The 57671-nt window shown below is 67.9% G+C and carries 47 protein-coding genes and 1 pseudogene (1 of these 48 running past the window's edge); 15 read left to right on the top strand and 33 right to left on the bottom strand.

Going from position 1 to position 57671, the window contains the following annotated elements; translation table 11 throughout:
• Positions 1–469 precede the first annotated feature (469 nt).
• Positions 470–1153, top strand: a complete 684-nt coding sequence (locus G6O54_RS12320) for an MOSC domain-containing protein (protein ID WP_165225477.1) — start codon at positions 470–472, stop codon at positions 1151–1153.
• Here the strand turns inward: G6O54_RS12320 and G6O54_RS12325 are convergent.
• Positions 1128–2870, bottom strand: a complete 1743-nt coding sequence (locus G6O54_RS12325; RefSeq protein WP_165225480.1) for an SMP-30/gluconolactonase/LRE family protein — start codon at positions 2868–2870, stop codon at positions 1128–1130. The genes G6O54_RS12320 and G6O54_RS12325 overlap by 26 nt on opposite strands.
• A gap of 183 nt (positions 2871–3053) precedes the next feature.
• On the opposite strand from G6O54_RS12325, the gene G6O54_RS12330 reads away from it, so the two are divergent.
• Complete coding sequence (locus G6O54_RS12330) at positions 3054–3500, top strand: EamA family transporter (RefSeq protein WP_165225483.1); 447 nt, start codon at positions 3054–3056, stop codon at positions 3498–3500.
• Positions 3501–3507: 7 nt separating this feature from the next.
• Here G6O54_RS12330 and G6O54_RS12335 read toward each other — a convergent pair whose 3' ends face one another.
• From G6O54_RS12335 to crcB, 10 genes are all read right to left on the bottom strand, one after another.
• Positions 3508–6111, bottom strand: coding sequence for a patatin-like phospholipase family protein (locus G6O54_RS12335; RefSeq protein WP_165225486.1), 2604 nt, complete (start codon positions 6109–6111; stop codon positions 3508–3510).
• Between the two features lie 115 nt (positions 6112–6226).
• Positions 6227–7564, bottom strand: a complete 1338-nt coding sequence (locus G6O54_RS12340; RefSeq protein WP_165225489.1) for a rhomboid family intramembrane serine protease — start codon at positions 7562–7564, stop codon at positions 6227–6229.
• Positions 7565–7650: 86 nt separating this feature from the next.
• Positions 7651–8151, bottom strand: coding sequence for a leucine-rich repeat domain-containing protein (locus G6O54_RS12345; RefSeq protein ID WP_165225709.1), 501 nt, complete (start codon positions 8149–8151; stop codon positions 7651–7653).
• A gap of 52 nt (positions 8152–8203) precedes the next feature.
• Positions 8204–9007 carry an NIPSNAP family protein gene (locus G6O54_RS12350; RefSeq protein ID WP_165225492.1) on the bottom strand — a complete coding sequence of 268 codons (804 nt, stop codon included), beginning with the start codon at positions 9005–9007 and terminating at the stop codon, positions 8204–8206.
• 64 nt (positions 9008–9071) lie between these two features.
• Positions 9072–9614: a hypothetical protein gene (locus tag G6O54_RS12355; RefSeq protein ID WP_250846854.1), complete on the bottom strand. Its 543-nt coding sequence runs from the start codon at positions 9612–9614 to the stop codon at positions 9072–9074.
• A gap of 2 nt (positions 9615–9616) precedes the next feature.
• Complete coding sequence (locus G6O54_RS12360) at positions 9617–10459, bottom strand: sugar phosphate isomerase/epimerase family protein (RefSeq protein ID WP_165225497.1); 843 nt, start codon at positions 10457–10459, stop codon at positions 9617–9619.
• Between the two features lie 28 nt (positions 10460–10487).
• On the bottom strand, positions 10488–12050 hold the full coding sequence (locus G6O54_RS12365; protein WP_250846855.1) for a glycine--tRNA ligase: 1563 nt from the start codon (positions 12048–12050) through the stop codon (positions 10488–10490).
• A 102-nt stretch (positions 12051–12152) separates the two neighbouring features.
• A complete protein-coding gene (locus tag G6O54_RS12370; RefSeq protein WP_165225499.1) occupies positions 12153–12944 on the bottom strand; it encodes a 2-phosphosulfolactate phosphatase in 792 nt (263 codons plus the stop codon).
• 93 nt (positions 12945–13037) lie between these two features.
• On the bottom strand, positions 13038–13772 hold the full coding sequence (locus G6O54_RS12375) for a DUF190 domain-containing protein (RefSeq protein ID WP_165225501.1): 735 nt from the start codon (positions 13770–13772) through the stop codon (positions 13038–13040).
• Positions 13773–13788: 16 nt separating this feature from the next.
• A complete protein-coding gene (gene crcB / locus G6O54_RS12380) occupies positions 13789–14325 on the bottom strand; it encodes a fluoride efflux transporter CrcB (RefSeq protein ID WP_250846856.1) in 537 nt (178 codons plus the stop codon).
• Between the two features lie 148 nt (positions 14326–14473).
• Here crcB and G6O54_RS12385 point away from each other — a divergent pair, with 148 nt between their 5' ends.
• Together G6O54_RS12385 and G6O54_RS12390 are read left to right on the top strand one after the other, a co-directional pair.
• The gene (locus G6O54_RS12385) at positions 14474–15556 is read left to right on the top strand and encodes a glycoside hydrolase family 18 protein (RefSeq protein WP_165225503.1); all 1083 of its coding nucleotides are present in this window, start codon (positions 14474–14476) and stop codon (positions 15554–15556) included.
• Between the two features lie 293 nt (positions 15557–15849).
• Positions 15850–17007: an acyltransferase family protein gene (locus G6O54_RS12390; protein WP_165225508.1), complete on the top strand. Its 1158-nt coding sequence runs from the start codon at positions 15850–15852 to the stop codon at positions 17005–17007.
• Here the strand turns inward: G6O54_RS12390 and G6O54_RS38800 are convergent.
• Positions 16899–17252, bottom strand: coding sequence for a transposase (locus tag G6O54_RS38800; RefSeq protein WP_205678755.1), 354 nt, complete (start codon positions 17250–17252; stop codon positions 16899–16901). The two genes, G6O54_RS12390 and G6O54_RS38800, sit on opposite strands and share 109 nt — an antisense overlap.
• Before the next feature lie 83 nt (positions 17253–17335).
• Positions 17336–17527, bottom strand: a pseudogene (locus G6O54_RS12400) (DUF433 domain-containing protein); the annotation flags it as partial.
• 62 nt (positions 17528–17589) lie between these two features.
• Here G6O54_RS12400 and G6O54_RS12405 point away from each other — a divergent pair.
• The 3 genes from G6O54_RS12405 to G6O54_RS12415 all read left to right on the top strand — a co-directional run bounded on the left by G6O54_RS12405 (position 17590) and on the right by G6O54_RS12415 (position 21498).
• Complete coding sequence (locus G6O54_RS12405; RefSeq protein WP_165225511.1) at positions 17590–19257, top strand: FAD-dependent monooxygenase; 1668 nt, start codon at positions 17590–17592, stop codon at positions 19255–19257.
• A 106-nt stretch (positions 19258–19363) separates the two neighbouring features.
• Positions 19364–20698: a hypothetical protein gene (locus G6O54_RS12410; protein ID WP_165225514.1), complete on the top strand. Its 1335-nt coding sequence runs from the start codon at positions 19364–19366 to the stop codon at positions 20696–20698.
• Between the two features lie 74 nt (positions 20699–20772).
• Complete coding sequence (locus G6O54_RS12415; protein WP_165225517.1) at positions 20773–21498, top strand: GDSL-type esterase/lipase family protein; 726 nt, start codon at positions 20773–20775, stop codon at positions 21496–21498.
• 584 nt (positions 21499–22082) lie between these two features.
• On the opposite strand, the gene G6O54_RS12420 is transcribed toward G6O54_RS12415, so the two are convergent.
• The 8 genes from G6O54_RS12420 to G6O54_RS12455 form a co-directional block, all read right to left on the bottom strand.
• A complete protein-coding gene (locus G6O54_RS12420) occupies positions 22083–23324 on the bottom strand; it encodes a sulfite oxidase (RefSeq protein ID WP_165225522.1) in 1242 nt (413 codons plus the stop codon).
• An 8-nt stretch (positions 23325–23332) separates the two neighbouring features.
• Entirely contained in the window at positions 23333–24184 is an 852-nt protein-coding gene (locus G6O54_RS12425; RefSeq protein ID WP_165225525.1) for a hypothetical protein, read from the bottom strand.
• 366 nt (positions 24185–24550) lie between these two features.
• Positions 24551–25843 (bottom strand): membrane dipeptidase, encoded by a 1293-nt coding sequence (locus G6O54_RS12430; protein ID WP_165225528.1) that lies wholly within the window; start codon positions 25841–25843, stop codon positions 24551–24553.
• 275 nt (positions 25844–26118) lie between these two features.
• Positions 26119–27195, bottom strand: coding sequence for a DUF1559 domain-containing protein (locus G6O54_RS12435; RefSeq protein ID WP_250846857.1), 1077 nt, complete (start codon positions 27193–27195; stop codon positions 26119–26121).
• Positions 27196–27301: 106 nt separating this feature from the next.
• On the bottom strand, positions 27302–27508 hold the full coding sequence (locus tag G6O54_RS12440; RefSeq protein WP_165225533.1) for a hypothetical protein: 207 nt from the start codon (positions 27506–27508) through the stop codon (positions 27302–27304).
• Between the two features lie 86 nt (positions 27509–27594).
• Positions 27595–28833 carry a TlpA family protein disulfide reductase gene (locus G6O54_RS12445; protein WP_165225537.1) on the bottom strand — a complete coding sequence of 413 codons (1239 nt, stop codon included), beginning with the start codon at positions 28831–28833 and terminating at the stop codon, positions 27595–27597.
• A 183-nt stretch (positions 28834–29016) separates the two neighbouring features.
• Entirely contained in the window at positions 29017–30474 is a 1458-nt protein-coding gene (locus G6O54_RS12450; protein ID WP_165225542.1) for a hypothetical protein, read from the bottom strand.
• A gap of 881 nt (positions 30475–31355) precedes the next feature.
• Positions 31356–31880 (bottom strand): hypothetical protein, encoded by a 525-nt coding sequence (locus G6O54_RS12455; RefSeq protein WP_165225545.1) that lies wholly within the window; start codon positions 31878–31880, stop codon positions 31356–31358.
• 489 nt (positions 31881–32369) lie between these two features.
• Here G6O54_RS12455 and G6O54_RS12460 point away from each other — a divergent pair, with 489 nt between their 5' ends.
• Entirely contained in the window at positions 32370–33260 is an 891-nt protein-coding gene (locus tag G6O54_RS12460; RefSeq protein ID WP_205678751.1) for a hypothetical protein, read from the top strand.
• A 26-nt stretch (positions 33261–33286) separates the two neighbouring features.
• Here the strand turns inward: G6O54_RS12460 and G6O54_RS12465 are convergent, their stop codons facing one another.
• A complete protein-coding gene (locus G6O54_RS12465; protein ID WP_250846858.1) occupies positions 33287–34135 on the bottom strand; it encodes a hypothetical protein in 849 nt (282 codons plus the stop codon).
• A 392-nt stretch (positions 34136–34527) separates the two neighbouring features.
• On the opposite strand from G6O54_RS12465, the gene G6O54_RS12470 reads away from it, so the two are divergent.
• Positions 34528–34992 carry a DNA topoisomerase IV subunit A family protein gene (locus G6O54_RS12470; protein ID WP_165225548.1) on the top strand — a complete coding sequence of 155 codons (465 nt, stop codon included), beginning with the start codon at positions 34528–34530 and terminating at the stop codon, positions 34990–34992.
• An 18-nt stretch (positions 34993–35010) separates the two neighbouring features.
• On the opposite strand, the gene G6O54_RS12475 is transcribed toward G6O54_RS12470, so the two are convergent.
• Complete coding sequence (locus tag G6O54_RS12475; RefSeq protein ID WP_205678752.1) at positions 35011–35445, bottom strand: acyl-CoA thioesterase; 435 nt, start codon at positions 35443–35445, stop codon at positions 35011–35013.
• A gap of 211 nt (positions 35446–35656) precedes the next feature.
• Here G6O54_RS12475 and G6O54_RS12480 point away from each other — a divergent pair, with 211 nt between their 5' ends.
• Together G6O54_RS12480 and G6O54_RS12485 are read left to right on the top strand one after the other, a co-directional pair.
• Positions 35657–37267: a hybrid sensor histidine kinase/response regulator gene (locus G6O54_RS12480; RefSeq protein ID WP_165225554.1), complete on the top strand. Its 1611-nt coding sequence runs from the start codon at positions 35657–35659 to the stop codon at positions 37265–37267.
• Positions 37268–37479: 212 nt separating this feature from the next.
• A complete protein-coding gene (locus G6O54_RS12485) occupies positions 37480–38295 on the top strand; it encodes a hypothetical protein (protein ID WP_165225557.1) in 816 nt (271 codons plus the stop codon).
• Between the two features lie 124 nt (positions 38296–38419).
• On the opposite strand, the gene G6O54_RS12490 is transcribed toward G6O54_RS12485, so the two are convergent.
• The 6 genes from G6O54_RS12490 to G6O54_RS12515 form a co-directional block, all read right to left on the bottom strand.
• Positions 38420–39457, bottom strand: coding sequence for a hypothetical protein (locus G6O54_RS12490; RefSeq protein ID WP_165225560.1), 1038 nt, complete (start codon positions 39455–39457; stop codon positions 38420–38422).
• A 45-nt stretch (positions 39458–39502) separates the two neighbouring features.
• The gene (locus G6O54_RS12495) at positions 39503–40075 is read right to left on the bottom strand and encodes a DUF4276 family protein (RefSeq protein ID WP_369432138.1); all 573 of its coding nucleotides are present in this window, start codon (positions 40073–40075) and stop codon (positions 39503–39505) included.
• Positions 40076–40205: 130 nt separating this feature from the next.
• Entirely contained in the window at positions 40206–41396 is a 1191-nt protein-coding gene (locus G6O54_RS12500; RefSeq protein ID WP_165225566.1) for an AAA family ATPase, read from the bottom strand.
• A 65-nt stretch (positions 41397–41461) separates the two neighbouring features.
• Complete coding sequence (locus G6O54_RS12505; protein ID WP_165225716.1) at positions 41462–42235, bottom strand: nucleotidyltransferase domain-containing protein; 774 nt, start codon at positions 42233–42235, stop codon at positions 41462–41464.
• 23 nt (positions 42236–42258) lie between these two features.
• Positions 42259–43161 carry a nucleotidyltransferase domain-containing protein gene (locus G6O54_RS12510; RefSeq protein ID WP_165225569.1) on the bottom strand — a complete coding sequence of 301 codons (903 nt, stop codon included), beginning with the start codon at positions 43159–43161 and terminating at the stop codon, positions 42259–42261.
• A 99-nt stretch (positions 43162–43260) separates the two neighbouring features.
• Complete coding sequence (locus G6O54_RS12515; RefSeq protein ID WP_165225572.1) at positions 43261–45126, bottom strand: sulfatase; 1866 nt, start codon at positions 45124–45126, stop codon at positions 43261–43263.
• A gap of 318 nt (positions 45127–45444) precedes the next feature.
• On the opposite strand from G6O54_RS12515, the gene G6O54_RS12520 reads away from it, so the two are divergent.
• From G6O54_RS12520 to G6O54_RS12530, 3 genes are all read left to right on the top strand, one after another.
• A complete protein-coding gene (locus G6O54_RS12520) occupies positions 45445–46278 on the top strand; it encodes a hypothetical protein (protein WP_165225575.1) in 834 nt (277 codons plus the stop codon).
• A gap of 311 nt (positions 46279–46589) precedes the next feature.
• Positions 46590–46784 carry a hypothetical protein gene (locus G6O54_RS12525; protein WP_165225578.1) on the top strand — a complete coding sequence of 65 codons (195 nt, stop codon included), beginning with the start codon at positions 46590–46592 and terminating at the stop codon, positions 46782–46784.
• 204 nt (positions 46785–46988) lie between these two features.
• Complete coding sequence (locus tag G6O54_RS12530; RefSeq protein ID WP_165225718.1) at positions 46989–48056, top strand: DUF1559 domain-containing protein; 1068 nt, start codon at positions 46989–46991, stop codon at positions 48054–48056.
• 198 nt (positions 48057–48254) lie between these two features.
• On the opposite strand, the gene G6O54_RS12535 is transcribed toward G6O54_RS12530, so the two are convergent.
• A complete protein-coding gene (locus G6O54_RS12535; protein WP_165225581.1) occupies positions 48255–51179 on the bottom strand; it encodes a CRTAC1 family protein in 2925 nt (974 codons plus the stop codon).
• A gap of 222 nt (positions 51180–51401) precedes the next feature.
• Between G6O54_RS12535 and G6O54_RS12540 the strand changes: the two genes are divergently transcribed.
• A complete protein-coding gene (locus tag G6O54_RS12540) occupies positions 51402–54332 on the top strand; it encodes a CRTAC1 family protein (protein WP_165225584.1) in 2931 nt (976 codons plus the stop codon).
• Positions 54333–54335: 3 nt separating this feature from the next.
• On the opposite strand, the gene G6O54_RS12545 is transcribed toward G6O54_RS12540, so the two are convergent.
• From G6O54_RS12545 to G6O54_RS12555, 3 genes are all read right to left on the bottom strand, one after another.
• Positions 54336–56912 (bottom strand): polynucleotide kinase-phosphatase, encoded by a 2577-nt coding sequence (locus tag G6O54_RS12545; protein ID WP_165225587.1) that lies wholly within the window; start codon positions 56910–56912, stop codon positions 54336–54338.
• Positions 56913–56926: 14 nt separating this feature from the next.
• A complete protein-coding gene (locus G6O54_RS12550) occupies positions 56927–57328 on the bottom strand; it encodes a hypothetical protein (protein ID WP_165225590.1) in 402 nt (133 codons plus the stop codon).
• Positions 57329–57588: 260 nt separating this feature from the next.
• Positions 57589–57671: the 3' end of a HEAT repeat domain-containing protein gene (locus tag G6O54_RS12555; protein ID WP_250846861.1), read on the bottom strand. The gene runs 811 nt beyond the window's last position; the window shows 83 of its 894 coding nt (coding positions 812–894); its start codon lies off the right edge, out of view; its stop codon occupies positions 57589–57591.

Raw genomic sequence — 57671 nt, forward strand, 5'->3', positions numbered from 1 at the left:
TATGGGGAATCACTCGGGAGGACGAGGCTCCTGCCGAGTTGGCTGAGGCCATGCGCCGCCGCACGGCCTGCGATCTCGCGCGACAATTCCGGGACAAGGTGTCCAGGTCGTCCAGGCCAACGTTTCACCGCGCCAGGGCGAGGCTCCTGCCGAGCCAGGAGCAAGCCGAGGCATGCCGACAGGCCTCGTTCCCGCGCAACAAATCCCGGACAAGACGCCCGGGTCGTCCAGGCCAACTCTTCATCGCGCCAGGGCGGCCCTCCCGGTGGCCGACGAGGATTGTTTGAGCGACATCCCGCGGAGATAATGGATAGGCTCTCGAGGTCGTATCGCCCTCTTGCTCCGAGGCAGAAGGGCCAAACCCTCGGAGTTCGCCGCGCGGCATCCCCATCTCCTCGCCGATCCGCCACGGCCAGGGCGACCTGCATCGGGCGGCGGGCTCTTCCTCATCCTCGAACTGAAGGCGTCGATGGCTCTGCCGACTCTCGTCTCCATCCAGGTTGGCCGGCCTCGACTCCTCGACGCCGATGTTCCGGAAGGGCCGATGCAGGGGCCGTGGACCTCCGGGTTCTCCAAGGAGCCGGTCGCCGGACCGGTGCGCGTGACGGCCGCGAACCTCGACGGCGACGGCCAGGCGGACCTCGAAAACCACGGCGGGCCCGACAAGGCCGTCTGCGTCTATTCGGCCGACCACCTGCCGTACTGGGCTGAACATCTCGGGCTGACGGAGATGACCTTCGGCGCCTTCGGCGAGAATTTCACGCTCGGCAACCTGGTCGAGCCGGGCGTCTGCATCGGCGACGTCTGGGAGATCGGCTCGGCGGTCTTCCAGGTCTCGCAGCCGCGTCAGCCGTGCTGGAAGCTGGCGCGGCGATGGCGGGTCAAGACCCTCGCGGCCCAGGTCCAGCAGACCGGGTTCACGGGCTGGTACTTTCGGGTGCTGGCCGAGGGGATCGTGGAGGCCGGCCAGACGCTGCGACTCGCGGATCGCCCCTGCCCGGAGTGGACCGTGGCGCGGGCCAACCGGGTCATGCACATCGACAAGGACGACCACCGCCAGGCCGCCGAGCTCGCCACATTGCCCTGGCTGGCGGCGAGCTGGCGGCATCAGCTCGACAAGCGGGTGGCTACAGCCGCGGCGGGGCCGGCTTGAAGGGGGCCTCGTAGGAATTGGTTGCCTTCGCCTTGACCTTGCGGCGATAGACCTTATCGCCGCAGGCGGCGTAGAGGACGTCGAATCCGGGGCCGCCGAAGGTGAGGTTGGAGACCTTGCCGTTGGGCGTCGGGATGATCGCATTCACGCGGCCGGCCTGGTCGCAGACCTGGATGCCCAGCCGCGTGGCCACGTAGAGGAGGCCGTTGCGATCGGTCCGCAGGCCGTCCGCGCCGGCGTCGTCGGCATTGTCCGGCGCGTGCAGGTGGAAATACTTCTGCTTGTGGGCGAGGCCGCCGTCGGGCTGAACCCGGTAGCTGTAGACCCAGTGGGACCTCGTGTCCGCGACGTAGAGGAGCGACTGGTCGGGGGAGAGCGTCACGCCGTTGGGGAACTTCAGCCCGGTGTCCACCGCCCGCTTCTCGCCGGTTGGGCTGACGTACCAGACCTTGCCCGGCTCGCGGGAATCGGCGGCGGGGCTGGTGACGTAGACGCCGCCGTCGTGGCGGACCACCAGGTCATTGGGCGGGAAGCCCTCGGCGAGGACGCGGAGCGGCTGCGAGCCGGTCACGTCGCGGGCGGCGACCTGCCCCGTCCGCGCCAGCGCGGAGATGAGCCGGCCGTCGGGCCCGAATGCCTGGCCGTCGGCGCCGTCGGACGAATCCAGGAAGAGGACGGGCTTGCCGTCGGGCCCGATCCGGTAGGACTTGCCCGCCCCGGAGTCGTTGAAGTAGACCTCCCCGGCGGCGTTCACGGCGGGGCCTTCGGTGAATTTGTACCCCTCGCCGACGAGCTCCCAGCCCTCGCCCGGGAGGAGGATGGCCTGGAGCTGCGTCGAGCCGGCGCCGGGCTTGATTGGCGCGGGCCAGCCTTTCCAGAGCCAACGCATGGCGTCCGGGAAGACGACGTCCGCGTGCTTGTGGTCGTGGCCCCCGGTCCCCCAGTCGTGGTTGACCTCGTAGCCGGCGAAGGTGAGCGCTCGCTCCAGCTCCTGGTTGGCCATCCACCAGTCGCCCCCGTAGATGTTCAGGTCGTTCGAGCCGTCCTGGAGGAAGATCCGGAGGGGCTTCGGCTCGTACTTCCGGACGAGCGTCGGGTAGTCGTTGGCCCCGCGGAGCCCGACGTAGGTGCCGATCGAGCTGAAGACCCGGCGGAAGGCGTCCGGCCGCTCCCAGGCGGCCGTGAAGGCGCAGACGGCCCCGCTGCTCGATCCGCCGATCGCTCGGTCGTTCCCGTCCTTCGAGAGGCGGATCGGCCGGCCGTCGGCCGTCGCCAGCTTCTCGACCTCCGGCAGCAATTCCTCGAGCAGGAACCGGGCGTAGTTGTCGCCGAGGCCGTCGTATTCGTAGCTGCGATTGAAGCGGTCGAGCGCCTGGGGAGAGGGCGCCTTGACGCGGCCGTGCATCACGAAGACGCCGATCGTGACGGGCATGGCCTTCTCGGCGATCAGGCGGTCGAAGACGGCGGGGGCGTTGTACTGGATGCCGTCCTGGTTGACGTACAAACACGCGGGCTTCGCCGGATCGTACTGGGCCGGGACGTAGACCCAGTAGTCGCGAATGGTGCCGGGGAAGATGCGGCTCCCTTCGAAAACATGCTTCGTCACCTCCCCCTTCGCGGAGTCGCCGGCGACGGCCGCGGCGGCGATCTGGAGGAGGACGGCCAGGAAGGCCGCGGCCGGGCCGAAATCGCGGAGGCGATCCAGGGAGCGTGTCATGGGCGTGATCTCGCGGGGTGAGGAACCGCCGGGGAGCCGGCGCGTCGCGTGGCGGGAGCCGGTATCCTCGTTTCGTGCCTCGGGCTCCGGCGAGGGGTCCGAGGATTCTACTCGCCCCTCGGGGCGGGCACAAACCCCGGGGCGGTCGCCGACAGGCCATGCCGGGATGGAGGAGGCTGGATCATGAGCTGGGTGGCCTACGCGGGCCTCTCCGCGCTCTTCGCGGGCCTGACGGCGGTGCTCGCGAAGATCGGCGTGGAGCAGGTCCCTTCAAACGTGGCGACGATGGTGCGGACCCTGGTGGTGCTGGCGTTCGCGGCGGCCATCGTCGCGGCCGCCGGCCAGATGCCCGCCGTGCGGTCGATCTCCGGCCGGGCCTGGCTGGCGCTGGTCCTCTCCGGGGTGGCCACGGGCTGCTCGTGGATCTTCTACTTCGCCGCGCTCAAGGCCGGCCCGATCTCCGGCGTGGCTCCGATCGACAAGCTCAGCTTCGTGATCGCCATGACCCTGGGCGTCCTGGTCCTGGGCGAGTCGGTGAAGCCGCTCACGCTGCTGGGCGCGGGCTTGATCGTCTGCGGGGTCCTGCTGACGCTGCCGGCGGTGCAGGAGGCGGTCGGTCGGCTGTTCTGACGGGGCGTCAGCGCGCGGCGGCGTGCGGGGCGTTCCCCATCCGCTGCCGCCACCACCGGCCCAGGCGGTCGAGGCGGATTCGGTTCTGGTCGCGGGTGCGCATGTTGGCCTTGATCCGGTCGACTTCCTGGGCGGAGAGGTGCCAGTTCAGGGTCTCCACCTGCTGCTCGTCGGTGCCGCCGACGGCGGTGTCGCAGGTGAAGATCACGGTCTTGAAGAACTCCGGGTCGGCCGGGGTCCTGTCCTGGAAATAGCGCCCCAGGACCTCGACCTGGCCGTCGTTGCGGTAGTGCATGACGGCGGTTCGGGCCTCGGCCAGGCCCGTGACCGGCGAGGTGACCCAGCGCAGGCCTCGCCAGAGGACGTTCACCACGGTGCTCGCGGTCGTGATGAACCCTTGCTGGAGGATCGGCTGGTCGAGCACCTTGAGCTGCTTCTCGTTGCGGAAGGCGCGGATTTGGACCAGGAGCACGCCCGAGGTGTTGCGCAGGATCCACTCGCGGTGCGAGAAGAGGAGCGACGTGGCGAGGTCCACGCCGTAGTTGTCGTAGTAGCCGGCGTCCACCACCTGCCGCGGGGCCTCCGTGGGGAGCACGCCGGCCGGCGTGACGAAGGGGAAGGTCGCGTTCATCCGGACGGCCGTCACCACGCGGAGCCGATCGCGGGCCCGGGGGAACAGGCGGAAGAGCTCGATCGCGGAGATGGCGTTGATCCGGCGGAATTCCAGGCGGTCGCGGCGCGGCAGCTTGACGGCGGCCTTCGCCTCGATCAGCTCGACGATCTCGCGCGGGTCCTCCGAGAGGGTGCTGTCGCCGTCGAAGACGGCGATGTCGGCGAGGTCCAGGTTGCTGATCAGGAGCCGCCGGCCATCCTCGACCAGCATCGGCGAGAAGATGATCGAGGGGAGCCGGCCCGCCCGCTCGTCCTCCCGGAGGTCGTCGAACGTCCGGGACAGCCCGGGGATCCCGTCGGGGGAGGTCAGGGCGTCTTCCAGGGCGTGGCCGCGGTCGTAGCGTTGCCGCCAGGGGAAGATGAAGAGCGGGACGTCACGGAGGATGAACTGGCGCGCGATCGGGCTCAGGTAGTCGCTGGCGAAGCAGTCCACGGCCGGCCGGGGCGATCGCGGATCGGCGGCTCCGGCTTCGGCCTCGCGCGCCCGGGAGATCCGGTCCTGATGGGTGGTGACGAATCCCGCCGCGCCGACCATCCCGCCGGAGGCGCCCGTCACGAACCGGACGTGCTCGGGGAACTCCGGGACCTCCCGGGCGAGCGCCTCGAGGACCGAGGCCGTCCAGAGGCCCGCTCGCAGCGCACCGCCGCCGGTCGCCACCACCACGAGGATCGGCTTGCGGGCGCCGGAACGGGCATCGGCCAGGTTCCGCCTCCAGTTCTCGAGGATACGCGTGCGGCTCTCGACGGCGTCCTCTCGGGCCTTGCGGCCGCCGTTCTTCTCCTGGAAGTCGACGAGATCGACGGGCGAGCCGTCGCCGCTGGAGAACGGCGAGGGGAGGCCGAGGGCCGAGCGGAGGGGATCGGGCGGGTAGTAATCCTCGAGCCCCCGGTAGCACGAGTCGTAGGTCTGGATCCCGTTGAGCAGCAGGGCCGCCGGGATGACCAGGAGCCCGAGCCGTCGGGCCCGGCGATTGCGGATCGCGAAGTAGAAGGCGACGGAGACGGCGATCATGGCCAGCATGAGGCAGATCAGGGCCGCCGGGACGATCAGGTCGGGCCGGAAGCGATCGAGGACCAGGCAGGTGACATAGACGAGCCCGAGGCTCCAGAGCAAGATCCCGGGGCGGAGGATCACCTCGCCTTCGTTGTCGTCGGCCCTGCTCGCGCGAGCCCGGAATCGTCGGATCACGCCGTCGAGAAAGACGAGCGGCCGCGCCGTCAGCAGCGCGTGGGGCAGCATCGCCCCGGCGGCCAGCCCGACCAGCCACGGCCACTCCAGGTCTCGGGCCGTGCCGCCGGGCCGTATGGCCGGCAGGAACGCCGGCAGGGCCAGCAGGAAGAGTCCCGGCATCATGGCGGCCGCCAGGCAGCAGGCGAACTGCCGCCGCGTGGAGAGGCCCGCCGTCTTGAGCCGCAGCAGGGCCGGGATGCCGGACGCGATCACGACGGGCTCGAGCTGATCCCAGTTCAGGCGCCTCTGCCGGCTCCGCGACGGCCCGGAGACGTCCAGCAGGTAGATCGCATACCAGGCCAGCGACAGGAAGGCCGCCGCGCCGAATCCGGCCACCCCGACCGTGAGCGGCGGGTCGTCCCAGAAGAGCTCGGGCACGCCGAAGCTGGAGAAGGCGCCGTAGACGATGGACAGCAGCAGCACGATCTCGAGGCCGATGAACCAGTTCCGGGCCATCGTCCCCAGCAGGAAGAGGAGGACTCGCCACTGATGCCGCGCGAAGAGCGCCACCATCGCCGTGAACGCCAGGTGCTGGAGCAGCGTGGACGACGCGTCTTCCGGCGGCTCGACGCCGCTCGCGACCATCGCCGCGACCCGCGATTGCCAGGCGGCGACCATGGCGGTGCTCGCGGCCAGGATCAGGGCGATCAGCACCATCGGCCAGGCCCGACCGCGGCGTTCGGAGAGATCGGCGGTCATCGCGGCCATCTTCACCCCTTCGCGCCGTGCTTCGGCTTGCCGGACAATCCTATATCAGCACGGAGGGGCAGGCGGCGCAAAGTCGGCCTCACGCGGCGGATCAGAATCGCGGACCGGCGGCCGGTCAGTCGTCCCCTTCCAGCTCCAGGACCCCCTCGTCGCGGAGGGCCTGGGCCTGGCGGCGGAGCTTCGCCCGCGTGGGCTCGAGCTCGGCGGGGAAGCGACCGGCCGGGATCTCGTCGAGGATCCGGAGGGCCGCCGCCGGACGCTGGCACCTGAGGATGAGGACCTGGGCGAGCTTCAGCCGCATCTTCGCGGAGTCCGCGGGATAGAGCCGACAGTGGTCGCGCATCAGCGGGACGGATTCCACATCGGCCTGGCGCGCGTGCATCGCCTTGATCAGGTTGTACAGCTCGGGCTGGGCGGGCCAGGCCCGCAGGCTCCGGGCCGCCTTCGAGTAGGCGGCGACCGCGGCCTCGTAGTCAGCCTCGTCGATCAGCCGGCGGACCTTCCGGAGGGCCACGGCGGCACGCTCCTCGGGACTCTGCGACGATCCGGAGATGCTCGCGCCTCCGGCTTCGTCGGCCCGCGCCGCGGCCTCGGTCCACGGCCGCTTCTTCCTCCCCGAGCGGCCCCTCAGGTGGACCGGCGATTCGTCCACCCGGTCCAGCCGCTCCCCGCGCTTCTTCCACTCCTGGCCGAGCTTCCGGTATCGCGCCCACCGCGAGAAGACGTCCCAGTCCTCGCAGTCGACGAGGCCCGCCTTGAGGAGCACGATCGCCACGACCGTCCCCCAGAAGGCGCCGGAGAGGTGCCCCATCTCCGTGACCACCACGTCGCCGCTGAGCACGCCCCAGACGACGAGGTTGAGGACCTGCTGGCCGATGTAGATGAGGGCCACGGTCGTGTAGTAGAGGTCCCAGTGGAAGACCAGCGTGCGGAAGCCGATCATCAGGATCGCGATGCAATTCAGCTCATTCCGGGGCGCCCAGATCATGCAGGCCGCCAGCAGCGCATAGACCTCCGCCGACGCCCCCGCCGCGTGGACCTCGGTGCTCGACCCCATCATCAGCGTCTGGACCGAGGCCCCGTGGAGGGTGCCCATCGCCAGGTAGGCCAGCAGGAACTTGATCAGCCCGAGCTTCCCCTCCACCACGATCCCGAACGCCCAGAGGAAGAGCATGTTGCCGGCAAGGTGCATCAGCCCGTAGTGGAGGAAGTTGTGCGTCACCCACTGGACGGGGACGAGTCGGTGCGTGCCGAGTTCGAGCGCATATCGGTTGAAGAGCGGCTCCTCCTCGAACTTCACCGCGGCCGAGTCGTCGTCGGGGTCGATCTCGAGGATCGACCGCGACGGGGGCGGGACCAGGAAGTAGAGCGCGATGTTGAGCGCGATCATCCCGACCGTGGCATACGGCCAGTGATAGATCGGGGCGTCGGTCCCGGTCGGGATGATGAGCATGGTAACGCTCCGCGTGAAGCGAAGGCCGGAACGTCATCGGCACCAGGCGTATCATACCATGGGTGCGAGAGTCCTGGAGCCGGCGCTCAATGCGTGATCTTGACTGTGGGTAAAACCCGCTTCAAGAAGCGGAGCCCGTCGTCCGTGACGCACGTCCCGGTGAGGTTCAGGGTCTCAAGCGTCGGGATGCGAGCCAGGCAGGACAACCCGGCATCGGTGACGTCTGTGTTGGTAAGGTTCAGTTCCTGGAGTTTCACGAAGGCGGCCAGGTGAGCAAGTCCGGCGTCGGTCACCTTTGACCGAGTCAGATCGAGGCAATCGATTTCGGGGTACGGGCCGTGCGAGGAAAGAACGGCCAGATCGGAATCATCCGGTTGCTCGTCACTAGAGATGTCCGGCAACCAGCCGTGACTACTCACCGGGCCAACGATCCGGCAGTAAGCGACGTAGTACCTGTAATACTCCGCCTCAACTTTGCGATCGAGCTCGACACGCCGTCTAATCTCGACGTATGTACCCATGACGACGGCCGCAACCGCGACCGCCGCCATGATCGTGCGAAGCTTCCAGCGGATGGGGAGACGCATCGATCGCCTCCGGGAGAATCAAGCACTCGCCCCCGTCAAGCTTCTCCACGCCTCACACCTGCGAATACTCCGCCGGGGTGAGCACGATGTTGGTGATCCCGCTAAGGATCTTCTTGTCGGAATACTCGGCGCGGCCCTTGAGGGCCTGCCACTCGGGGGATTCGACGAACTTCTTCCAGTTGGCGTCGAGTTCGGCGTGGCTCTCGAAGGCGAGCATGTAGGTAAGGTTGGGGAGCTTGTCGCCGAAGATCGCCTGGCCGAAGAAGACGGGGTGGAGGCCGACCTTGCGGAAGAGGGGGATCTCGCCGGCGTCGTTGAACATCTCGATCTTCTTGAGGTTCGTCTTCACGCTCGGGCTCTCGTAGATCCGGAGCTGGAGGATCCGGCCAGCCGACTTCGGCGGCGTCTCGATCTCCGGCATCCCCTTGAAGGCGTAGAGGACGCTGCTCTCCACCCGCTTGTAGGCAGGCTTCTCCGCCGGGGCGTCCAGGAACGAGGCGCCGGCCTTGAGGTAATCGGCATCGGCCTGGAGCTTGTGGCCGGTCGTCAGGAGCGAGTCCGCGGTCTTGTGGCGGAGGAGGGCGTAGACGACCTTCAGCGCCTTGTCCTCTGGGTAGAAGACGCCGACGGGCGAGACGCCCAGGCGATTCAGGGCGGGGATCGCCGCGTCCCTGAGGTAGGCGTCTAGGCCGCTCTTCTGCTCGTCGGTCTCGACGTGGTAACGGCGGAGCTCGTAGAGGTCGCGGGCGGATTCGTCCTTGGCGTCTGCCTTCGCCGGCGCCGCATGGGCCTCGCTCCAGGTCGCGGCCAGCCCCACGCCCCCCATCGCCGCCAGGATCTCGCGTCGCGTCGTCATGATGTCACCTCATTCGGATCGGGGATGCTCGATGCAACGATCGAGCCTACCGTGTCCCATTTCGTCAGGCAACGTCCGGGCGGCGTGCGGCCTCGAGGGTCTCCGCCAGCTCTTCCGGGCGCTGGCTGCCGATCAGGAGCTTCGTGCCGTCGGCCAGCTCGAGGCGGACGCCGCGGTTGCCGCGGGCGTTGAGGGCGCGCTCGCCATTGCGGCCGGCGCGGATGCCCCAGCCGCCGTAGTCGGCGATCGGCCGGTACTCGACGACCTGGTGGCGGACGATGCCGGAGACCTGGATCGCCCGGCGATAGATCGGGATCCAGCCGAACCAGACCCGGAGCTCGTCGGGCGTGACCTCGGTCGTCATCCGCAGGAGCGCCAGGACCAGCAGCAGCGGCATCGCCACCGCCGGCAGCAGGCAGAGGAGGAACTCGAGCGACGCCTTGTGCGAGAGCAGGGTGGCGACCGGTGCCCATTGCCGGGCGAACCAGAGCATGCCGATGCCGGCGGCCAGCTCGGCCGCGGCGATGAAGGCGTAGACGCGCCAGTCGAAGTACTGCTCCTCGTGGAAGACGGTCGCAGCGGGTTGCAACGTCGCCACGGTGGACACGCTCAGGCACCTCCCCATGGGGCCGATTCGTCGTTCCAGCGGCCGAGGACGCGGCGGATGGCCTGGTGGCCGAGGTCGGCCACGCGGTCGGCCGGCACCTGCCAGAGCTGCGGGTTGAACAGCTCCAGCGAGACGCCCCCGTCGTAGCCGATCGCCCCCAGGTGATCGAAGATCGGGCCGATCTGGAAGTCGCCCTCGCCGGGGAAGACCCGGTCGCCGTCGCCGGCGAGCTCGCGGGGCGTGCCGCTGACGTCGCAGGCCTGGACCCAGGCGAGGTTGTCCCGGGTCAGGAACCCGAGGTCCTCGAACTTGCTGGGCCCGGTGTAGTAGTGGAAAAGATCCAGGCAGACGCCCAGGTTGGCGGCGCCGGACTCGGCGACCAGCGCCAGGGCGGTGTCCAGGCTGGCGCAGAACCCGCTGGACTTCTGGAACTCGAGCGCCAGGCGGATGCCCGACGAACCGGCCAGCGCGGCGGCCTCGGCGAGCGACGCGGCGGCGCGGCCGTAGTCCTCCGCGGCGGGCTCTCGCACGAAGTCGGCCGCCACGATCAGGAGCGGGACTCCCAGCTCCCCGAGGATCGCCAGTCGCCGGGCGAAGTGGTCCCAGTGCGCCCGGCGTTCCTCGCCCCTGGAGACCAGGAGCCCCCCCTGCCCCGCCGCGGCCTCGGCCCGCAGGCCCTCGGCGTGCAGGCGGGCGCGGAGGTCGGACACGGCGTGCGACTCGAGGAAGGTCTCCAGCTTCGTGAGCCAGAGCTCGACGGACCGCCAGCCTGCTCGCGCGATGGCCGGCAGGTCGTCCTCCAGAGGAGTGCTCAGGGTCGTGGCCAGGCTGATGCAGGGCTTCATGGGTTCGCGTCGATCGCTCGGGGTGGGATCAGCCGGCCTGCTCGCCCGCCTCGCCGGCCGGCGGCGCCGGGTCTCCCGCGGGGATGGCCTTGCCGTCCAGAAGGTCGCGGATCGCCGCCGTGATGCCCGCCGCGGGGACCCGCCACTGGCGGCAGCTATCGCGGTCGCGGAGGGTGACGGTGTCGTCGGTCAGGCTCTGGCTGTCCACCGTGATGCAGTACGGCGTCCCGGCCTCGTCCTGGCGGCGGTAGCGGCGGCCGATGGCCCCCTTCTCGTCGTAGAAGACCGAGAACTGGCGGCGGAGGTCGTCGTGGATCGCCCGGGCCTTCTCCGGCATGCCGTCGCGCTTCACCAGCGGGAAGATCGCCGCCTTCACCGGGGCGATCCGCGGGTGGAACTTGAGGACGGTCCGCGCCTCGCCGCCGACCTGGTCCTCGGTATACGCCTCGCAGAGGAAGGCCAGGGTCGCGCGGTCGGCGCCGGCGGAGGGCTCGATCACGTGGGGGACGAACCGCTCCTTCTTCTCCTCGTCGAAGTAGCTCAGGTCCTTGCCGCTGAACTTCTGGTGCTGGGTCAGGTCGTAGTCGCCGCGGTGGGCGATCCCCTCCAGCTCGCTGACGCCGAACGGGAACGAGTACTCGATGTCGGCCGTGGCCGTCGAGTAGAAGGCCAGCTCCTCCGCGTCGTGGTCGCGGAGCCGGAGCCGGTCGGACCGGAGGCCGAGGTCCACGTACCACTGGAACCGGGCCTTCCGCCAGTAGGCGTACCACTCCTTCGCCTCGTCGGGCCGGCAGAAGAACTCAATCTCCATCTGCTCGAACTCGCGGGAGCGGAACGTGAAGTTGCGAGGGTTGATCTCGTTGCGGAAGCTCTTGCCGACCTGAGCGATGCCGAACGGCAGCTTCACCCGGCCGGTGTCCACCACGTTCTTGAAATTCGCGAAGATCCCCTGGGCCGTCTCGGGCCGGAGGTAGGCGACGTTCGAGTCGCTCTCGAGCGCCCCGACGAAGGTCTTGAACATGAGGTTGAACGACCGCGGCTCGGTGAGCGTGCCGGCCTCGTCCGTGGAGGGGCCGATGACCTTGATGCGGTCGGCCTCGGCCACCTGCATGAAGGGGATCACCGTCGGGGCGTCCGTGGGCTTGCCGAATTTCCTGGCGAGCTTCCCGGCCTTCTTCTCCGGCCCCTCCGCCGCCTCCTCGGGCGACGAGCCGAGGCCGGCGAGCCAGGCCTCGGTCGGCTCCCCCTTCTGGTTCACGGCCGGGAAGAGGTAGGCGAAGACATAGAGCTGGTCGGCCCGATAGCGCTCCTTCGTGGCCCGGCAATCGACCATGGGGTCGCTGAAGCCGCCGACGTGGCCGGACGCCTCCCAGACCCGGGGATTCATGATGATCGAGCAGTCCAGGCCGACCATGTCGTCGCGCATCTGGACGTTGTCGCGCCACCAGGCTTCCTTGATGTTCCGCTTCAGCTCGACCCCGAGCGGGCCGTAGTCCCAGAAGCCGTTGATGCCGCCGTAGATCTCGCTCGAGGGGAAGATGATGCCCCTGCGCTTGCAGAGCGAGACCAGCTTGTCCATTCCCACGTCCATGGAGCCGTCCTGCCTCTCGATGCCGCCTCTCGCTGCAGCTTGTTAGTAAAGATATCGATCCCGCCCGGGGCCGTCCGCGAGGGCCCGGTCGGGTGCGCCGGATCACGTCAGGGCCAAGATCCGGAGCGGGTCGCGCCTCAGCTCGGCGACGACCTGGAAGCCGGGCCGGTTCAGCCGGGCGGCGTCCGCGACGTCCGCCGCGAGCCCCAACTCTACCACGCGTCGGCCCCCCTGTCCCCGGGTCAGGTAGCGGACCAGGGGCTCGTTCCCGCCGGGGCGGGTCCGCGACCGATCCGCCTCGCCGGTCGCCCAGATCGATTCCTCGACGCGGGCCCAGAGCCCAGCGGCGATCTCGGCCTCGTCGTTGCCCAGCGAATGGCCGAGGTCCCGGAAGTGCCGGGCGAACGACCCGGCGAGGAGCGTATCCTCGTAGCTGATCGCCCCCTCGGTCCCGGCGCAGACGATGTGGATGGGCTTCTCCTCGTGGAGCAGCCGCTGCGCCGTGGCGGCGAAGTTCACGAACGAGCCGACGACCACGGGCTCCGCGTCGAGCGCCGCCAGGATCGCCCGCGTGCCGTTCGTCGTGGTGATGACCATGGTCTTGCCGGCGCAGATCTCGGCCGTGCACTGCCCGGGCGAGTTCCCCAGGTCGAAGCCCGGGATCGGCACGCCATGGCGCTCGCCGGCCAGGATCGCCGTCCCCGGCGGCATGGCCGCGGCCAGCGCCTTGGCCTCCTCGATCTCCCCGCACGGGATGACCTCGCGGCAGCCGGCGACCAGGGCGTGCACGATCATCGTCGAGGCGCGGAGGACGTCGATCACGACGGCTATCCCCCCGCGCAAGGCATCGCGCGGGATCAGGCTTGGTAGCGAATGGACGTGGACCGTGGACATTCGGACGGATCTCCTGCGGGACTTGGACGCCGCCGCGATTATCGCACAGCGGAGCATCCATGAGGAGTGCCCGGCGACCGTCGCCCGGTCGGATCAGGCCCGCGAGGCGTGGGGGCCATGCTTCACGACCCGGACATCCTGGACCACGATCAGGCCGCCGTCCACCATCTCCGCCAGGATCGGGAGGACCTCCGCGATCCGCTCCGGCCGGTCGATGATCTCCACCTTCTCGGGCACGTCAGAGGAGAGCCCGAGCAGGCTCGCCCGGTGGATGATGGAATGGCGCCCGAACCCCATCACGCCCAGGCTGGCCGTGGCGCCGGCGATTCCCAGCTCTCGGCAGCGGAGGACGATCGCCGCGGCCAGGTTGCGGCCGTCGCGCGTGTCGGCGTTCCCGATGTAGATGGTGACGCGCCGGGCGATGTCGTCGAGTGCCATCGCGAGAGCTCCTGGGCCCGGCCCGGTCGACGGGCTCGACTCGCCGTCGGCCCCGGCACGGGCGTGGTGGGAATAGGCGACGACGCGGACCGGCTCGACGACGGCCAGGCCGCCCGGCTCCATCGAGCCGAGATCGGCCAGGAACGATTCGATCCGGTCGCGGCCGTCGACGATCTCGATGACGACGGGGATGTCGATGGCCTGATACTCGCTCCGGGCGTCGCGGAGCTTCCGGTCGGCCCCGTAGCTCAGGTCGACGAGGAAGACCGACGCCCCGGCGAGCCGGAGCGATCGGGCGGCCTCCACGACGGCGCTGTAGCAGGGCTTGCCGCGCCATCGATGGCTCGCGTTCATGTGCAGGCTCAGCCGTGCGGCGTCCGACGGGATCATGGCGGTATCCTCCGTCCTAGCCGGGACCCCTCTCGGCCGTCTCGCTGGTCAGGATGTCGGGCGGCAGCTCGAGGTCCGGAGATCCGTCCGTCTCGAGGGCGAGCCGCAGGTCCTCCGCCGGGATGGCCGCCCCCGGCGACGCCCCGGGGACGGCCGGCTCGGCCGCCGCGATCAGCACGTCACGGGCCAGGACGATCCCGAGGAACGCGGCCAGGACGCCGAGGACGACGCTGCCGATGACGTTCGCCAGCGCCGTGAACGACTCGCCGCGCTCCCAGAGGGTCACCGACTCGAACGCGAACGTGGAGAACGTCGTGTAGCCACCCAGGAACCCGGTCAGCACCGCGAGCCGGGCGTGCGGATGCGGCAGCCAACGGGCCATCGCCATCGACAGGAAGCCGATGGCGAACGAGCCGCTGACGTTGATCACGAAGGTCGCCCAGTGGGACGCCGCCCACCGGCTGATCAGGACCCCCAGCCAGTAGCGGGCGTTCACGCCCAGGATGCCGCCCAGGGACAGTACCGCGATCCGGACCAGGATCTCCACACGCACCTCCCGCCGTCGTCGTCCGGCCGGTCCATTGTCCCGCCCTCGTCCGGGCCGTCAATGGCGGCGTCCCCCGATCGGTTGCCCATCGGGCAGGATCGAGCATACAATCGCCCGCTGGATGTCCCGTCCCCCCGCCCCGGAGCCCTACATCATGACGTGTGCGATTTTGTTGATGGCATCCCTGCTGCCGGCCCAGGTCACGGATGCGGGCAAGCCCGGCGGATCCGACAAGGTCTTCGTCGGCTACCTCTTCGGGCCGGTCAAGGACATCGATTACTCGCTGTATACCCACCTTTGCCATGCGTTCCTGACGGCCGACGGCGACGGCAAGCTGAAGCAGGCGCGGAACGTCCCCAGCCGCGACCTGACCACCCAGGCCCACGCGGCCGGCGTCAAGGTGCTGATCTCCGCCGGGGGATGGGGCTGGGACAAGCAGTTCGCGGAGATCGTCGCCAGCAAGGAGGCGGAAGACCGCTACGTCCAGGCCGTGCTGGCGATGGTCCGCGAGTACGATTACGACGGCATCGACCTCGACTGGGAATACCCCGACACCGACGCGGAGGTCCCCGGCTTCGAGCGGCTCACTCGCCGGCTCCGCGCCGGGGTGGACGCGATCGGCAAGGACAAGGGCCGCAAGATGTTCATCACCATGGCCCTGTCCTCCAATCCCGGCACGATCCGCTGGCTCTCGACCGCCTTCCTGGTCGAGACCATGGACTGGATCAACGTCATGACCTATGACTACACGGGCGACTGGACCGATTACGCCGGCCACCAGTCCCCCCTCTTCGGCTCGTCGAAGCAGCCCGGCAAGCCGCGGTCCACGGCGCAGACGATCGAGTACATGCTGAATGACCGCAAGGTCCCGGCCGACCGCATCGCCCTGGGCATCCCGCTCTACGGCCGCGGATTCTCGGTCGCCGAGCCCTATGCCTCCACCAAGGGCGCACCGAAGGTCCGCCTCCCCGGGGGCTCCTACCGCGGCCTCGCCGAGCTCCCCGGCAAGGGCTGGAAACGCGTCTGGGACGACGAGACGAAGAACCCGTGGCTGCTGTCCCCCGACCACAAGGCCGTCATCGGCTACGACGACGCCGAGTCGGTCGAGCTGAAGGCGAAGTGGGCCCGCGAGAAGAACCTCCGCGGCGTCTTCTTCTGGCAGGTCCACGGCGACCGCATGCCCGACGGCTCCAACCCGCTCCAGAAGGCCGCGCGGAAGGGGTTGTTTGGCGGTTGATTTGGTCCCGCGGCCTGGGTATCGAGACAGGATGAGCGGCCATACGCCCGCTCCATCGCGACGAGCCGACCACGCCCGCTGATGATTCGCGAAAGAGACAGCCGGGGTAGTCCCCTTGTTTCCGTGGAAAATCGGGTGCTATGGTCGATGGATCTCACGATTCTGACCAGGCACGGACCCCCATGGGTTCCCGGCCCCGTCGCCCCAACGACCCTCCAGGTGTGATTTTTCGAATGAAGGACGTGAGACCGGCAACGATTGAGTCTCAGGCGCCCCCCGCTCCCGATAGCTCCTTGAAGGACGAGGCCCCGCCGCGAGGGGTCATCCGCCACGTCCCTGCTCTTGACGGTGTTCGCACGATCGCGATCGGTGCCGTCATGGGATACCACGCGGGAGTGCCCGGTCTGCAACTGGGATGGCTGGGGGTCGACCTGTTTTTCGTCCTCAGTGGATTTCTGATCACGACCTTGCTTCTCGAAGAGCGCTCTCGGACCGGCACGATCAGTTTGCCAAGGTTCTGGGGACGGCGTTTCCTGAGGCTGATGCCCGCTTACATGCTGTATGCGGCAGGGCTGACCCTGGCGATGCTTGTCTTCCACGTCGGGACGCTCCAGACGAGCCATGGATGGTCGCCGGCGGATCTCATCCGCGCGATCTGGCTGTACTATTACAACTATTTGCCGGTTTCCGACATCTGGTCGTATCAGCATCTTGCGGCGCATCTCTGGTCGCTGGCCGTTGAGGAGCAGTTCTACCTCGTCTGGCCAATCCTCCTGGTTCTGGGTTTGCGGCTGGGCGTCGCGGAAGCGATGGCCTGGGGACTGGCCCTGGCTATTGCGGCCAACGCCTTGCTCAGCGATCGCTACGAGTTCAACAGGTTGGAGTTTCGAGGCCTGGCGATGGTGCTTGGCTGCGCCTTCGCGATCCGGCTTTACCGCGATCCGATCCTCGCTCGCATCGTGAGTCGGCCGATCGTCGTCGGAGGCGCCGCGGTGATGGCGGTGGTGATCATGGCGGCGGCGACCTTTGGACAAACGCGTGGCGTCCTTCCGCAGGGCTGGGGTGTGCTGAGATGGCTCTCTCCCGCATTCTGCCCCGTGCTGGCGGCGTTTATCGGCGGTCTTTGGTACGGGGCAGATGGGTTCCTTCCCCGACTTCTCAGTCTGCGACCGCTGCAGTATCTGGGACGGATCTCATACGGCCTTTACCTCTATCACATCCTCGTCCAGTACATGGTCTGGCATGTAATCCTAACAGGCTTTTCGTCCTGGAACCCCTATATTCGCTACGGCTTACGCCTCGCCGTCTACGCGGGGCTCACGGTCGCGATCGCCTCGTTGAGCTATCGCCTCGTTGAGATCCCCTTCCTACGCCTGAAGTCTCGCCTCGAGCCGCGTCCTGCGCCCATGCGGCCGGAGAGGCCCGCGGTGCTGATCGCTGAGTCCGGCTGAGCAGGTTCGCAGGCGAGGGGATCCCCGTGCCATGGTCCACGTGCCTTGAAGCCTGGAGCGAGGACCGGATCGTCGCGGAGGGCCTGATGGTCGTTGAGGTCCTCGTAGCCCAGGGCGATGGCGATGATCCGCCGAGCGATGAGGGCCCGCTGCTCGTGGACGATGAACCGGGGATCGCGCGGGTCGGGGATGACCGCGTCGATGGCGCCGAAGAGTCCGGTTCGTTCGGCGACCTCGCGGAGCAGGAGGGCGCCGTCTCCGCAGCGTGGTGGAGGGCTGCCCGGATGTCCGCCTCGGCGAGACCCGGATCACTCCGAAAGATCTCGTCCCGGCTCCCGCCCCCGGCAAGGATCTCGAGCAGGGATTCGACGGCGATGCGCGTTCCCCGGATGGCCGGCTCGACTGTCAGGATCGCGGAGTCGACCGCAATTCGGTCTTGCCCATGATGGCCTCCCGAACTCCAAGCGCAGAAAGCCGAAGGTCGCCGAGGATCGATATTCGTTGTGCGCTTGCAGTCCACGCAGTCTATAGTCTGACGTAGGCCCCTGCGTTCTGTCCACGATCCTGGTAGAGGAAGTGTTCATGTCCCCCATCGAGCCCGGAAAGACGGATTGCGACGTCCTGGTCGTCGGTGCCGGGCCGACCGGATTGATGGCGGCGACGCTCCTGAAACGGCAGGGCGTGGACGTCCGTATCGTGGAGAAGCGGGCGGAGCCGTCGCGGGAATCGCGGGCGTTCGCGATCCAGGCTCGGTCGCTCGAGCTGTTCCTCAGCATCGGCCTGGCCGATCGGGTGCTCCGGGACGGATTCATCAGCCACACCGTCGACCTCTACTCCGGCGGCAAGCACGTCGGCGGGATGGACTTCGATCGGGCGGGATCGCCGGACACGCCCTTTCAGTTCATCTATCTGCTGCCCCAGTCCGAGACCGAGGCGATCCTCATCGAGGACCTGGCCAGGCAGGGAATCGAGGTGGAACGTGGCCTCGAGATTCATGGCCTGGAGCAGGACGACGACGGCGTCGTGGTTCGGGGATCGAAGGCGGGCGGGGGCGAGACGACGATCCGGGCCCGGTATGCGATCGGCGCCGACGGCGCGCACAGCATCGTCCGCAAGTCCCTGGGCCTTTCGTTCGAGGGGGCGCCCTATCCCCAGACGTTCCTGCTGGCCGATTGCCGGGTCTCGTGGCCCCTCGATCACGGTCGGTTTCGGGTCTTCGTCCACGGCTCCTCGATCGGCCTCTTCCTGCCGCTCGGTGGCGAGTCCCGGTCCCGCCTGATGGCCATCGATCGATCCGCCCATGGGGAAAGCGGGGAGACCGGGCCGGCGGCGATGGAGCTGCACGAGCTCGAGGCCGCCTTCCGGGAGGCTTCCGGCATGGAGGTGGCGCTCTCGGACGCGGTATGGACCTCACGCTACCGGGTGCATCACCGGAGCGTGAATCGTTACGCGATCGGGCGAGTCTTCCTGGCGGGAGACGCGGCCCACATCCATTCTCCGGCCGGCGGCCAGGGGATGAACACCGGGCTCCAGGACGCCGCGAACCTCGCCTGGAAGCTCGCCCTCGCCATTCGCGAGGAGGCTGGCGAGGGCCTGCTCGCGACCTACGACGCGGAGCGCCGGCCCGTCGGCGCCCAGGTCGTCTCGCGGAGCGACCGGCTTTTCGAGGCGATGGCGGGCCGATCCGGCTGGGAGGCGACGATCCGCGACTGGCTGGCCTGGCCCGTCGGCGCGGCGATCTCTCACATGCCGTCGATCCAGCATCGGGCCTTCCGGATGATCGGCGAGCTGGACATCACCTACGACGCGGGCCGCTTCGTGGAGGACTCGGCGTCGAAATTGGGGGATGCCGGCCCGGCGCCGGGGAGCCGGGCACCCAACGCGGCCGTCGCTCGCCATCGAGACGTCTTCGACCTCATCTCGGGATACGCCTTCACGGTCCTGGCCCTCTCGCGAAGGCCCCTGGATGCGCGCGAGGCCGCTCCGGTCGCGGACGGGCTGGCGAGCCTGTGCGCGGCGGCCGACGGGATTCCGATCCGGGCCCACCTCGTCAGCCGGACCTCGAACGGCCGGAATCCCCGGATCGTCTTCGTGGAAGACGCGGCGGTCTTCGACGCCTACGGCCTGGCGGGCACCGACGCCCAGGCGACTTACCTGATCCGCCCGGATGGTTACGTCGCCTGGCGGTCCGACGGCCTGGATATCGAGGGCTGCCGGCGGTTCCTGGCCCGCTTCCATGGGGCTTCTTGACCACGCCCCGCGGGGAGACGGTCACGAGGGCCCTGACGAACGATAATATCGCAGGGCGGGGCCTCCAGAGCCTCGCGTTGCGATCTCAACTCGCAGGAAACCACCCATGCTGCGTGTTCTAATCGGGTTCGTCGTCTCCTCCTCGGCCTTGGTCGTGGCGTCGGCCGGGCCGCTCCCGGCGCAGGAACCCGCGACCCTTGCCGACGCGGCGCGGGTGATCGACCTTCGGACCTTTCCCCTGATGCCGGGGGGGACGGCTCGCGGGCTTCGGCGGCTGGCGGAGCTGGACCAGGTGGTCCGCCGGCCCGTCGGCGAGGCGTTCGCCTACCAGAAAAAGGCGCTCGAGGAACTCGGCTGGAAGGAGCTGCCCGGCGGCTACCTGAGCGATCAGTCGTGCTCCGGGACCTTCGGCAAGGGCGGCTTCAAGGTCAGCGTGATGGTGATGCCCGCCTCGGGCGACAATTCGGCGGGGCTCGCCACCATCCTGCTGAAGAATCTTGGCAACGTGGACGCGAGTGAGCTGCCGGTCCCGCCCGGCGCGAAGCTCCTCTACTCGTTCCCCACGGTGACCGCCTACGTCACCGACGCCAAGGTCAAGGAGACCGCGGAGTCCCTCCGTGCGCTGCTTTCCGCCCGGGGATGGGAGCCTTACGGGGTCGCGGGCGATTCGATGTTCTTCAAGAAGAATGCGGTCCGGCTCACGGCCTGGCCTTCCGCGGCGCCGGCGCAGGGGGGGAAGACCGTGATCCAGCTCTCGAGCGAGCTGATGTCGGCCGACTTGCCTGCACCCCCGGCGTTCCAGGACGCCTCCTACGCCGACTCGACCCGGGCCCTGTCGATCGAGGTCGCCTCGACGCCCGAGTCCCTGGCGGCCTTCTACAAGGAAGCGCTCGGGAAGACCGGCTGGAAGGCGACCACGGAACGGCCGTTCAAGGACGATTTCCGCGAGGCGATGATCTTCCGCAACGACGCGAAGGACATCTCGATCCTGAAGATGACCCGGGTCGGCGACCGGTTGCGGGCGACCCTCGATGTCCGTACCGAGGCCGAATGGAACGAGGCGATCGCCGAGGCGAAGGCCCGGGACGAGCAGCGAAAGGCCGAGGCGATGCGGCAGGCGCAGGCGGCCGGGCGAGGCCGGAAAAGCGTCGTCGTGTCCGTCCCCGGGGAGGCTCGCGACGTCGCGTACACGTCATCCGACATCCGGTTCAAGCTGGATGCGGGGAAGGGCAAGGCCGCGGCGGAGGCCATCCGCGACGGGCTCGTGAAGGCGGGCTGGACGGACAGGCCCGAACGCCTTGAATCGATCGCCGGCCTGGTGCGGCTCGAGAAACCGGAGGGCATCAGCCTGGTCATCGTCTATCAGGACGCGGGATTCGGAGACGCCGAGGTGACGATCTCGGCCTTCGGTGCGGATGTCCGCTCCCCGGAGGCCCCATGAACCGCCCCGTCGGCGGCGGGCGTTCCGCCGATGGCCAGGGAACCTGTACTATTGTGAAACGAGGAACTTCGCTGATGCCGAAATGGACCGTCGCCGCGATCGTGATCCTGGCCAGCCTCACCCCGGGCGCGGCCCTGCGATGCCAGGAGACGCCCGGAAGCCCGCCCGGAAGTCAAAGCCCGCCCGGAGGCCAGTCACCCGCGCACGACTTCGCGAAGTGGGAGAAGGAGGTCGCGGCCTACGAGGCGTCCGACCGGACGAGCCCGCCGCAGAAGGGGGCGATCCTGTTCATCGGCTCGTCGACGATCCGGCTCTGGACGACGCTGGCCGCGGATTTCCCCGGCCACAAGCTCCTCAACCGGGGCTTCGGCGGGACCGAGATCGTGGACGCAACCCACTACGCCGACCGGCTGATCTTCCCCCACGAACCGAAGCAGATCTTCCTCCGGGCCGGCGGGAACGACATCAACGCGGGCAAGGTGCCGTCCCAGGTCGCGCACGACTTCGCGGAGTTCGTCCGGGTGGTCCGCGCCCGACTGCCGAAGACGGAGATCGTCTTCATCGGCCTGAGCCCGGCCCCGGTCCGCTGGGGCCAGGCCGACAAGAACCGCGAGCTGAACCGGCTGGTCCGTCAGATGACCCTCGAACTACCTCGCGTCGCCTTCGTGGATGCCTTCGACGTCTCCCTCGGCCCCGACGGCCAGGCCCGGCCGGATCTGTTCGCCAAGGACCGCCTGCACTTCTCGCCGGAGGGATACCGCCTGCTCGCGAATCGCGTCCGCCCGTTCCTGCTCGATTAGGTTCAAGCACGGCGCGGTCGCGCAAGGGTCAGCTTCCTGGCCCGATGCCCAGAGCAGATCGGCCCTTTGGAGCCAACCCCCATCGTCCGCGTCTGGTTGAGCGCGGAGGGCCCGCCGGAGGGGGCCGTGGATGGCACGCGAGGGTGGAAAACTTGGGGCCACCTATGGCCGGCCTTCTTCGGGGAACCAGAACGACCCGTTGGGCCCCCGGAATTGGTGCCGCTGAGCGTGCTGGTCTGGATCGCAGTGAGGAGGCCAGCGTCGGACGACCAATCGACGCCCCTTCGATGGAGGCTGGAGCCGAGCATCCCGCAGGTGACCACGCCGAGGGCGCCCACAGTCATCGACTCCGTCGGCGAGTCCGCAAGCGTGCCGGAGCCCCAGCCTCGCGACGACGGCGGGCCGCTGGCCGGCCACGCCACATCGACGAGCCGCTGGCTTTGATATGCCTCGTTTGCCACCAGGCCATGGCCTTGAGCGAGGCCCACCGACGCTAATGTGCTCTTGCCACGAGACAGCTCGGGATCGATCAGAGATCCTGGATGCGTTTGACCTCCCGAACTGTCAAGGTGACGGGGGGCACGTCATGCCACGGTGACGGGGTGTCCCGCGATGGCCGAGAATAGATAGCCCATGCTGTTGTACGGAACGGTCAGGGGTTGGGTGTTGCCGAGGTCGTCCACCGCGCGAGCCTTGAGGGTGTATTGCCCGGGGCGTGCCACCCATGGAATCTGCCATTCCGCCCAGGCTTGATAGCCGTTGGAATTGGGCTTCAACGTGGCGCGCGTGTAAGTCGCGCCGTTGTTGATGCTGACGTCCACACGGGCGATCGTGCCGGCGGCCGACCAGGAACGGCCGGTGATCAGGTTGATTCCCGGCTTAAGGGTGGCCGGGAAGGGAAGTTCGAAGGCGCTCTTGATGGTCTGCGTGGTCAGGATCGGATCCCCCGGATAGTCCACGGGATTGCCGAAGAAGCGATACTGCGTCGTGTTCCACGTCGTGAACACCGGCTCTTCATAGACCGTGATCCGGCCCAGCCATTTGATGTTCGCGATGCCGATCCAACCGGGCACCAGCAAGCGCGCCGGGAAGCCGTGGTCGGGCGGTAAGAGCTCGCCGTTCAGGCCATAGACCACGAGTACGTCGTCGTCCAGGGCTCGGCCGATGGGGATCGGCCGGCGCACGTGGCCGGACGTGCCGACCTCGCTGTCGAGCCCTTCCGGGAGGACGTCCACGGCCGACGCCTTCACGCCGGCCAGTTCCAGCAAGGTGGAGAGGCGAACCCCGGTCCACTCGCCGACGCCGATGGCGCCAAGCAGCCACGCGGTGCCGGAAACGGTCTGTTTCTGCTGGCTGGTGAAGAAGCTGCGGCCGTTTCCGGCGCATTCAATCGCCCGGGTCACCGTCACCGACGGGAGCGCGTGCAGGTCATCGAGGGTGAACGTGATGGGCCTCGCGACGCCACTCCCTTCGATGCTCAGCGACCAGGTGTCGGCGTCAATCCGCGGCGTCGACGTGTGGTTGCGGACGAAAAACAGCGACGCGGGGGTGAGATAGCCCTGGCCCTTGAACGCCTGGAAGAGCGTCTCGCGATTCGTCCCCAGGATTCGGAACTTGTCGGGCGGCGTCGGCTTTACGATCGGCGGCGCCGACTGGCCGTAGGATCGCAGCGGAGAGCCCGCGAACGCCGAGACGCCCGCTGCCAGGCCGGCGAGATTCCTCATGACGCTCCGCCGAGACAGGCCGGTGGTGCGTTGGCGTTCCCAGACGTGACGTTCGAGGCGATCCTGATCGTAGTTCCGCTCATTATCAGAATGATTGTTCATGGGAGTTCCTATCTCGGAAAGACCCTGGTCGGGATGGTGTCGGTTCGGCAAATTCGCCCGGCGAGCGATCCGCCCCGTCTCCGCCGCTTGATCAGCAGGGCGATCATGCCCGAAGCGAGCAGCGTCGCGGCACCGGGTTCGGGAACGGCCGTGTAGGCCTGAAGCGTGATGGGCGATGGCGCAACGTCATCCGGGCCGGTGTACTCGAGCACCTTGACCACCAGCAGATCCGTCCCGACGAGCACCGGATCGAAGGTGAAACTCGCCAGCGTGGGGCTCAGGCTCAGGTGGAACCCGCTCACCAATTCGGAGGTGGCGCTATCGAAGATGGCAGCGTCGCTCCATCGCCAGCCGGGGGTGAGGATCTTCTGATACCAGTTCTGCAGCGCGAAATCCCCGCTGTCGATCCGGAGAAATTCCTGCAGGAGGAAGGTGTCGCCGGTTCGCAAATTCGGGAATCCCCCGCCGAAAAGGAGCTCCTGCGTCCAGCGGCCGGCGCTCAGGCTCGGCGAGATTTCCAGCGGCGTCGGCGTGACGGGATCGCCGAGATCGGCGACCAGCCACGAGCCGTAATCGGCCTGGTAGGTGAACTGACTGACCGTCCCGCCGGTAGGGTCCGAGCCGATCGAAATCGACACCCCCCGGGCAGGCTGCGGGCCAGGCGCGGCGAAGAGGCCGACGAGGACCGCCCATTTCCAGGCGTGCCCCAGCCACCACGGAGATGCGCCTTGCGCTCTCGTTGATCGAGGATCAGGTTTCATGAATGTAGGAATCGTGTGCTGAAGTGTTATTTGTTTGCTGCAACGGGACTTGTGGGCCCGCGAAGCGACGAACGCCGCCGCCCGTCCGGTAAAGGTCAAGAAGCGTCCTGGATGGTCCGAATAGGCTCGCGATCGAATACCATACTTGTCCTACAGGCATTGTCAAGTTTTATCTGCGTGGTTTGTTCGCACGCTTGTGCCTTGCTCGAGTCCTGAGATCGTCCCTCGATCAGCGAGCGAGGAGTCGCTCCCCGCATCTCCGCACGAAGAATGATGCACGTGCCTCATTCGCCCCGGGCGCAGGTCCCCAGGGTCACATGGCCTCTCATCGTCGTCGGAAGATCTCCTGGACGCACCGAAGTGAGCTGTCTTCAGGGGACGGAGAACCTCTCCGCTGTCTCCCCTCATGCGAGGTGGCACGGGATCGGTGCCGCCCCGGACGCGGCACCTTCGTCCCGATCCGGCTCAACGTCTAGGAATTTGCGCATCGGCGGTGCGCGAGCGCCGGGCCACGGACTCGACGTCTCGGAAGACGCGGAGGAAATTGCCGCCCCAGAGCTTGGCGATTTGCTCCTCGCCGTATCCGCGACGGACGAGCTCGCGCGTGACGTTCGCGGCCTCCGCCTCGCTATTCCAGCCGATCACGCCGCCGCCGTGGTTGAAGTCCGAACTGATCCCGACGTGATCGATGCCGATCCGCTTGACGGCGTAGTCGATCGCGTCGACCAGGTGGGCGACCGTGGCCTCCTTCGGCAATGCCGCGTAGATTTCCTTGTGGTATGCCTCTTCCTGGGCCTCCGTCAGGTCGCGTGCGTCGGCCGTGTACTTCGCCAGGACGCGCTTGATCTCGGCGTCCGCCCCCGACCGGGGCGATTTCAGGTAATAGTCGAAGGCCACGATATGAACGACTCCACGCGTCGACTTGATCGCGTCCAGTTCCGCGTCCGTCAGGTTCCTGGGCGAATCGACCAGGGCCCGGACCGCGGAATGGGAAGCGATGACGGGCGCGCGGGAGAGCTTCGCGGTCTGGAGGACTGCGTCGCGTGTGAGTTGAGAGACGTCGATGATGACCCCCAACTCGTTGAGTCGCTCCACGGCCTGCCGTCCGAGGGGCGAGAGCCCCCCGTGCTCGTTCGGCCGGTCGTCGCCCAGCGGCCGCGAGGAATCCGCCAGGTCATTGTTGCCGGCGTGCACGAAGCCGAAGGTCCGGACGCCGGCTCGATAAAGGCGGTCGATCTGCGAGAGGTCCGCGCCGATCGGCTGGCCGTTCAGGAAGCCGACGATGACCGCGACCTTGCCTTGCTCATGCAGCCGTCCCACGTCCTCGGCCGTCAGCGCAATACCGGCTCGATCGGGATGCTTCGCGGCGATCTCGTTGATCGCCTTCAGCTTGACCTCGGCATCAGCCTTCGCCCGCGCGAGCCCCTCGGGGGTACGCCTTCGCTGCTTGGCGAAGACGGAGAAGACGGCCGCGTCGACTCCACCCCGCTCGAGCTTCGGCAGGTCGACCTGCGTGTCGCCGTCGACATCCGGCGCATGCTTGCCGGCCCCGTAGTCGAGCGGGATGTCGACGTGCCCGTCGATCACGAGCACTTTCCTGTGGATCCGCGCGGCGTCGGCGTCAAGTTGATTGTCGTCCCCGGCGATCGCACCCCCGGCGGGTATCGCCAGGGATAGGACCGCGGAGAGGATTCGCCCGGCGCTGCGAGCCCTCCTCTTTGCGCCATGGCCGCTGGCAGTCGTAGAGAACCTTCGCATCGTCCATCTCCCTCTTCCCGGCAATCGTCCGGGACGTCGTTTCAAGCCCGCGTCTTCTGAGATGCAACCTGTGCGAGCGACGAATCGCCTCGCGTTGATGGCCCGATCCGTCGCGTCGGTTCGCGGGCTGGGGGCCCCGCCCCCCGGCGTCAGGACTCGTCCCACTCTCCTGGACGTTCCCCGCACGATCGGGGGACGGGGCCTCCAGCCCGCGAACCGGATCGATGGCAGCAGACCCGGACCGGCATCGCCGGGCGGCCTCCGGGCGGGTCGGTTCAGAGTGCGTCCGCGCTGATGACCTCGCCGCCGGCCCTGGTGGAGAGCGCCTGCCAGACGCCGAGCCGGCTCCCGGCCTTGAACGAGTAGAGGGGCGCCGATCCGGGGCAGCTCCCGTTGCCGGTGGCCGTGAGGCCGGTCGGGATGCCCGTGGCCTGGTCGAACGGCATCGTGTTGATCGAGTCCTTGATGAACCTGACCGAGCCGTCGGCGAAGGCCGCGTTGATGCCACCGGGGTGGAAGCTGGACGCGGCCGATTCGAAGGTGTCGATCGAGACGACCGTCGTGTTCGGGTCGCCGCCGAGCTTCGACTGGGGGTTGATCGGGTAGAGCGTGGTGAACATCGTGTCGCCGTAATTCCCGGACGTCCACCAGCCGAAGAAGATGGCATCCTGGCCCGCGAGCTTTCCGTAGGCGCTCTCGGCGATGAGAAGCGTATTGCTCGTCCCGTCGGTGACCGAGGCGATCGTGTTCCGGCTGTAGTAGTAGATCAGGCCATTGGCCTGCCCGAGCGCCGCCCCGAACGTGGAGTCGGTCGGGTAGTCGGACATGCCGGGCGAGAACCAGGTGCCGGAATTCCCCTTGTAGCTGTTGTACGACATCCGCTGGATCGGCGGCGGATTCACCCCAATCGCCGCCGAAATGTAGGGCGACAGGTCCCGGATCTCGGAGACCTTCGCGTCGCTCGGGCACCAGAGTGCGCTCATGCCGATGCCGTGGACGGTCACATTCGAGAAGTCATAAATATTCGCGGACGAATTATAGGCGTTGAACACCTGCGACTGCTCGAAATAGGGCGAGAGGCCCACGAAGAAGCCCTGCTCGTGGGTCGTCCCGCACGGGGTGATGAACTGGGGCTTCTGGTAGCTGCCGAGCGGGAAGACGTTGGTCGCCTGGATGTAGTTGTGCACCGCCAGGCCGAGTTGCTTGAGGTTGTTGGTGCATTGGGCGCGTCGGGCCGCCTCGCGGGCCGACTGCACCGCGGGCAGGAGCAGGGCGATCAGGACGGCGATGATCGCGATCACGACCAGCAACTCGATCAGCGTGAAGCCGCGCCTCGGATTCCGCGTGGACATGTTCGACCTCATGGGGGATTGGCCGACCGATCGCGGTCGGAGTGGGTTCGGGTCAATGTGCACGGTGCAGGTGGGGGCCGGCCTCGCCCTCAAGGCCGGGCGGCCGTCAGCGGCCGGTGCGCTGGGAGTCGGGCGACCGGCGGTCGGTCAATCGCGGTTTGCCCTTGCCGACGACGTTCAGGGGGTTGGATAGGGTCGCCTTGTCATTGAGGACCGTGGATCTCCCGCCGATCGGTCGCTCGCTTTCGCCGCAACCGGCGACGAGGAGCGTGGCGATCGCGAGGGCGGCTCGTGCAAGTCCGGCGGGTCTCATCGGGCATCGATCCTTTCATGAGATGGGGGCCGCAAGCCCCTCGGTAGCAGGCCGGGCGGCCCGGCGGGCCGCCCGGCCCTGGATCCTCAGCGTGAGGCCGTCTTCCCTTCGTCCAGGAGCCGCTCCACGGTCGCCGCGAACTCCTCCTTGAGCTGCCTGTGGTATTCGCCGCTCGCCGGGCTCGCGAAGCCCGCGTGGATGCTCTTCACCTTGCCGTCGCGGCCGATGAAGAGGGTCGTCGGCCACGAGTTCAGGTTGTTGGCCTGGGGCACCTTCTCCCACATCTCGACCGGGGCGCCGGCGACCAGATAGGGGTATTCGACGCCATACTTCTTGATGAAGGCCCGGGCCCGCGTGAGGCCGTCCTCCTGCTGCTCAGGCTCCTCGAAGTCCAGCGCCACGACCTCCAGGCCCCGGTCTCGGTACTTGCGATGGAGCTGCACGAGGTACTGGGCCTCGTCGTGGCAGTTCGGGCACCAGGTCCCCGTCACCACGGCGACGATCACCTTGTCCTGGAACCGAGAGTCGGAATTCGAGACGACCTTGCCATCCAGGTCGGGGAAGCGGAACGAGAAGACGGCGTTCGGGTCCTTGATGGTCGTGTGCGAATTGAAGTCCGCCGGCTTGGGCAGCCCCTTGGCGTTGGCCGCCTCCGGTCGGTACGCCACCAACGCGTCCTTCGCCGTGAAGGCGCCACGGGGAGAAATGGAGAGGGTGCCGTCCCCGCGCGGGGTGATCTCCAGGAGTAGCGGCCGCGAGCCCGAGAAATGGCTGACGACGAACTTGCCGTCGTGGTACGAGCCGGAGAGCGTCCCCGTGTCGCCGTCAACTCGGAGAATCGACGCCGCCACCTCGGGGCCGTTCTGGCGGACGATGAACCGCCAGGACGTCTCGCCCTTGGGGCTCTTGATCGGGATCACCCAGTGCCCGCCAATCTCCGGCACTTTCCCGGATGACGCGGGCGCATCGACGTGGCGATGGGCGTGGAATTCGTAAGGGGCGATGTACTTATCGCGCTCGAACCGACCCTCCACTCGGCCCTCGAGCCGGCCGTCCTTCAGGTGCGCCTTCACCCGAGTCAGGTAATGGCCGAAGTCCGCGACGAGGTCCTCGCGCTCGAGCCGGCCGGACGTTGAAGTCACCTTCAGGTCGCCGTCGAACAGGGTGGCGACGAAATCCTGGCCTTCGCCGGAGAAGTCGATGCGGAACGGGATCTCATTCCCCTGGATCTTCACCGTGGCGTCCCACCGGCCGTCCAAGGTGCCGGCCATCGCGACGGGGGTCGCGACCAGGGCCAATGAGGCAATTGCGATCAGTCGTCTCATGCGTCGTTCCTTTGGTTGAAGGCGTCAGTCGGGCCGTCGGGCCTGCTTCAGCCCGGACGGCGATCGCTCGGGCCCTTCGCGGGGCCGATACCAGGTCGGATGGAGGTGGGGGCGCAGGGGAGGGTCTGCGCCCCCGGGCCCGCGGGGCGGCCGCGGGCCATGGGTACTTCGGGGCCCCAGGCCTCAGGGGCAGGGACAGGGATAAGGGGAACTACGGGCGGCCGTCTGCGACGGCCCGCCGGAGCGATTCGGTCCCGGAGAGGCGGCGGTCTCGCTGGCCGCCTGTTTCCACGCCTCCGGGAGGTTGGACTTGGTGGCAGCCAGGATCTCCAGGATCGCCCGGCGATCCGCGGCCGAGAGCCTGTCGAACCCGCGGCCCGCCTGAGGACCCCCCGTCAGCACGTCGAGGAGCCGCCGGTAGACGTGATCCCTGGCGAGCGAGGGGAGGGCATCGAACGCGTCGGAGTAGATGAGATAACTGCACGGATAGCGGAAGAGCCGGCGATCGAGGTCGAACTCGCGGAGTGAGCGCCCCTTGGCGTCGCGCGGCCCTCGCGAGGCGAACTCGCGAGCGAACGTCGTGGTGCCCGTGACGGGGGCGTCCAGCGTGACCTCGTCGGCGAACAGCAGATATCGGACGAGCTCCTCGGCGGGCTTCTCGAATTGCTCGCGGAGCGAGGACGACAGCGGGGCGTCCGGTCGTGCCCCCGACCTGGCATGGGCGTGCAGCGCCAGGCGGGTCTGAAAATTCGTCAACGTGATCAGGTTGTGCATCTGAGTCTGATGGGCGAGGACGAGATGCGCCACGATGTCGCTGTGGCCCGACAGGTAGGGCGTCGCGTCGAAGCGGCCCGACAGGTCCACGACGTTGGCACCGGCGCGGCGGTCCAGCTCCTCCGGCTTGCTCGGATCCCGGACGAAGGCGTTCCCCATGTGCTCGCGGCCGCCGTGGGTCCCGGTGACGTACCAACCGCCGAATCGCTCCCGGAGCGGGCTCTCGTGCCCCGTGATGAACGACTCGGAGCCCGTCGCCTGCGAGCCCGAAGGCCGGGCGAAGATCGACCGGACCAGCACCCCGGGCACGCCCCGAGTGCCGGCGGCGACGTGGCACTGCGTGCAGTCCAACGCGGCCCGCACGAACGCCGGCTGGTCGCTCCGGGCCTGATCCAGGAGGTAGAAGATCGCCCCCTGGTTCGCGTCGAACGACGCGATCTCCAGCGAATGCCCGTCGCGGACCCAGCCCACGTAGACGTTGTCATTGAAGTAGAGGGCCCGGGGCGATGCCGGTGCGATCTTCCGGTACTGGAAACTCGTCTTGGAAAAGACCAGCGTCTGCGAGGATGCGGGCACGTCCAGGAGCTTCAGGACCGATTCCAGATATCCATGCCGGTCGTCGTGCCGAAGCGACGCCTGACCGCGATCGATCCGCTCCTGGAGCCTGGCCACCGGGTCGTCCACCCGGTCGTTGAGATACCTGATCGGCTCTTCGCTGTACGGGACGAATCCCTGATCTCGCCCCGCGACCTTCACCTGGCCGTAAACAGGCACACCGAGGACGAGCAACGAAACGATGAGCCCAATCCGTGCGGTGGCGCCTGTCGTGAGGCAAGCCCGGTTCGTCTCGCGCCCTTCATCGGTCATCAGGTCGCTCCGTGCGAAAGTTCCCACCCTCGAGAGACATCCCTCACAAACAAATCAAACGATGTGATGGGACGAATGAATATCAGAATCCTATGACGTGTGTCTTTTGCTTTCGCGACGTAAGGTTCACTGTGTCATGGGTTTTGGAAATCAAGGTGGCGACAATCAGGCTCGCGAGATGGGAAGCTTGTTGAATTCAGACTAAATCTACATGACTAGTATGAATTTCGTCAAGTGGGTCCTGACGAATGCCACGGAGTTCGGCTGCAAGTATCCTGTGCAAGGGAATTTCCAGCCGGGACAACTGGCAATCAACGGGATCGTTCCCGATCGAAGAAGGGCATCGCAGGCCGGGGATCGCAGGCTGCAGGGCACAGGCCAGGTATCCAGGAGGAACGAGGGGCGGACGACGCGGGGGAACGGGCGGGTGTGGAGCGGCTGGGAGCCGGCGGCGGACGGCGGGGAGGGATCGGACGAGGACCGGGGCGTCTGGCCCCCGGGCCGGCGGCCTGATGGCCGCGGCTTGTGGGAGAGGACTCAGCGATGGGGCGATCAGGTGCCGGCCGCGAGGCTCATTTGAGCCGGGTGCGAAGGGCGCAAGGCGGGGCGCCGCGAAGGCCGGCCGGCGAGGCGGCCGCGGGCGGCCCAGCGCCTCGAGCATGTCCCGCCAGTGCGATTCGTCCAGGCCCAGGCGGACGAAGATCGAGGCCGCTTCCCGCGCAAGGATGCCTTGCCGGCTCGCTCGAGCCGGGCGGCGATGTCGACCAGTTGCAAGTGGTTGGCCAGTGTATAGCCCGGGGCCAGTCCGTAGCGGCCCCCCGGCTCGCCGCGATCGTCGGTCGGCGAGAGCCACAGGCCGTCCTCGAGGCGATGGTCTTCGGTTACAGTGGTCGCGCCGGCGCCCGTGGCCTCGGTCGCGACCGGCGACCGCGCATGATCGTGATCGAGCCGGGCACGAAACCCGGATGCCGCGGGCCCTCGCCCGCCGCATCAGCTCGAGGCTCGCAGGGGTGGCCGCCGTAGGTGAGCAGGGCGTCGGGCCGGAAGCGGTCGAGGACCTGCGTGGCCAGCTCGAGGAAGCTCGCCGATTCCTCCCGGTCCGGCGATCGCTCCGCGCGGCTCGACCGGGTGGCCAGGATCGTGCACCTGACGCGCCCCGCCTCCACGTCGATGACCTCCACCGCGCGTCCCCCGCCCAGGTCCGCCGCGAACCGAGCCGCCGGCAGCCCGAGCGTGCCGAGGGCCTGGTCCAGGGACGTCTCCTCCTCATAGTCGAGCACCCCGGCCGTGAACGCCCGACATTCGGACCCGCGGCCGGAGAGCAACTCCACCAACTCACGGGTGGCGATCGCCGCGCCGCTGGAGGGGTCGAGGAGGCAGTGGATCGACGAGAAGAGGAGCCTCATGGAGGAGGAGCCTGTCCGGTGTACCGCCTGCCGCCGCGCGATTGTAGGGGCACGCCCGCCGATTTTCTCCATTTTGGTGAAACTGGGATCGGGCTCTCCGGGACTGTATTGAATAGGGAGGGATTCTTGCGCGCCGTGCGCGCGGGAACCTCGGTAGGCTCCTTGACAATTCGGTCTCGGTGAGGAACGCACCGGCCCGCGCGGAGGACGCGGGCCGGCGGAATTCGAAGAAAATGGGGGGGCAAAGCCAATTTGAGAAATGGACTTAAAGTGTTTTAGGATGTCGTCTTGGGTCGAAATCGCCGGAGAAGACGCGAGACGATCGAACCCAATTCGCGACTCTGGCGGCGGATGAGGACGTTCGCCTTCCCCGTTGATCTCCTTTGGGGTAATCTTCCGTCCGACGGGAAGGGACGGTCGGCGGCGAGCCAGGACGGCCCGGCCGCGGATCGCCCTGGAACCCGGGTCGTCACTCTGCGAGGCGCATGGATGCAAGAGCCGAAGGGGCGATATCTTCCGCTCGCCGGTCCGCGACGGTTCATCGGCGACCTGGTGCACTTCGCGCACAAGGTCCCCTCGGCCCCGGTCAGCCGGACGTTCGACGTCTCCGCGCTGATGGGGCCAAGATCCCGGCATCCGCGGCGGCCGTCGTGGGCCTGCCTCTTCATGAAGGCGTACGCCCTGGTCGGTGCCGACAACCCGCCGCTCCGACGTTCCTACCTGGAGTTCCCCTGGCCCCGGCTCTACGAGCACCCGTGGATGAACTGTGCGCTCGCCATCGAGCGGGTCTATCAGGGGGAAGAAGGGGTCTTCGTGGGCATCTTCCGGGCTCCGGAGCGGCAGAGCCTCGTCCAGATCGCGGATGCGCTGGCCTGGTACAAGAATGAGCCCCTGGAGCGGATCGGTTTCTATCGCCAGGCCTTACGCTTCAGCCGCGTGCCCACGCCGGTGCGCCGCGCCTTCTGGTGGGTCACGCTCAATACCTCGGGCTACAAGCGGTGCAAGCGATTCGGCACGTTCGGGCTTTCCACCTATGGGAACCTGGGTGCAGAGAACATGCACCCGATTTCCCCGCTGACGACGACGCTGACATTCGGGCCGATCGATCGGACGACGGGGAAGGTCGTGGTGAAGCTCATCTACGATCATCGCGTGCTCGACGGGGCCTACATCGCCCGGCGGCTGGTCGACATCGAGGGGGCCCTCGCCGGCCCCATCCTCGAGGAGCTGGAACGGGTTCAGGACGATGTCGGCGTCGCCACGCCGGTGCCGACGACGCCCCCCCCCAATGTCGGGCCGCTCCTGAAGCCCCACCTGAATATGCCGGCCCTGGACCTCGCCCCTCATGACGGGGGCGAGGCCGCGAGCCGACGCTCCTGAGGTGGCCGACATCTCGACCCGCCCGCTCACCCGACCGTGTCGCCGACCTCCTGATCGGTCGTGATCCGGACCTCCAGGCGGCTCATCAATCGCTTCAGCGCCTCTTCCTTGGAATTGATGAACAGCACGTTGTCCATCACCAGCGCCTTCTCCACGTTGGGGATGTGCAGGACCAGCCGCCCCGAGCCGAGCAGGGCGTGCTCGAGCACGTCGGGGATCTCCTTGTCGAACTTCAGGTTCATGGTGGGGAATCGCTCGAGGTCGCTGAGCGGGCCGTGGTGGTGGAGGATCTCGTTGGGGAGGACCTCCCAGTAGTCGAGCCACCGCGTGGCCCACACGACCAGGAGCAAGAGGAAGACGAGGATCGCGAAGGTGAAGTAGAACCCCGCGTTGGCCACGACGTAGATCGATTCGAAGAGGGCGTGGATCGGCTTCATCAGGTCCCAGTGGAAATACGCCCCCAGCCAGAGCGTGAAGAAGAGCGCGAAGAGGATCGCCAGGATCACGCCTATGAGCTCGAACCGCGGGAAGTCCAGGGCCATGACCAGCAGGTTGAACATCAGGACCGAGAGGAAGAGGACGCCGAGCAAGTTCTGGGGCGTCCGGAAGCGGTCAAGCTTGGGGATCAGGTCGGTCGTGGTGACCACGGTCTCGCCGGTGGGGGCCTTGGTGGTGACCTGCTGCGGCGTCTTGCTCGGGTCGGCGATGACCCCGCCGAGGGAGTACATCCACGCCGCGCAGATCAGGGCGATGAAGATCGAGGGGTAGATGTAGACCATCTTCGGCCAACTGAAAATCTTGATCCCCTTGTCGCGATCCTTCACGCGCGGAGTCGGAGTCGCGGCGCTCGCGGGCGGTTTCGTATCCATGGCCATGGGCGGACATCTCCAAGCAGGGACGCGATTGGCGTGGGTTCGTGGGCCGTGAATGTCGGTCGCAAATCAAAATGAGCCTTGACGTAGCGTGCAATCTATCCGATCCGGGGCGTCATCGTAACGGCGCCGTCGGTCGTGGTAAAGGACCCGGGCCGGCGGCGCCGCGGATCCTCCCGCGGGTGTCGCGTGCCTCGGGAGATTCTTCGCCTGTCCGGGCTCAAGCTTGGATGGCCGGAGGCGGGGCCTGTTGACGTCGGGCCTCATCGCATCCGATCCGGTCGGTTGCGCGACGAGGCACTGGTTTCCGAACACGGCCGGACATAAATTGGACTGTGCGTTCTTGCATCCGATTGGGTCCGTTCTTCCGTCCCATCGAGAAAGGTCCAAGATCGATGATCCTCCCCTTCCGCCGCTCGCTCGCAACGTTTGCCAGCGCCGCGATGATGACGTCGCTCCTGGCGGGAAGCTATCCCCTGGTGGCCCAGGAGGGCGCCTCGAAGCCCCAGACCAAGAAGGCCGACGGGAAGGCCGAGCCCGCGACGCCGGAGAAGGCCCGGGGCAAGGTCGCCCCCCCGGATCCGACGCATCGGGTCCCGCCTGGCTTCTCCAAGCTCAACCTGAGCGACGAGCAGAAGGAGGCGATATACAAAATCCAGGCCAAGTACTATTCCCAGATCCAGAAGCTGGAGAAGGAAGCCGACGATCTCCGCGACAAGCGTGAGAAGGAGTGCGAGGCGGTGCTGAAACCCGCCCAGAAGCGTCACCTCGCGGAGCTCGAGAAGGAGAAGAAGGACGCCGCCGCCGCCAGGAGGGCCGCCGCCGCCAAGGAGGCCGAGAAGGAGCGAGAGAAGCCCTGATCGACGTCGCTTGCGGGCTCAGGCCGGTCCGGCCTCGCCCGCGTCGGCTTCCTTTCGGAGGAACCGCGTGCGGAGGTCCGGCGTGATCCGCCTCAGGCGCATGGTCCGGGAATCGACGGCCACCCAGACCGTCCGCACGCGAGCCACGATCTCTCCGCCCGCCGCCTGCCGGATCTCGACGAAGCGATCCATGGAGGCCGCGCCCACGTCCCCGATCCACGTCCGGGCCACCAGGGCGTCGCCCTCGTGCGCCGGTCGGAGATAGTCGATCTCGTGCCGGCGGACCACCCAGTCGAGGTCCCCCCGATTCTCCGGGGGGACCGCCGCCTTCCAGTGCGCCACCGCGGCATCCTGGGCGTATTTCAGGTAGACCACGTTGTTGACATGACCTTGGCGGTCGATATCGCCCGCCGCGACCACGAATTCCCGTTCGTAGATCCAGGGCCCCTCCACGATCCCCTCCCGGTCTCTGATCCCCTTCCGGATATCCTGGTCACGACCCATTATTGCAGATAGGCGCGCGGGGATGGATCTCGTGGCGATCTCGCGCTGAGCGAGGGCCGGCACGCGACGTGCACGCGCATGGGTCGGGATTCCGTCGAACGGAGATCGGGCCGTGAAGGGACAGGCCGGATCTCCCCTTTCCGAGGAGCCTCAGCTCGTCATGGATCGCACCGTCCAGGCCCTCCGGGAGAGGAATGAGGAGCTGGAACGCCGGGTCGCCGAGCTGACTCGCGCCAACGAGGCGCTGGCGAGGCGTGAGGCGGAGATGCGCAGCCTGGCGGACAGCACGCCGGAGGTCCTGGCCCGCTTCGACCCGGGGCTGCGAGTCGCCTTCGTCAACGCGGCCGCGGAGGAGCTCCTGGGGCGGCCCCGCGAAGATTACCTCGGGCGGGCGATCGGCGACCTCGGGCTCCCGGACTCGGAGCGGTCGCGGTGGCAAGAGGCCCTCCGCGTGGTCTTCTCCTCGGGTCGAGCCCGGGCGATCGAGTTCGACCATGCCCCCCGCCGGGTCGTGCGTCACTATTCCGCGCGGCTGGTCCCCGAGCCCGGGCCCTCCGGGGCCGTCGAGTCCGTGCTGGCGGTCGTCCAGGACGTCACGGAGCGGAAGCGGACCGCGGAGGCCCTCCAGGATGCCGATCGTCGGAAGGACGAGTTCCTCGCCACGCTCGCCCACGAGCTGCGCAATCCGCTGGCCCCCATCCGGACCGGGCTGCACCTCCTGGGACTCTCGCAGGATCCGGAGCTCGCGGCGCGGACCCGAGAGATGATGGCCCGCCAGCTCGCGAACATGGTCCGCCTGATCGACGACCTCCTGGAGATCTCCCGGATCACCAGCGGGAAGGTCAAGCTCCGTCCCGAGCGGGTGTCGCTCCGTTCGGTGGCGGAGGCGGCGGTGGAGGCCAGCCGGCCGGCCATCGAGGCCGCCGGGCACTCGCTGTCGCTCGATCTGCCCGAGTCGCCCGTGACCCTCTCGGCCGACCCGACGAGGCTCTCCCAGGTCATCACCAACCTCCTCACCAACGCGGCCAAGTACACGCCCGAGGGGGGGCAAATCGAGCTCTCGGCCCGGGGCGACGGGCGGGAGGCCGTGGTCCTCGTGAAGGACACCGGCCTCGGCATCCCGCCGACGATGCTCGACGAGGTCTTCGCGATGTTCACCCAGGTGAACCGGACGCTCGACCGCTCCCAGGGGGGACTCGGCATCGGCCTGGCGCTGGTGAAGCGCCTGGTGGAGCTGCACGGGGGGACCGTCGTCGCGGAGAGCCAGGGCCTGGGCATGGGGAGCACCTTCACCGTCCGCCTCCCCCTGGTGGCGGAGGGTTCCACGATCGAGGCGCCGTCGCCGGCGCCGGGGGCCTTGCCGCCCGTCGACAACACGGCCCGGCGGATCCTCGTCGTGGAGGACAACGCCGACATGGCCGAGGTCCTGGCGAAGGTGCTCCGGATTGGCGGCCATGAGATCCGGACCGCGCTCGACGGCCCGAAGGCCATCGAGCAGGCCCGCACCTTCCGGCCCGACGTCGTCTTCCTGGACATCAGCCTCCCGGGCCTGAGCGGCTACCAGGTCGCCCGCCAGCTCCGCGAGGATTCCTCGCTCCGCGACGTCCTGATCGTCGCGCTGACCGGCGGCGGCCTCGACGAGGACAAGCGGCAGGCGAAGCGGGCCGGGATCGATCTCCACCTCACCAAGCCCGTCGACTTCCACCAGATCGAGGAGGCCTTCCAGCGGCTCCCTCGCCCGGCCGGGCCACGCAAGGAGACGAAGCGTTGAGACCGGTTGGCGGCGAATGCTCCGAGGCAGGCTCGTGGAGGAGCTCGCTCCGTCCGACGATCGGGCGGGCCGTGAGGCAAGCTCTCCCGTCGGGACCTTTCCCGGCCGCGTGCCCGATCCGTGTATGATGGGCCGACGATCCGGGCGTTCGCTGCGATCGAGCCCGCGGATCGATATACTTCGCATCAAGATATTGGAAATTCGAGGTTCCCATGATCGCGAACATGGTCTTCGCCGCGTCCGTCGCCTCGCTTTCCCTCGGGCCGCCTGATCGCAGGGAGCCGCCGAGCAAGGAGGATCTCGCCGCGATCACCGCGCGGGGCCGCGACCTCGCCGGCTACGACGCCGCGGCGTGGCATGCGTCGGATGCCCTCGAGAAGGCGCATCCTCGGGAGGGGAGCGTGGCGCGCTACATCGCCCGCAAGTCCGATAAGGGCTGGACCGTCGCCTTCGGCAGGCTCGACGGCCAGGGCAAGACATTCCTGATCGCCTATGAGGCAAAGCCCGGCGCGAAGCCCGACGAGTTCACCGTGGAGGAGCATCTCCCGGCGGTCCGGGAAACCGGCTATTACCGATCGGCGAGCAAGGCCATCGACACGGCGCTCGCGGATCTCGCCGCGCACTTCGATCCGCCGCGGCGTGCCTACAACGTCGCCGTCCTCCCCGCCGATCAGGGCCGATGGTGGGTCTATGTCTTCCCCGCGCCGACCGAGGAAGGTGTCTGGCCGCTCGGCGGCGATTTCCGATTCCGGTTGTCGGCCGACGGCACGAAGGTCGAGGCGACCCGCCAGCTCCACAAGTCGATCATCGAGGTTCGACCGCCGGCGGACGGGAAGAACCAACAAGTCGGCGGAGTTCATTCACACGTCCTCGACAGCGTCCCCGAGGATACCGACGTCTATCACGTCCTGAGCCGCAAGCCGAGCGTACCGGAGATCGTGATCACGCCCGCGTTCCAGTACAGCATCGATCGCGATGGCTCGATCCACTATGTCGGAAAGACCGACGACCTTCGGAAGCGGCCGTAATGTCGCCGGCGGTCCGGCGGCCGAGAGGATGTTGATTCCGTTCCGGATCTCGGATAGCGATTGGAGGGCGGGCTGCCGGCATGCTGAGTCCGCGGGCCCATCGCGAGGTGAATAGCGGCTCGCGTCACGACAGCTCGCTCGTCAACCGTCGGTCGAGATCATCGACTACCGTGCGCGAGACCTCGAGGGCCCGCCGGAACATGGCTTCGACCATTGCGACGTCGGCCAGGTATTCGACCTGGCTTATATGTCCAGCCCGCCCGAAGGAGACGCTGGCACTCCGATCTGCCTGTCGGTCCTTCGTCGCGATGGCGGAGAACCTCTCGACAAGCTCGGGGAACGCGAAGGTCCCATCGGGGACCTGCACGCTTCGGAGTGCCTGCCCCATTCGGCGATACTCGAGGTGAGCTCCCCCGCTCGCGGAGATCTCCAACTTCCATGATCCCCCGAATCCGAGGCGAAGGCTGTTCACCGGCCCCCGGTTCTCCTCGAGGAATCGCAGGCCCTCCTCGTCGTTGGTGGCGAGCCAGTAATCGCGGTGACCCATGTCCGCCACGAGGACGTGCCCCCACAGGTGGAAGCTGTAGCTCTGGTCGCTTCCGTAGGCGTAGGGCCCGTCGATCCAGACCGGCGTCACCGAGTTCCGCATCCCGAAGAACTTCGTGCTCAGGGCGTCGTCCGTCATGCGGTGGAGCGATCCGAACACCAACTCCTGGAGGACGTAGGTGATGAGCAGGCGAGAGAGCGACACGGAGACGAGCTCTTCGGCCTCGGAGTAGACGCCGAACCGGTCCGGCTTCTGAGAGTAGCTCCAGACGGGCGGGTCCTCGCCGGAGGGAAGGGTGCGGCACTGCCAGACCTGTTGACTCTCCTCGAGGAAGACCACCTTGCCGGATTCGTCGTGGGTCAGGCCGTCGGGGCCGTTGAGCCAGTCCTGGTTCGGGTAGAAACCGAGGAATCCGCCGTTCGACCGATCGTAGCGGCCGGCGAACTCGTAGAGGCGTCGCAGGGGCATCGGAACCCGGAGATCGTCGGGCACCGACGCGAGCTCCCCGAGGGCCGGCCGGGCCGGCCGGAGCCAGTACTCGATGAACTCGCAGAGGGCATCCATTCGCCCCGCCGCGGATCTTGCCTCCATCAGCCTCGGCCGGTAGGCGCTCATGGTCGACCCTGGAGTCCTCGCTTGAACGGAGCCGAGTCCGAATCGTCAGTGAAGTCTCGCGTCGCGGATCTGGCGGTCGAGCCAGGCAGTGAAGGTCTTGAAGCGTGGACATCGGACTGCGACCTTCTCGGGATCGATCATTGCCAGCAATTTGCTGGCATGCTTGATCTTGGAGTTGTTCTTCTCTGTATATGCCTTCTTGATGGTATCCTTCGTCGCTTCGGCCAGCTTTGCGTAGAGATCTTGCTTCGGCTCCTCCTCCAGATTCTGACGCTGAGGGAGTTTGCCAGGGCGGAAGCCCTGTTTGTAGAACTCCGACAGGGCGGCCGGATCGGCCACGATCCAGGTTTCCATGCAGGTGACCATGAGATGGATGTTTTCAACGTCGATGCCCTTCAGGTCCCAACGATCTCTCTTGAAGAGATGGTCGCGGCGATCCTCGGCGTTGCGTCGCTCTCGACGCTCGATCTCATCGGACGGCTCCGAATCGGCCGAGGTGTGCTCGGCGGGCAAGAGGGCTTCCGAATCCACGAGCAAGATGATCAGGGTCGACCCGTCTCCCTTGTACACAGCGTCTTTGAATGCTCTGTAGGCGCTCTCTCGGCCGCCGCAGGGCACGAGCCTCCATTTGAGTCGGCAAACACGAGCGGCTTCCTTCTGCCTTCGGAGTAGGCGATCGAAACCAATTCGCAGCTCTGCCTTCTGCTGGCAGAGTCACCCCCACCTTCCAAGTAGATGACGATGGATGTCACGGATTCCCCCCGAGCTCACCGATCCTCCAGAGCTCGCCGAGACGGTACTTCTCGAGCCAGGAGGCGAGCGATTCGGGATCGACCCTCTCGAGAACCGTGCCGTTTCGGTACTCGCACGTGAGGACAGCTTGGGGTTGGTCCGACAGACCGGAGATGAGTTCGTCGGAGTGGGTCGTGACGATCAGTTGCGTGCGTTCCGAGGCTTCCATGAAGAGGTCAGCCAGGATCGAAACCGCGTCGGGGTGGAGACCTAGCTCCGGCTCCTCGATACAGGTTAGCGGAGGTGGTGATGGGTCGAGAAGCAAGGCCAGGATGGCCATGAATCGGATCGTCCCGTCGGATAGCCGCGTCGCGGGGATGGGGGCTTTGAGTCCCTTCTCGTGAAGGTAGAACTGGACGGTCCCTCCCTGGACTCGCGTCGAGAAGTGGGCATACCGAGGCATGAAGAGAGCGAGCAGGCGATTGAATTCCGCCCCCGCGTTGCTGTGCTCGATCTCGTTCAGGAGCAGACCAAGATTGCGAGAATCGGCCAGGAGAGGGCTTGAAGGTAGATCGGCGGGCTGAGGCTGTCGCAGGGAGACATGACGTCCGATGCTCCATTCCCTGAAGATCTGGATGAGCCTGTACTGTTCGCCTAGCCAGGTCACTTCGGGATAGGATTCAGGATCCTTTCGTTGCGAGAGGACCGATTCATCCGGCTTGAGGTCCTCTCGCCTGAGAGCGCGTCTCTCTTGCTTTCCTTCGGTCGTACGAACATTCAGCGCCGGCCGTCCCTCCTGATAGCGGTAATAGAAGAAGACGTCGACTTGATTGTCATAGCGTGGGTTTGGCTCCTCGATGGCCTCATTGAGGATTTCGGTCCTCGCTCCGCTGGCCGCGAAAGAAAGCTGATGTCTGAGGTCGGAAATAAAACGATCAGTGTGAATGACGACATCGATCTCGGCCGACTGAGGCGTCGGGTCTCCCTTCCAGAGCCATTCACGCGGGCCTCCCCCATCCCGGATCGCGTTCGCGAACGCCGTGGGGGCAGCGTGCAGCAGCTCGATTGCCTCGATCAGGTTCGATTTTCCCCCTCCATTCGGTCCGATGATCACGTTGAGCGGCTCCAGGTCGATGGGTGCCGATCCTGGGGGAAAGGACAGGAAGCCATCCAGGCGAATCGACTTGAGGAATCCGTGACGGGGCATCGTCGTTGCCTCCGAAGTTTGAGCAACCGCTTCGGCACCATCTTACGGCATGCGATCGATGGGATTCAAAGGGAGCCATCACGACTCGATGACTCCCCGGTCTTCATCCTGATCCTCACCAGCAGGTCATCCAGCGCAGCCCTGGACGTCGGCCCCTCGGGCAGCCGGCTCGCCTTATGGGCCGACTCCAGGTCGCCGCGAAGCCGCTCGTACTCCGAACGATGAAATTCGACGTCCGAATCCTCGAGGGTCGCCCGCTCCGGACCGGCGAGCTTCCGTGCGATCAGGTCGCCGACATGCCCCAATCTTGCCTCGTCCGCGAGCCGAACCAGGTTCGCCTCCACCTCGCCGGTCCGCATCAGGTGGATTCCCGTCAGGAGGACGCGGTACACGTAGAGCAGCGGCTTCACGCGTCGGGGCCGCTCCCCGTCGAAGAGCCTCCACTGGGTCTCGGCGAAGCCGAAGTAATGATGGCTGTGATGCCGCGTGATGCAGCCCGCGGCGATGGCCTTCAGCTCCTCGTGCTCCGGAGTCGCGACGACGACCAGGGGCGAGAAGACCTGCTCCAGGACATAGCCGTTCTTCTTCAGCAGGAGCCGGAAGAACTTGAGGGCGTCGTGCGTGACCATGTCGAGCTCGAAGCCCTGTTCCACCCGCTCGATCTCGACGGTCTCTCGTCCCGGGTCGAGCCCGATGACGTCGCGGAGCGGCAGCAGGTGACAGCCCCGGAGGTCGTAGTCCGAGTCGGGCGATGGGAAACCGTAGAGATGCGCCCCGCTGACCGTCGCGAAGAGGAGCGGGAATGGATGGCCCTCGGCCGCTTCCCGCAGCCGGCGCATCGCATCGGGAGTCACGATGTCGTTCACAGGATGTCCCTCACGCGCTCCAACTCGGCCCGGATGGCCCGCAGGGCACTCACGGCCCGGTCGGGGTCCTCTACGCATCCTTCGAGGCGACCGTAATGCTCCTCCAGGCAATCCAGCAGCAAGCGGCGGATCCTCGGCTCGTCGGGCGTCGCCGGCAGGGTGCTCGCGGCGTACGCACGCTCGAGCTGCGATTCCTTCTCCGCGCACCAGACCCGGAGGCGTTCCTCGGTCCACTCGCCCCGGCGGATGGCCTTGAGCGGCTCGTTGTTCCGCTGGAGGTCGATGTCGTGCTCGGTCAGGATCATCTCGACCTCGCCGAGCAGGCGGACGACGTGATAGGCGAACTTGACATCGTAGCCGTGCTCCCGCACGAGCTCCGCGCGACGGCCCTGGGGCGCCTTGATCGCGATCTTGTGCAACTGAGAATAGGCATACCCCTTGAACTTCGGCCACGCTCCGCGGTGCAGGAAGATCCGGCGGTTCTCGCGGACGAGGTTGCCGACCCGCGTGCTGTGCAGGACGCAGTTGACGGGCGTGAACAGGCTGTCCAGGATGTTCGGGTTGTTCTCCATCGCCAGGTTGAAGAACTTGACGATCCCGTAAATCGTCACGTCATAGACCCTGCCGCGGCCACCGAGGGCATCGTCGTCGCGGATGTGGTGCTGCTGGAACTGCTCGAACCGCGGGCCCGGCGTGCCGAAGCCCTCGACCTCCCCGCGAAGGTGCGGGAAGACGTCGTCCCTGGGCGGGATCGCCCAGCCGTAGACGTCCAGGTCGCTCGTGTCGGACGAGACGCCGTAGGCGACGGACCCCATGATCGTCTCGTACTGGACGTTCCCCGGCAGCCATCGCGGCGGCTTCGCGAGCCCCCGGTCGGTCAGGCGTTGCAGCGTGCTCATGGGCGAAGACCTCCGCGCTTCTGGACATCCTCTCCTTGCAGAGGATCGGCGGCACGCTCCGGTTCGCGGCACGTCGCGAGCGGCCCGCGCCGGCGGTCGCTACGGCTTCTTCCCCTTCAGGATGCTGCCGAGGCTGGAGCGGAATCGCTGGAGGGCCTCGGCGGCCGCCGGGGCGCCGGCCAGGTTGAATCGCTCCTCGGGGTCTCCCCGCAACGAGTAGAGCTCCTCGGAGCCGTCGCCGGACTGGATGTAGTGCATCCCTCCGGCGACGAGGGAGCTCATCGGGCCCTTCGCGACGGGCTCGCGGCCCTCATTCATCATCACCAGCGGCGGAGTCGTCTCGAGCAGGAGCGGCTCCGAGGTTCCGCCGGCGTCGGGCCCGGAGGCATCGCCGAGGAGTCGGGCCAGCGACCGGCCGGGGAATGTGACCCCCTGGGGCTTCCCGACGAGCTCGGCGATGGTCGCCGGAAGGTCGCGGAGGCCGACGGGGCCGGCCACGACCCGGCCGGTCGCCGCGACCCTCGGATCCGCGACGACGAGCGGGACGTGCACGAGCTGCCGGTAGAGGCTGCAGCCGTGGAAGAACAGGAGGTGATCGCCGAGGTGCTCGCCGTGGTCCGCGGTGACGATGACGATCGTGTTCCCGAGCACGCCGCGGCGGTCGAGGTCGTCGAGGAGCCGTCCGAGTCGACGGTCGAGGTAGGCGATGCACTCGTCGTAGACGTCCGCGGCCATCTGGACGTCGTTGCGCGTCAGGCTCGCCTTGGGCATCTGGTTCCAGCGCTGGAGGGTGAGGAAGTCGCGGAGGGTCGTCGGCCGGATGCCGAATGCGGGTGCGGCCGGGTCCGGGACCTCGTAGGGCGAGTGGGCGTCGTTGTAGTTCAGGAAGGCGAAGAACGGGCGGCTCCGGCCGCGTTGCCAGGAGAGCCAGTCGAGGAATCCGCGATCGACGTCGGGCGCACGCTTCGCATGTTCGCGCGAGCGCCCGAGCCGGCCCATCGGACGGCCGGTGACCTTCTCCGCGATGGCCGACACGATGCTCCCCCAGGTGGAGAGCTCCATCCGATGGCCGAGCCCGATGTAGCGGTCCAGGGTGTCGAGGAGGTCGACGGGGTAGTCCTCGTAGTGGTCGAACCCGCGAGTCAGGCCGGTCTCGCCGCTCGTGTAGTCGAGGTTGGCCACGAAGCCGGCCGTGTCGTAGCCGCGGCCGCGGAGGTACTCGGCGATGGTCGGGGTGTCGCGGCGAAGCGGCGAGGTCCAGTCGACTCCCAGCTCATGGGGCCAACGCCCGGTGAAGAGGCCGGCGTGCGCCGGCAGGGTCCACGACGAGGTCGAGAAGGCCAGGTCGAACCGAGTCCCGCGGGCGGCCAGTCGCTCCAGGTTGGGCGTCGTCGGGCGGGCATATCCGTGGAGGCTGAGGTTGGCGGCCCGGACCGTGTCCCAGACGATCAGCAGCACGTTCGGGGCGTCGGCGGAGGCCGGAGGCACGGTCGACACGGCCCGGTGCTCCGTCCAGGCACGCTTGCCGCGGGTCGCCAGCAGGACCGCGAGCAGGGTCACCGCGAGGATCGGGAAAGACCGGCGAGCCCACGCGAGCGGGAGCTCGGGGCGACGTCCGGCCCACCGCCCGAGCTGGACCGCCACCCCCGCGGACAGGAGGAGCGAGGCCCAGAGCTCCAGCGGCAGGCGGGCACAGGCGTTGAGGGAAGCCACGAGGACGAGGATTCCGACGACCGCCCGCGCCGAAAGCCGCCGACGGCGGACCAGGGCCAGGCCGGCGAGGACCATCCCGACGGCGAGCAGGAGGGCGGTCACTCCCGAGGGGATGAGCCAGGGGAAATCCCCGCCCAGCCGGTCGAAATCCCGCTGGATGACCCGGCTGTTGAGGAGCATGAGCCCGAGATCGACCCAACCGGCCAGGAGTCCGATGGACGCCGCCAGGAGCAGGATCTCTGCGGGCGACATCCCGCCCGACCGCGGGGACGGACTCGCCGTTGCATCGACCGGCCCGACGGCGCCGGCATTCCTGGTCCCAGATCCGGATTCCATCGCGATTCCCATCGGGGGCGGTATGAGGATCGGGACTACTAGACCGGAAGGCGCCGACGAATACAAGGCGGCGAGTGCTTGACGCGCCGTCGTCGAGAGTGGAGTCTATCGCGGTCGAGGTCCGATGTGCCGGGCGCACCACCGCGGATGGTGACAGAGCCCGACACGAGATCGCAGCATCGAATCCCCGCGTCGCGAGGCGGCGTCCGCCTCGATCTCCGGAGGCGTAGGCCCATGCAGAACGACGAGGTTTCCCCTTCCGATCCGGGCTCCAGGGACCCCCTCCTCGATCCGAGCGAGCGGGGCGACCAGGCCGCGGCCGTCGACCCGACGGCCGCGCGATTGCCCCGCCGCGCGTGGCCTCTGGTCGTCGCGGCGGGCCTGCTCGCGGGCCTGGCGGGCTTCGCCGGCGGCGAGTACGCCGCCAAGGTCTTCGCCCCCTCGCTCGATCTGCCGCCCGGGATCCGGGGCGATCGCGAGAAAGCCCCCGCCGAGCACTTCCGGCGGCTCATCGAATCCGAGTTCCGGACCGCGATCGCCAGCCACGGGACCTTCGGTGCCTTGCTCGGCCTGGCGCTCGGCGCGGCGGGTGGACTGGCCCGCCGATCGGCGAGGGCTGCCCTCACGTCGGCCGTGATTGGCCTGCCGCTGGGGGCCGCGGCCGGCGCCCTGAGTGCCTCGCTCCTCGTTCCTTTCTACAACGCCCATCACTCCGCTCCCTCGCCCGAGAATGCCACGGAGGAGTTCTTCCTGGCGATGGGGACGCACGGCGGCATCTGGGCGGCGATCGGCGGCGTGGCGGGGCTGGCGCTGGGACTCGGCCTTGGAGGCCGGAGATCGGCCCTCGCCCTCGTCGGCGGAGTGCTCGGTGCCTTGCTGGCGACGGTCCTCTACGAGCTGGGTAGCCCCGTCATGTTCCCGCAACAGAAGACCTTCCAGCCCCTGGGCCCGATCCCCGAGCTGAGGCTCTTCGGCCATCTCGCCACGGCCCTCCTCGTCGCCGCGGGCGCGCTCTGGGCCGCAACGAATCTGAGCGTCCGACGGCCACCGCCGGCCGTTTCGTCCTGACTCGGCTCGACCCCGCCGCGCCGGATGGATCAATAAACCCGGGGTGAAATTCCCTGAGAATGAAGGGAAATCCCACAATTCTTTAACCGCCCACGGAATTGTCTTGATCTTGTGGACGGGGCGAAATATACCTTGGCTCGATATTCGGCGTTCGCCTTCCCACCACTCTTCAGGGCTATCCGTACCAATTTCATAAGGTCCGGCCGCGCTGTCTCTCCGACCCACCCTACTTGATCAACCTGTCTCATGTAGGGAGTCCTTCCCCTCAAGGCGTTTTCGATACGCCAGGTCTTACTGAGGCTTGTTTATTCATGCGTGATTTGCGGCTTGTTCGTGCGTTCGCGTTGGTCCCGCTGGCCGGCTTCCTGCTCCTGACCGTGGGCTGCTCGGGCCAGGTTTCCGTGAATTCGACTCCCCCTTCCAAGGAGGAGGCGAAGAAGATCGCCGAGGAGACAAAATCGTCGATGCGGGACGCCATGAAGGCTCGCGGACAGAAGGGGCATTGATGAGTTCCGGGCCGGTCCTCGCGAATCGTCTCGACCTCGACCGGCGTTCGCGAGCCGACCATGGAGGCCGTAACGGCGAAGTGACGACCTCCCGGTGGCAAGTCATCATCGATTCGCTTGATCCGTCCCGGCTGCAAGCAGTCCGGCTCGATTCGGGCCGGCTTGCGGTTTTCATTCCGACCTCATACGAGGAGGATTCATGTCATGAGAGCGGTATCTCGCCGAGGGTTCACCCTCATCGAATTGCTGGTGGTGATCGCGATCATCGCCGTCCTCATCGCCCTGCTGCTGCCCGCCGTCCAGTCGGCGCGAGAGGCGGCGAGGAGGGCCCAGTGCATCAACAATCTCAAGCAGGTCGGCATCGGGCTCCATAACTACCATACCGCCCACAATACCTTCCCGCTGGGCGGGACGAGGAACTGGTCTTCGTACGGGTACATGGCCTCCTGGGGGACCTGGAGCGCCTCGGCGCTCTTGCTGGGCTACATGGAAGGCCAGCCGCTCTACAACTCGATCAACTTCAACTGGGTCTGCTGCTGGAGCGCCGGGTGGGCGATCAACTCCACGGTGACCAACGTGACCATCAACACGTACATCTGCCCCTCCGACGGGCTCTCGCCGGTACCCACGCAGAATGACCAGTGGACCGGGATGACGAACAACTATCACGCGTCGGTCGGCGCCTCGACGGACTTCTACAACCCGTCGGGGCTGTTCGCCGAGGCGGAGAAGTGCTACGGCATCCAGACGTGTACGGACGGCAGTTCCAACACGATCGCCTTCGGCGAGGCCCTCGTCGGTTCCGGCAACACGCCCCAGGTGAAATTCCGGAGCGGGCCGGTGCTCTCCGCCGGTTCGGCCCTCTGCTCGGGAGGGTGGTGCGGCGTCACCAATGTCAGCTCGCAATACAACTCCGTGCTGGCCGACCTTCAGACCTGCGAGCAAGGCTATGTGGCGCAGACCAGCAGCACGGGCAACGGCAAGGGATTCCGCTGGGCCGAGAATCTCGGCGGCTTCACGCTCATCAACACGGTCGTGCCGCCCTCCGCGAACAACTATCGGTTCGGCTGGTGCGCCCTCCGCGGCGGCAGTCCCAACTCCAATGCCTCCGACGGCCAGTACCAGAACGCCAACAGCAACCACCCCGGGGGCGCCAACTTCCTGTTCGGCGACGGTAGCGCCCGCTTCCTCAAGTCGACGATCTCGATGCAGACCTACTGGGCCCTGGGCACCAGGAATGGCGGCGAGGTCGTCTCATCCGACAGCTATTGATCGCTCCGGATGAGACCCAGGCCGCAAAGCTTGCCGTTCCGGGCTCGCCTCGGCGAGCCCGGAATCGACAGCTCTCCACCCCGTTCCGGTCGCGTGCTGCCCGCTCGACCGTCCGGATCTCGCCCCGTGGGCCTCGCGGCTCCGGGGCATTTTCATTCCGCTACCTCGATCGGGTCGATTCCGCCCGGTGGAAGTCCTTCAAGGCAACGCCGAGCCGGCCCCCTCGGGAAGCGGTAGGGCTCGAGGGGGCGCTTCTCCCTCGCGGAATCGATAGCCGGCGTCGGGACGCAGGTTTTCGTGGACGTCCGTCTTCCCGGAAGGCCAGCGAATCTCGACGCGATCCACCCGCCGGGCCGTTCCCAGGCCGAAATGCAGCCGGGGATCGCCCGACGACTGGTAGCTGCCGCCGCCGAACCGGGCGGCGGTCCGAGTCCGCCCGTCGGCCGTCACCGTGACGATGGAGCCGACCCCGTCGCGATTGGAGGCGACCCCCTCGAGGGCGACCGAGAGGTGATGCCCCCCCGCGGGATTCGACGAATTGTGGAAGAGGGCCAGGGGATCGCCCTGGCCGAGGACCAGGATGTCCATCCGGCCGTCATTGTCGACGTCGCCTGTGGCCAGGCCGCGTCCTAAGAGCAGGCCATGCCACGCCGGCCCGGCCCGCTCCGTGGGGTCGACGAAGCGGCCCGAGTCGTCGCCGAGCAGGAGCTGAGGCCTCATCGCGTAGGGGAAGACCGGTCGGAGATCGGCCACGTGCCCGTTCGCCTGCACCAGGTCGAGGCGGCCATCATTGTTGGCATCGAACGCCGAGACCCCGAATCCCAGCACCTGCCTGGTGGCGGCCGCCAGGCCGGTGGCGGCCGATCGATCGCTGAACAGGCCTCCGCCGTGGTTGTGGTAGAGGGTCGTCGACTCATTGAAGAAGTTGCAGACGACCACGTCGAGTCGGCCGTCCCCGTCCATGTCGCCGTATCCGACGCCCATGCCGGCCAGGTGCCCCCCCTCGGCCCCGGCGGCCAGGCCCGCCTCGATCGCCTGCGGGGCGAATCGGAAGCCGCCGAGATTGCGGAAGAAATGGTTCGCCGACAGGTCGTTGGTCACGAATATGTCGAGTTTTCCATCTTCGTCGAGGTCGGCGGTGATCACGCCCAGGCCCCGGCCATCCTCGTCGACGATCCCCGATTCCCCGGTGACATCGACGAAACGCCCGCCGTCGTTGCGGAACAGGTGGTCCGCCTCCGCGGGGAACAGGAGGGGGCCGCAGTACATGACGCCGGGCTTCGTCCGCCCGGGATACTCGCAGAGCGTCGGATGTTCGGAGTCCCATCTCAGGTAGTGGGCGACGTACAGGTCGAGGTCGCCGTCGTTGTCGAAGTCGCCCCAGGCCGCGGAGGTGGGCCAGCCGCGGTCTCCCGAGAGTCCCGCCCGGGCCGTGGCGTCCTCGAACCGCCCGCCGCCGACGTTGTGGTAGAGGGCGTAGGACCGCCAACGGGTCACGAAGAGGTCCGGCCGTCCGTCGTTGTCGTAGTCGCCCACCGCGACGCCGTGCCCGTATCCGCCCGGCAGCGAGGCAAGGCCGGACTCCGCGGTGACGTCGCGGTATCGGCCCTGCCCCAGGTTCCGGAAGAGTCGGTCGCCGAAGGCCGGCCGGGCTTCCCGAGGCGGGAACGGCCCCCCCTGCACGGCGTAGATGTCGAACCATCCGTCGCCATCGAAATCCAGCACGGCCACCCCGCCGGACATGGTCTCGGGAAGCTGATGCTCGGGGCTGGGCCCGTGATCGTGCCGGAAGTCCAGTCCCCGAGACGCCGCCTGGTCCTCGAAGCGAGGTATGATCGGCTCGGGCCCGACCGACGAACCGCCCCGGCCGGGAGACGAGCCCGCGCCGAGATGGTCCACGAGGAGCCCCTCTCCGACGTTCTCCGACGCCTCTTCCGCGGCGACCATGCGGGCGATGGCCGATCGGGCCTCGTCGGCGACCGCCGGATCCCGGCGGGCCGCCAGCGTCCACCAGAGCTTCGCCTCGAACCAGAGGCCCAGGGACTCCGCGATCCGCCCGAGCTCGACGGCATGCGATGCCATCTCGGGCAAGTCGATCAGGCGCTTGTACTCGTCGACCGCCGCATCGACCGCCGCCTCACGCCGCCGCAGCTCGGCGGCCCTCGCACGGTCGCCGGACTGGCTGTCGAGGTCGGCCAACCGCGTCAGGACGGCGTGATCGGCGGGGACCAGGTTGAGCATCATCTCCAGCGTCGAGACCTCGGACTCGCGATCGCCGGACCGCTCGGCCAGCCACGCGCGTGTCGCCAGCATCTCGCCGCGGGAGACGGCCGTCAGGGGCAGATGTCCCGCGGCGCGGCGGGCCTCATCGGGAAGGCCCGCCGCCCTGGCCAGATCGAGGCGGGCTTTCCAGACCGCAAGGCCCTCGGGCCGCGTCCGCTCGCACCGATCCAGCCAGGCAGCCGCCTCGTCGAATCGCCCCGTCCGGATCGCCAGGTCCGCCGATGCCAGCCAGACCATCTCGTCGTCCGGGGCCGACAGCCGGGCCTTCGCCAGGTTCGCGCCGATGGCATCCACCGGGTAAGGCCCGCGGTCGGCGATCCAGAGCTCGCGGAGCGTCCCGGAAGGATCCGCTTCACGACGGGCCCTGTCCCGGAGCATCCCCCGATGCGCGTCCCGCCGACCCGTCGTCCAGTAGAGGACCTCCAGGAGTCGTCGGGCCTCCTCGCCGGACTCGCCGGAGGACCGCATGGCGACGAGGAGGCTGGGCTCGGCGATCCGATAGCACCCCCTGGCCAGGGCCAGCCTGCCCCTCGCCAGCGCCGCCTTCGAACCCTCCGGCGAACCTTCGGGGATCCGGCCCCAGACGGCGAGCGCGTCGTCCGGTCGCCCGAGCTGCCTTTCGCATTCTCCCAGCAGGAGCAGGAGCTCGCCGTCGGCCGGTCGCCGCGACGCGAGCCGGGAAAGACGGCTCCGGGCCGTCGAATAGCGATGTGCATCCAGATCCTCACGGACGCGGGCCAGCTCGCCGCGGAAACGCCGGGCTTCCCCCGCGCGGACCACCAGCCAGGTGCCCAGCACGAGCACGGCCACGACCATCGTGATCAGGAGCGGGCGACGCATCGCGTCCTGGACCCGGGACGACGGAGCATTGCATGATGACCGAGCCGCGTGGGAGCGGCCGGCTCATCATCTCATGATTCAACCGCTTCCGCGAGTCGGAAGCGGCGGAGTCCTCCAGATCGCGGCCCCCCACCCTCCCGGGCCGCAGGTATCGGCGGCCTTGACCGCCCCACCTCGATCGGCCAGGATGAGGTCGGCATTGTTGGGCCGATGGGAATTCGAATGCGGCGACGCTGGCGACGACTCGCGATCGGGGCGGGGCTTCTGGCCCTGGCCTGGGGCGCCTTCATGCGTCTCGATGCCTGGCGGTCGCGCGGGCAGCTCGGCCTCGCCCAGCGGGAGATCGGCCGCGGCCAGTTCGAAATCGCCCGTCAGCGGCTGACGGCCCTCGCGGCCCGTGACGGCGCGCTCGACGGCATGGCCAACTACTGGTTGGGCATCTGCGAGTCGCTCGACGGCCACTCCGACGCCGCGGCCCGAGCCTTCGACCGCGTCCCTCCCGGGTTCGCGTTCGACCCGATCGGCGCCTATCACGAAGCGAAGGCGAACCTGTCGCGGGGCCGGCTCTTGCCCGCGGAGCGTCGACTCGAGGCGGCCCTCGGTCAGGACGGGCCGGTCCGTGAGAAGATCCGGGAGTTGCTCCGCCGGGTCTACGAGCTCGAGGTCCGGTTCGACGACGTCAGGGGGCTCGTCCGCGACCGCCTGGCCGCCGCGGAGGATCCCCTGAACGACCTGAGAGACCTCAGCAATCTCGACCTCAACCGCCTCCCCTACGAGGGCCTGAGGGGGGCGATCGAGAAGGCCGGCACGGCCGCGCCGGAGGACGCTCGCGTCTGGCTGGGGAAGTCCAGGCTGGCGATCGAGGCCGGGCACTGGGACGAGGCGGACGACTGGTTGCGAAAGTGCCGGCAAGCCGGGGCCGACGCGCCGGTCTGGCGCGCTCAACTGGAATGGGCTCGTGGCACGTCGCGGACCGCCGAGGCGATCGAGGCGGCCCGACGGCTCGGCCGGGATGGCCTCGACCCGGCCGCGAGGCTCGACCTCCGCGCCTGGCTCGCGGGGCAGGATGGCGACCGCGAGGCGGAAGCCTCCGCACTCGATGCCTTGCTCGTGCTCGAGCCGGGGGCGATCCGGGCGATGGAGCGGCTCGTCGACCTGGCCCATCAGGCCGGCCGCGCGGAACGCGTTGCGGAGTTGCGACGACGCCAGGGCGACGTCGAGGGGGCGATGGCGGCGTACCGCGTCCTCCTCTGGCGAAAGGCACCCCCGCACACGCCCTCGGAGCGGATCGAGCTAGCCCGCCTTGCGGAGGCGGCCGGCCTTCGTCACGAGGCCCGCGCGCTCTTCGCCTGGGGCCTGCGGGCGACCCCTGATGACCCGGCGGCCCGCGAGGGGCTCGCCCGACTCGATCGCGACGACCCGGAGCGGCGGCAGGCGCTCGCCGAGTCGGCCCGCGATCTGCCCCAGGAAGGGGACCATGGGGCCGGTCGGCCGGCCATGCCCAGCCGTCCTGCGGATAGCCGCCTCGCCTTCACCGACGACGCCGAGTCGGCCGGCCTCCGCTTCGTCTTCGACAACGCCGAGACGATCCTCCATCAACTCCCCGAACCGTTCAGCGGCGGTCTGGCGGTGCTCGACGTCGACAACGACGGCTGGCTCGACGTCTTCTGCGTCCAGGGCGGCCCCTACACCCCGGATCCGTCGGCAGCCCGGCCCGCCGCCGACGCGGGGGACCGGCTCTTCCGCAATCGCGGAGACGGAACCTTCGAGGACATCACGGCGCGATCGGGCATCGACTGCTTTCCCCGGGGTCACGGTCATGGCGTGGCGGTGGGCGACGTCGACAACGACGGGCTCCCCGACCTGTTCGTGACCCGCTGGCGGTCCTACGCCCTCTACCGGAACCTCGGCGGCGGACGCTTCGAGGACGCGACCGATCACTGGGGCCTGGGTGGGAGCCGCGACTGGCCCACCTCCGCGGCGTTTGCCGACCTCGACGGTGACGGCGACCTCGACCTCTACGTCTGCCACTACGCGGCCTGGGATCTCGACCATCCCCAGATTTGCCGCGACGCCAAGACGCAGGCGTACCTCAACTGCAACCCGCTCGACTCCGAGGCCCTCCCCGACCACCTCTTCCGCAACGACGGCGGCCGGTTCGTCGACGTCACGGCAGAGGCCGGGATCGTCGACGGCAACGGCCGCGGACTCGGCGTGGTCGCCGCCGACCTCGACGCCGACGGCCGCGTGGACCTCTTCGTCGCCAACGATTCCTCGGCCGATTACCTCTTCCACAATCGGGGAGGCATGCGGTTCGAGGAGATCGGCCATCTCGCCGGAGTGGCCAGCAACTCGTCCGGGATCTACCAGGCCGGCATGGGGACCGCCGCGGGCGATCTCGACGGCGACGGGCTGATCGACCTGATCGTCACCAACTTCTACGGCGAGTCCACGACCTTCTTCCGCGGACTGGGCGGCGGGACCTTCACGGACACGACGGAGGCAATCGGCCTGACGATCGCCAGCCGCCACCTCCTCGGCTTCGGGGTCGGCCTCGTCGACGTCAACGACGACGGTCGGCTCGACATGGTCACGGCCAATGGCCACGTCAACGACCTCCGACCCAACTACCCCTACCAGATGCCGGCCCGGGTCCTGCTCGCCGGCGCCGACGGACGGTTGAAGGACGTCTCCGACCTCTCCGGCGACGCGTGGAAGGTCCCCCGCATGGGACGTGGCCTCGCGGTCGTTGACCTGGACAACGACGGTCGCCAGGACGTGCTGATCCTCTCGCACAATCAACCGATGGCTTATTTCCACAACCGGACCGAGGGCGGCCGGTTCCTGACCCTTCGGCTGGAGGGCACCCGGTCAAACCGGGACGCCGTCGGCGCGAAGGTCACGCTGATCCGCCCCGGTGGGAACCGCGTGGCCTGGCGGACCGGCGGTGGCAGCTTCCAGTCCGCCTCCGATCCCCGGATCCATTTCGGGCTCGGCGCGGACGGTCGGATCGAGGCCGTGGAAGTCGCCTGGCCCTCGGGGCGCGTCAATCAGTTCCGCGGCTTCCAGCCCGACTCCGGCTACCTGCTGCGCGAGGGGCATGACCGTCCGGAACAGCTCGACGGTTTCCGCGGGAGGTCGCCTCGCCCGTGAGGATCAGAGCCTCGGATCAACGGGCTCGCTCTCGAGGGCGAGGACCCCGAAGACGCACTCGTGGACACGTCGCAACGGCTCGCGGCGGACGAACCGTTCGAGGCCCTCGATCCCGAGCGCGAACTCGCCGAGGGCGAGCGAACGCTTGCGTCCGAGCCCGCGCGAGCGAAGACGGCTGAGGTTCTCTTCCGCCGTGTACTCGGGCCCGTAGATGATCCGCAGGTACTCGCGGCCGCGACACTTCACGGCCGGCTGCACGAGTCCGCGCCGTCCTCGATGGAGGAAGGCCAGCGGCTTCACGACCATCCCCTCGCCGCCCCGTCCCGTGTGCTCGAGCCACCAGGCAATCCCCGCCTCCTGGCTGGCCGGATCGGTGACGTCGACGACCAGGGACCGGGTCGCGACCAGGAGCGCGGGATCGGCCCGGCTGAATTCGGCGAGGGTCTCCATGTGCCAGAGGTGATCGCGGTCGACGTGGACCCGCCCCTCGGAGGCCAGCAGATGAAACGGCGCCAGCTTCAGGTCGTCGAGCGACTCCACCTTCCAGCAGTACTGACGGTAGGCGGCCACGAACTTCGCGATGTCCTGCTCCCGACGGCGGTAGACCGACTCCGCGGCGAGGATCTTCTCCCGCTCCTCGCCGTCCAGCCGGCCCGCCGTTCGCTCGAGCGCGGCGACGGCCCGGGGCGTCGCGGCCGACCCCGCGGCTCCGACGGCCGCGTACTGCGTCTTCAGCAGCTCCTGGGCCTTGGCCGACCACGGCATGAGTTCGCAGTCGAGCAGGACCCAGGAGGTGTCGATCCGGCCCCAGATATCCGCCGCCGAGAGGGCCTCGCGGACACGGTCGAGGAATCGTCGTTCCAGGTCCGGGTCGTTGAAGAACCGTCGGCCGGTCCGCGTGGCGACGACGCCAAGCTCCCCCGTCGTCACGCCGAACCGCTGCGCGGCCGCCGCCTCGTCCTTGCAGGCGACGACGACCGCGCGGGAGCCCATGTGCTTCTCCTCGCAGATCACCTGCGGCACGCCCTCGGCCCGGTAGTAGGCGAACGCCTCCGCGGGATGTTCGAGCAGGCCCTCGGCCCGGCTGGTCTCGCATGGGGACATCGTCGGCGGCAGGTAGACCAGCCAGCGCGGGTCGGCGGCGAACCGGCTCATGACCTCGAGCGCCGCGGCGGCGTTCTCCTCGCGGATCGTCACGTTGCCGCGGAGGCCGGTGGAGATGATTCGCTTGCCCAGCACGTCCTCGGCGTCGAGTACCTCGTCGTGCGCCTGCTGGGCCGTGAGCCTCGGCGCCTGCTCTTCGACCGGCAGGAACGGACGGGCCGGCTCGCAGTAGGTCCGCGCGGCGGGGACCGAGACGAGCTCCTTCTCCGGGTAGCGGAGCGCCGTGAGCTTGCCGCCGAAGACGCAACCGGTGTCGATGTTGATCGTGCGGTTGAGCCACTCCGGAGTGGGGACCGGCGTGTGGCCATAGACAACCATGGCCTCGCCGCGATACTCCTTCGCCCAGTTGTAACGCACGGGGAGGCCGAACTCGTCGGTCTCGCCCGTCGTTTCTCCGTAGAGGGCGAACTCGCGGACCTTGCCGGATCCCCTGCCCTGCATCTCCTGCTTCATCCCGGCGTGGGCGACGACGAGCTTGCCGCCGTCGAGGACGTAATGGCTGACGAGCGCGTCGAGGAATTCCGCCGCGGCACGGCGGAATCCGCCGTGATGTCCCTCGAAGGCTTCGAACTGGCTGAGCGATTCCGCGAGGCCGTGCCTGACCTGGACGTTCCTGCCCGAGACCGCGCGCACGAACTTGACGTCGTGGTTTCCCGGCACGCAGAGCGCGGTCCCGGCCCTGACGCTGTCCATGACCAGCCGGACCACGTCCGGGATGCGTGGTCCGCGGTCGACCAGATCGCCCACGAAGACCATCTTGCGCCCCTCCGGATGCGACCAGGCGCCGTCGGGTCCGGTATGAGCATAGCCCAGCAACCCGAGCAGCAGCTCCAGCTCATCGCCGCAGCCGTGGACGTCGCCGATGATGTCGAACGGCCCGTGGTCGTCCGTCCGGTCATTCCAGAGCGGCACGCGCTCGATGACCGCGTCCTCGACCTCCTCCGACGATTCGAGCCGGAAGACGTGGCGAAAGCCCTCCTTGCTCAGCCCGCGGAACGACCGCCGCAACTGCGACGCCTGGTTGCGGATCACGTGCGGGCCGAACGCGCGATCCAGCCGCGCGGCGTTGCGCTCGTGGCAGATCCGCTCCGGCAGGTCCAGCACGATCGCCACCGGCAGGCAGTGATACTGCCGGGCCAGCTCCACGAGCGGCCTGCGTGCCTCGGGCTGGACGTTGGTCGCGTCGATGACCGTCAGCTTCCCGAGCGCCAGCCGCTTGCTCGCCACGTACCGGAGCACGTCGAACGCGTCCCTCGTCGCCTCCTGGCTGTTCTCATCGTCCGAGACCATGCCGCGGAAGACGTCGGAGGAGAGCACCTCGGTGGGCTTGAAGTGCTTGTGCGCGAACGTGCTCTTGCCCGATCCGCTGGGGCCGACCAGGACGACGAGGCTGAGTTTGGGGATCTTGATGGTCATTTCTCGTCCTGGCCTCACCATCTCTCGATGACCCCTCGATCGTGGAGCCAGTCCGCCTCTGTCCGGGGCGGGATGGAGTCTTCGGACGGGGGAAACAATGCTTCGATGTCGGATTTCTCGCGGGAAAGGAACACGACCACGCCATCTCGTGCGTTGAAGAAGCCCAGGAAGTAGGCCCATGAGTCGTCGATTCGAATCGCGCTCAGGATCCGAGCCAGCCTCTCGCCGCTTGGGCCCTCACGCCGCAAGTTGCGACGCGGGGTGATGTAGAAGGATTCGTGCAGGCGTCGCATGCCCTGTATTTCCACGACCTGCATCTCGGCCAAAAGCCGCATGGCCTCGGCGTCGGGGATCGGGCCGGGCAGGGCCAACGCCGCGGAGCTTTTGTAGCAAGAGCAGCGGTCGCACATCTCCACGAATCGTCTCTCGGACCTCGGCTCATACCGGGCGTACTCGGTCGGTTCGCCCATTCTCAACGGGCTATCGAGGAAGAGGGTTGGAGATTCGCCGACCTCGATCCCGGCCGCGGGTGCCCAGAGGCGTGACGCCACCTCATCGCCGTAGCGTTGAAGCCGATCCTCTGCGTAAAGCGCGATGTCCTGGCCTCGAGAACAAGCCAGGCCCCAGATTCGCGAGTCCGGGCTGGCCGTATGATGGAACATGACGACGCCGTGATTCACGATGACTCCCCAGCGTCTGAACCCTCCACTGAACACGCCTGGATCGCCTCTTCGAGCTCCGATTCGCGAACATTTGGCT

The organism is Aquisphaera insulae (assembly GCF_011064615.1).
Classification (GTDB): Bacteria; Planctomycetota; Planctomycetia; order Isosphaerales; family Isosphaeraceae; genus Aquisphaera; species Aquisphaera insulae.

Bases quoted from the DNA above. Each gene is read 5' to 3' on its own strand.
- G6O54_RS12320 (WP_165225477.1), top strand. From the start codon at position 470: ATGGCTCTGCCGACTCTCGTCTCCATCCAGGTTGGCCGGCCTCGACTC.
- G6O54_RS12325 (WP_165225480.1), bottom strand. From the start codon at position 2,870: ATGACACGCTCCCTGGATCGCCTCCGCGATTTCGGCCCGGCCGCGGCC.
- G6O54_RS12330 (WP_165225483.1), top strand. From the start codon at position 3,054: ATGAGCTGGGTGGCCTACGCGGGCCTCTCCGCGCTCTTCGCGGGCCTG.
- G6O54_RS12335 (WP_165225486.1), bottom strand. From the start codon at position 6,111: ATGGCCGCGATGACCGCCGATCTCTCCGAACGCCGCGGTCGGGCCTGG.
- G6O54_RS12340 (WP_165225489.1), bottom strand. From the start codon at position 7,564: ATGCTCATCATCCCGACCGGGACCGACGCCCCGATCTATCACTGGCCG.
- G6O54_RS12345 (WP_165225709.1), bottom strand. From the start codon at position 8,151: ATGCGTCTCCCCATCCGCTGGAAGCTTCGCACGATCATGGCGGCGGTC.
- G6O54_RS12350 (WP_165225492.1), bottom strand. From the start codon at position 9,007: ATGACGACGCGACGCGAGATCCTGGCGGCGATGGGGGGCGTGGGGCTG.
- G6O54_RS12360 (WP_165225497.1), bottom strand. From the start codon at position 10,459: ATGAAGCCCTGCATCAGCCTGGCCACGACCCTGAGCACTCCTCTGGAG.
- G6O54_RS12365 (WP_250846855.1), bottom strand. From the start codon at position 12,050: ATGGACGTGGGAATGGACAAGCTGGTCTCGCTCTGCAAGCGCAGGGGC.
- G6O54_RS12370 (WP_165225499.1), bottom strand. From the start codon at position 12,944: ATGTCCACGGTCCACGTCCATTCGCTACCAAGCCTGATCCCGCGCGAT.
- G6O54_RS12375 (WP_165225501.1), bottom strand. From the start codon at position 13,772: ATGATCCCGTCGGACGCCGCACGGCTGAGCCTGCACATGAACGCGAGC.
- G6O54_RS12385 (WP_165225503.1), top strand. From the start codon at position 14,474: ATGACGTGTGCGATTTTGTTGATGGCATCCCTGCTGCCGGCCCAGGTC.
- G6O54_RS12405 (WP_165225511.1), top strand. From the start codon at position 17,590: ATGTCCCCCATCGAGCCCGGAAAGACGGATTGCGACGTCCTGGTCGTC.
- G6O54_RS12410 (WP_165225514.1), top strand. From the start codon at position 19,364: ATGCTGCGTGTTCTAATCGGGTTCGTCGTCTCCTCCTCGGCCTTGGTC.
- G6O54_RS12415 (WP_165225517.1), top strand. From the start codon at position 20,773: ATGCCGAAATGGACCGTCGCCGCGATCGTGATCCTGGCCAGCCTCACC.
- G6O54_RS12420 (WP_165225522.1), bottom strand. From the start codon at position 23,324: ATGAACAATCATTCTGATAATGAGCGGAACTACGATCAGGATCGCCTC.
- G6O54_RS12430 (WP_165225528.1), bottom strand. From the start codon at position 25,843: ATGCGAAGGTTCTCTACGACTGCCAGCGGCCATGGCGCAAAGAGGAGG.
- G6O54_RS12435 (WP_250846857.1), bottom strand. From the start codon at position 27,195: ATGTCCACGCGGAATCCGAGGCGCGGCTTCACGCTGATCGAGTTGCTG.
- G6O54_RS12440 (WP_165225533.1), bottom strand. From the start codon at position 27,508: ATGAGACCCGCCGGACTTGCACGAGCCGCCCTCGCGATCGCCACGCTC.
- G6O54_RS12445 (WP_165225537.1), bottom strand. From the start codon at position 28,833: ATGAGACGACTGATCGCAATTGCCTCATTGGCCCTGGTCGCGACCCCC.
- G6O54_RS12450 (WP_165225542.1), bottom strand. From the start codon at position 30,474: ATGACCGATGAAGGGCGCGAGACGAACCGGGCTTGCCTCACGACAGGC.
- G6O54_RS12455 (WP_165225545.1), bottom strand. From the start codon at position 31,880: ATGAGGCTCCTCTTCTCGTCGATCCACTGCCTCCTCGACCCCTCCAGC.
- G6O54_RS12460 (WP_205678751.1), top strand. From the start codon at position 32,370: ATGCAAGAGCCGAAGGGGCGATATCTTCCGCTCGCCGGTCCGCGACGG.
- G6O54_RS12465 (WP_250846858.1), bottom strand. From the start codon at position 34,135: ATGGCCATGGATACGAAACCGCCCGCGAGCGCCGCGACTCCGACTCCG.
- G6O54_RS12470 (WP_165225548.1), top strand. From the start codon at position 34,528: ATGATCCTCCCCTTCCGCCGCTCGCTCGCAACGTTTGCCAGCGCCGCG.
- G6O54_RS12480 (WP_165225554.1), top strand. From the start codon at position 35,657: ATGGATCGCACCGTCCAGGCCCTCCGGGAGAGGAATGAGGAGCTGGAA.
- G6O54_RS12485 (WP_165225557.1), top strand. From the start codon at position 37,480: ATGATCGCGAACATGGTCTTCGCCGCGTCCGTCGCCTCGCTTTCCCTC.
- G6O54_RS12490 (WP_165225560.1), bottom strand. From the start codon at position 39,457: ATGAGCGCCTACCGGCCGAGGCTGATGGAGGCAAGATCCGCGGCGGGG.
- G6O54_RS12500 (WP_165225566.1), bottom strand. From the start codon at position 41,396: ATGCCCCGTCACGGATTCCTCAAGTCGATTCGCCTGGATGGCTTCCTG.
- G6O54_RS12505 (WP_165225716.1), bottom strand. From the start codon at position 42,235: ATGCGCCGGCTGCGGGAAGCGGCCGAGGGCCATCCATTCCCGCTCCTC.
- G6O54_RS12510 (WP_165225569.1), bottom strand. From the start codon at position 43,161: ATGAGCACGCTGCAACGCCTGACCGACCGGGGGCTCGCGAAGCCGCCG.
- G6O54_RS12515 (WP_165225572.1), bottom strand. From the start codon at position 45,126: ATGTCGCCCGCAGAGATCCTGCTCCTGGCGGCGTCCATCGGACTCCTG.
- G6O54_RS12520 (WP_165225575.1), top strand. From the start codon at position 45,445: ATGCAGAACGACGAGGTTTCCCCTTCCGATCCGGGCTCCAGGGACCCC.
- G6O54_RS12525 (WP_165225578.1), top strand. From the start codon at position 46,590: ATGCGTGATTTGCGGCTTGTTCGTGCGTTCGCGTTGGTCCCGCTGGCC.
- G6O54_RS12530 (WP_165225718.1), top strand. From the start codon at position 46,989: ATGAGAGCGGTATCTCGCCGAGGGTTCACCCTCATCGAATTGCTGGTG.
- G6O54_RS12535 (WP_165225581.1), bottom strand. From the start codon at position 51,179: ATGCGTCGCCCGCTCCTGATCACGATGGTCGTGGCCGTGCTCGTGCTG.
- G6O54_RS12540 (WP_165225584.1), top strand. From the start codon at position 51,402: ATGCGGCGACGCTGGCGACGACTCGCGATCGGGGCGGGGCTTCTGGCC.
- G6O54_RS12545 (WP_165225587.1), bottom strand. From the start codon at position 56,912: ATGACCATCAAGATCCCCAAACTCAGCCTCGTCGTCCTGGTCGGCCCC.